The sequence below is a fragment of the Pseudomonas sp. 57B-090624 genome (assembly GCF_003234055.1).
Lineage (GTDB): Bacteria > Pseudomonadota > Gammaproteobacteria > Pseudomonadales > Pseudomonadaceae > Metapseudomonas > Metapseudomonas tohonis.
Genome location: NZ_QKRU01000004.1, coordinates 55318 through 112788, shown reverse-complemented (window position 1 = coordinate 112788; position 57471 = coordinate 55318). Strand labels below are relative to the sequence as shown.

At 67.1% G+C, this 57471-nt stretch carries 49 protein-coding genes, 1 tRNA gene and 1 pseudogene (2 of these 51 cut by a window edge); 26 read left to right on the top strand and 25 right to left on the bottom strand.

The genetic code is table 11. From position 1 onward, the window contains the following. From ileS to murJ, 3 genes are all read right to left on the bottom strand, one after another. Positions 1–2255: the 5' portion of an isoleucine--tRNA ligase gene (ileS, locus tag DMX10_RS03190; RefSeq protein WP_111259744.1), read on the bottom strand. The gene continues 580 nt to the left of window position 1, outside the view; 2255 of the gene's 2835 nt are visible here — the first part of the coding sequence; the start codon lies at positions 2253–2255; its stop codon lies off the left edge, out of view. Between the two features lie 15 nt (positions 2256–2270). Beyond that, a complete protein-coding gene (gene ribF / locus DMX10_RS03185) occupies positions 2271–3209 on the bottom strand; it encodes a bifunctional riboflavin kinase/FAD synthetase (RefSeq protein ID WP_111259743.1) in 939 nt (312 codons plus the stop codon). A 117-nt stretch (positions 3210–3326) separates the two neighbouring features. Beyond that, complete coding sequence (gene murJ, locus DMX10_RS03180; RefSeq protein WP_111259742.1) at positions 3327–4862, bottom strand: murein biosynthesis integral membrane protein MurJ; 1536 nt, start codon at positions 4860–4862, stop codon at positions 3327–3329. A 251-nt stretch (positions 4863–5113) separates the two neighbouring features. On the opposite strand from murJ, the gene rpsT reads away from it, so the two are divergent. After that, positions 5114–5389 carry a 30S ribosomal protein S20 gene (gene rpsT / locus DMX10_RS03170; protein WP_111259741.1) on the top strand — a complete coding sequence of 92 codons (276 nt, stop codon included), beginning with the start codon at positions 5114–5116 and terminating at the stop codon, positions 5387–5389. A gap of 118 nt (positions 5390–5507) precedes the next feature. On the opposite strand, the gene DMX10_RS03165 is transcribed toward rpsT, so the two are convergent. The 5 genes from DMX10_RS03165 to rplU all read right to left on the bottom strand — a co-directional run bounded on the left by DMX10_RS03165 (position 5508) and on the right by rplU (position 9134). Next, positions 5508–5966, bottom strand: coding sequence for a CreA family protein (locus DMX10_RS03165; RefSeq protein WP_111259740.1), 459 nt, complete (start codon positions 5964–5966; stop codon positions 5508–5510). Between the two features lie 12 nt (positions 5967–5978). Further along, positions 5979–7097, bottom strand: coding sequence for a glutamate 5-kinase (gene proB, locus DMX10_RS03160; protein WP_111259739.1), 1119 nt, complete (start codon positions 7095–7097; stop codon positions 5979–5981). A gap of 80 nt (positions 7098–7177) precedes the next feature. Beyond that, a complete protein-coding gene (gene cgtA / locus DMX10_RS03155) occupies positions 7178–8398 on the bottom strand; it encodes an Obg family GTPase CgtA (RefSeq protein ID WP_111259738.1) in 1221 nt (406 codons plus the stop codon). 141 nt (positions 8399–8539) lie between these two features. Further along, a complete protein-coding gene (rpmA, locus tag DMX10_RS03150; protein WP_111259737.1) occupies positions 8540–8797 on the bottom strand; it encodes a 50S ribosomal protein L27 in 258 nt (85 codons plus the stop codon). Positions 8798–8822: 25 nt separating this feature from the next. Then, the gene (gene rplU, locus DMX10_RS03145; RefSeq protein ID WP_021219380.1) at positions 8823–9134 is read right to left on the bottom strand and encodes a 50S ribosomal protein L21; all 312 of its coding nucleotides are present in this window, start codon (positions 9132–9134) and stop codon (positions 8823–8825) included. A gap of 244 nt (positions 9135–9378) precedes the next feature. Between rplU and DMX10_RS03140 the strand changes: the two genes are divergently transcribed. Both DMX10_RS03140 and DMX10_RS03135 read left to right on the top strand, forming a co-directional pair. After that, on the top strand, positions 9379–10347 hold the full coding sequence (locus tag DMX10_RS03140) for a polyprenyl synthetase family protein (protein WP_111259736.1): 969 nt from the start codon (positions 9379–9381) through the stop codon (positions 10345–10347). A gap of 207 nt (positions 10348–10554) precedes the next feature. Continuing rightward, positions 10555–10803: a hypothetical protein gene (locus DMX10_RS03135; RefSeq protein ID WP_111259735.1), complete on the top strand. Its 249-nt coding sequence runs from the start codon at positions 10555–10557 to the stop codon at positions 10801–10803. Positions 10804–10939: 136 nt separating this feature from the next. Here DMX10_RS03135 and DMX10_RS03130 read toward each other — a convergent pair whose 3' ends face one another. The 5 genes from DMX10_RS03130 to DMX10_RS03110 form a co-directional block, all read right to left on the bottom strand. Further along, entirely contained in the window at positions 10940–11557 is a 618-nt protein-coding gene (locus DMX10_RS03130) for an FKBP-type peptidyl-prolyl cis-trans isomerase (RefSeq protein WP_111259734.1), read from the bottom strand. A gap of 74 nt (positions 11558–11631) precedes the next feature. Then, positions 11632–11937: a DUF6482 family protein gene (locus DMX10_RS03125; protein ID WP_111259733.1), complete on the bottom strand. Its 306-nt coding sequence runs from the start codon at positions 11935–11937 to the stop codon at positions 11632–11634. 132 nt (positions 11938–12069) lie between these two features. Continuing rightward, positions 12070–12564 (bottom strand): TIGR00645 family protein, encoded by a 495-nt coding sequence (locus tag DMX10_RS03120; protein WP_111259732.1) that lies wholly within the window; start codon positions 12562–12564, stop codon positions 12070–12072. 195 nt (positions 12565–12759) lie between these two features. Further along, entirely contained in the window at positions 12760–13101 is a 342-nt protein-coding gene (locus tag DMX10_RS03115; protein WP_111259731.1) for a hypothetical protein, read from the bottom strand. Positions 13102–13312: 211 nt separating this feature from the next. After that, entirely contained in the window at positions 13313–15826 is a 2514-nt protein-coding gene (locus DMX10_RS03110) for a Lon protease family protein (RefSeq protein WP_111259730.1), read from the bottom strand. A 265-nt stretch (positions 15827–16091) separates the two neighbouring features. Here DMX10_RS03110 and DMX10_RS03105 point away from each other — a divergent pair, with 265 nt between their 5' ends. Further along, a complete protein-coding gene (locus DMX10_RS03105; protein ID WP_371921674.1) occupies positions 16092–17897 on the top strand; it encodes a DUF4105 domain-containing protein in 1806 nt (601 codons plus the stop codon). Here the strand turns inward: DMX10_RS03105 and DMX10_RS03100 are convergent. The 3 genes from DMX10_RS03100 to DMX10_RS03090 form a co-directional block, all read right to left on the bottom strand. Next, positions 17891–18814: an SMI1/KNR4 family protein gene (locus DMX10_RS03100; RefSeq protein ID WP_111259728.1), complete on the bottom strand. Its 924-nt coding sequence runs from the start codon at positions 18812–18814 to the stop codon at positions 17891–17893. The two genes, DMX10_RS03105 and DMX10_RS03100, sit on opposite strands and share 7 nt — an antisense overlap. Before the next feature lie 311 nt (positions 18815–19125). Continuing rightward, positions 19126–20730: an RNA repair transcriptional activator RtcR gene (gene rtcR, locus DMX10_RS03095; RefSeq protein ID WP_111259727.1), complete on the bottom strand. Its 1605-nt coding sequence runs from the start codon at positions 20728–20730 to the stop codon at positions 19126–19128. A 2-nt stretch (positions 20731–20732) separates the two neighbouring features. After that, on the bottom strand, positions 20733–21341 hold the full coding sequence (locus DMX10_RS03090; protein ID WP_111259726.1) for a YiiX family permuted papain-like enzyme: 609 nt from the start codon (positions 21339–21341) through the stop codon (positions 20733–20735). Between the two features lie 318 nt (positions 21342–21659). Between DMX10_RS03090 and DMX10_RS03085 the strand changes: the two genes are divergently transcribed. The 15 genes from DMX10_RS03085 to DMX10_RS03010 all read left to right on the top strand — a co-directional run bounded on the left by DMX10_RS03085 (position 21660) and on the right by DMX10_RS03010 (position 36360). Further along, positions 21660–21731: transfer RNA gene (locus tag DMX10_RS03085), tRNA-Gly, on the top strand. Positions 21732–22082: 351 nt separating this feature from the next. Continuing rightward, positions 22083–23225, top strand: a complete 1143-nt coding sequence (locus DMX10_RS03075) for a slipin family protein (protein ID WP_111259725.1) — start codon at positions 22083–22085, stop codon at positions 23223–23225. Between the two features lie 31 nt (positions 23226–23256). Next, the gene (locus tag DMX10_RS03070) at positions 23257–23646 is read left to right on the top strand and encodes a zinc-ribbon domain containing protein (RefSeq protein ID WP_111259724.1); all 390 of its coding nucleotides are present in this window, start codon (positions 23257–23259) and stop codon (positions 23644–23646) included. Positions 23647–23650: 4 nt separating this feature from the next. Next, a complete protein-coding gene (locus DMX10_RS03065; protein WP_111259723.1) occupies positions 23651–24877 on the top strand; it encodes an RtcB family protein in 1227 nt (408 codons plus the stop codon). Positions 24878–24936: 59 nt separating this feature from the next. Next, positions 24937–25515, top strand: a complete 579-nt coding sequence (locus DMX10_RS03060) for a hypothetical protein (RefSeq protein ID WP_111259722.1) — start codon at positions 24937–24939, stop codon at positions 25513–25515. Between the two features lie 21 nt (positions 25516–25536). Continuing rightward, entirely contained in the window at positions 25537–26334 is a 798-nt protein-coding gene (locus tag DMX10_RS03055; RefSeq protein ID WP_111259721.1) for a nucleotidyltransferase domain-containing protein, read from the top strand. A gap of 29 nt (positions 26335–26363) precedes the next feature. Beyond that, positions 26364–27275, top strand: a complete 912-nt coding sequence (locus DMX10_RS03050; protein WP_111259720.1) for a hypothetical protein — start codon at positions 26364–26366, stop codon at positions 27273–27275. A 47-nt stretch (positions 27276–27322) separates the two neighbouring features. After that, complete coding sequence (locus DMX10_RS03045) at positions 27323–28702, top strand: hypothetical protein (protein WP_111259719.1); 1380 nt, start codon at positions 27323–27325, stop codon at positions 28700–28702. Between the two features lie 29 nt (positions 28703–28731). Beyond that, entirely contained in the window at positions 28732–29595 is an 864-nt protein-coding gene (locus DMX10_RS03040; protein ID WP_111259718.1) for a hypothetical protein, read from the top strand. 15 nt (positions 29596–29610) lie between these two features. Beyond that, complete coding sequence (rtcA, locus tag DMX10_RS03035) at positions 29611–30636, top strand: RNA 3'-terminal phosphate cyclase (protein WP_111259717.1); 1026 nt, start codon at positions 29611–29613, stop codon at positions 30634–30636. Between the two features lie 114 nt (positions 30637–30750). After that, entirely contained in the window at positions 30751–31122 is a 372-nt protein-coding gene (locus DMX10_RS03030; RefSeq protein ID WP_111259716.1) for a hypothetical protein, read from the top strand. An 874-nt stretch (positions 31123–31996) separates the two neighbouring features. Beyond that, the gene (locus tag DMX10_RS03025) at positions 31997–32836 is read left to right on the top strand and encodes a sugar phosphate isomerase/epimerase (protein ID WP_111259715.1); all 840 of its coding nucleotides are present in this window, start codon (positions 31997–31999) and stop codon (positions 32834–32836) included. Between the two features lie 14 nt (positions 32837–32850). Beyond that, entirely contained in the window at positions 32851–33903 is a 1053-nt protein-coding gene (locus tag DMX10_RS03020; protein ID WP_111259714.1) for an isopenicillin N synthase family oxygenase, read from the top strand. Between the two features lie 35 nt (positions 33904–33938). Continuing rightward, a complete protein-coding gene (locus DMX10_RS03015; RefSeq protein ID WP_111259713.1) occupies positions 33939–34739 on the top strand; it encodes an ABC transporter substrate-binding protein in 801 nt (266 codons plus the stop codon). Between the two features lie 85 nt (positions 34740–34824). Beyond that, positions 34825–36360, top strand: a complete 1536-nt coding sequence (locus DMX10_RS03010; protein WP_111259712.1) for an amino acid ABC transporter permease/ATP-binding protein — start codon at positions 34825–34827, stop codon at positions 36358–36360. A gap of 90 nt (positions 36361–36450) precedes the next feature. On the opposite strand, the gene gdhA is transcribed toward DMX10_RS03010, so the two are convergent. Beyond that, positions 36451–37785, bottom strand: a complete 1335-nt coding sequence (gene gdhA, locus DMX10_RS03005) for an NADP-specific glutamate dehydrogenase (RefSeq protein WP_111259711.1) — start codon at positions 37783–37785, stop codon at positions 36451–36453. Positions 37786–38138: 353 nt separating this feature from the next. Between gdhA and DMX10_RS03000 the strand changes: the two genes are divergently transcribed. After that, positions 38139–38507, top strand: a complete 369-nt coding sequence (locus tag DMX10_RS03000) for a hypothetical protein (protein WP_111259710.1) — start codon at positions 38139–38141, stop codon at positions 38505–38507. A gap of 84 nt (positions 38508–38591) precedes the next feature. Here the strand turns inward: DMX10_RS03000 and ettA are convergent, their stop codons facing one another. Continuing rightward, positions 38592–40259, bottom strand: coding sequence for an energy-dependent translational throttle protein EttA (gene ettA, locus DMX10_RS02995; protein WP_111259709.1), 1668 nt, complete (start codon positions 40257–40259; stop codon positions 38592–38594). 330 nt (positions 40260–40589) lie between these two features. Between ettA and DMX10_RS02990 the strand changes: the two genes are divergently transcribed. The 3 genes from DMX10_RS02990 to DMX10_RS02980 all read left to right on the top strand — a co-directional run bounded on the left by DMX10_RS02990 (position 40590) and on the right by DMX10_RS02980 (position 45850). After that, complete coding sequence (locus DMX10_RS02990; RefSeq protein WP_111259783.1) at positions 40590–44711, top strand: bifunctional diguanylate cyclase/phosphodiesterase; 4122 nt, start codon at positions 40590–40592, stop codon at positions 44709–44711. Between the two features lie 349 nt (positions 44712–45060). Beyond that, on the top strand, positions 45061–45438 hold the full coding sequence (locus tag DMX10_RS02985) for a hypothetical protein (RefSeq protein WP_111259708.1): 378 nt from the start codon (positions 45061–45063) through the stop codon (positions 45436–45438). A gap of 40 nt (positions 45439–45478) precedes the next feature. Beyond that, positions 45479–45850 (top strand): hypothetical protein, encoded by a 372-nt coding sequence (locus DMX10_RS02980; RefSeq protein WP_111259707.1) that lies wholly within the window; start codon positions 45479–45481, stop codon positions 45848–45850. Between the two features lie 73 nt (positions 45851–45923). On the opposite strand, the gene DMX10_RS02975 is transcribed toward DMX10_RS02980, so the two are convergent. Further along, positions 45924–46415 carry a DUF6348 family protein gene (locus DMX10_RS02975; protein WP_256604745.1) on the bottom strand — a complete coding sequence of 164 codons (492 nt, stop codon included), beginning with the start codon at positions 46413–46415 and terminating at the stop codon, positions 45924–45926. Between the two features lie 360 nt (positions 46416–46775). On the opposite strand from DMX10_RS02975, the pseudogene DMX10_RS02970 reads away from it, so the two are divergent. The 3 genes and pseudogenes from DMX10_RS02970 to glyA all read left to right on the top strand — a co-directional run bounded on the left by DMX10_RS02970 (position 46776) and on the right by glyA (position 51022). Further along, a pseudogene (locus DMX10_RS02970) lies at positions 46776–47465 on the top strand (DUF4241 domain-containing protein). A gap of 325 nt (positions 47466–47790) precedes the next feature. Then, positions 47791–49668, top strand: a complete 1878-nt coding sequence (locus DMX10_RS02965; protein WP_111259706.1) for a hypothetical protein — start codon at positions 47791–47793, stop codon at positions 49666–49668. Positions 49669–49768: 100 nt separating this feature from the next. Then, positions 49769–51022, top strand: a complete 1254-nt coding sequence (gene glyA / locus DMX10_RS02960) for a serine hydroxymethyltransferase (protein WP_111259705.1) — start codon at positions 49769–49771, stop codon at positions 51020–51022. A gap of 880 nt (positions 51023–51902) precedes the next feature. Here glyA and DMX10_RS02955 read toward each other — a convergent pair. From DMX10_RS02955 to DMX10_RS02930, 6 genes are all read right to left on the bottom strand, one after another. After that, complete coding sequence (locus DMX10_RS02955; protein WP_111259704.1) at positions 51903–54290, bottom strand: TonB-dependent receptor; 2388 nt, start codon at positions 54288–54290, stop codon at positions 51903–51905. A 65-nt stretch (positions 54291–54355) separates the two neighbouring features. Further along, positions 54356–55303, bottom strand: coding sequence for a FecR domain-containing protein (locus tag DMX10_RS02950; protein WP_111259703.1), 948 nt, complete (start codon positions 55301–55303; stop codon positions 54356–54358). Further along, entirely contained in the window at positions 55300–55815 is a 516-nt protein-coding gene (locus DMX10_RS02945) for a sigma-70 family RNA polymerase sigma factor (RefSeq protein WP_111259702.1), read from the bottom strand. Before DMX10_RS02945 ends, DMX10_RS02950 begins: the two co-directional genes overlap by 4 nt. Positions 55816–55904: 89 nt before the next feature. Beyond that, on the bottom strand, positions 55905–56876 hold the full coding sequence (gene yjiA, locus DMX10_RS02940) for a GTPase (RefSeq protein ID WP_111259701.1): 972 nt from the start codon (positions 56874–56876) through the stop codon (positions 55905–55907). Positions 56877–56978: 102 nt separating this feature from the next. Then, on the bottom strand, positions 56979–57182 hold the full coding sequence (locus DMX10_RS02935) for a YbdD/YjiX family protein (RefSeq protein ID WP_021218787.1): 204 nt from the start codon (positions 57180–57182) through the stop codon (positions 56979–56981). A 13-nt stretch (positions 57183–57195) separates the two neighbouring features. Continuing rightward, positions 57196–57471 carry the end of a carbon starvation CstA family protein gene (locus DMX10_RS02930; RefSeq protein WP_111259700.1) on the bottom strand. It continues 1791 nt past the right edge of the window, so only the last 276 of its 2067 coding nucleotides appear in the window; its start codon lies off the right edge, out of view — the gene reads right to left on this strand; it ends in the stop codon at positions 57196–57198.

Here is a 57471-nt window from a genome sequence, read left to right as displayed (position 1 = left end):
CGCGCCAGGCTGTCGGCCTGGGTGGTGTACTGGCGGTCCTTGATGATGTCGAGGTAGAAGCCGCCCAGTTCCTGCACGCAGAAATTGTGCACGCGGGAATAGACGTTCCAGAAGCGGTACTCGCCGTAGGCCTCTTCCAGCTCGCGCTGCAACTGCAGGGTGCGGTCGACGGCCCAGCGGTCAAGCGCCAGCATGTCTTCCACCGGTACCAGGTGCTGTGCCGGGTCGAAGCCGGTGAGGTTGGAGAGCATGAAGCGCGTGGTATTGCGGATGCGGCGATAGGCATCGGCGCTGCGCTGCAGGATCTGCTGGGACACGGCGATCTCGCCGGAATAGTCGGTGGACGCGACCCACAGGCGCAGGATGTCGGCGCCCAGGGTGTCGATCACGGTCTGCGGCACCACGGTGTTGCCCAGGGACTTGGACATCTTGCGGCCGGACTCGTCGACGGTGAAGCCGTGGGTCAGCAACTGGCGATAAGGCGCATGGCCGTCGATGGCGCAACCGGTGAGCAGGGACGAGTGGAACCAGCCGCGATGCTGGTCGGAACCCTCCAGGTACAGGTCGGCAGCCGGACCGCTGGTGTGGGCCAGCTCCGCATGGGAGCCGCGCAGCACGTGCCAGTGGGTGGTGCCGGAGTCGAACCACACGTCCAGGGTGTCGCTGATCTTGTCGTATTGCGAAGCCTCGTCGCCCAGCAGCTCGGCGGCGTCCAGCCTGAACCAGGCCTCGATGCCCTCCTGCTCGACACGCTTGGCCACCTCTTCCATGAGCTCGACGGTGCGCGGGTGCAACTCGCCCGTGGCCTTGTGCAGGAAGAACGGGATCGGCACGCCCCAGTTGCGCTGGCGCGAGATGCACCAGTCCGGGCGACCGGCGATCATGTTGTGCAGGCGCGCCTGGCCCCACGCGGGAATGAACTCGGTCTGCTGGATGCCGGCCAGTGCGCGCTCGCGCAAGGTGGCACCTTCGTTGGGCTGCTTGTCCATGCCGACGAACCACTGCGCGGTGGCGCGGTAGATCAGCGGGGTCTTGTGACGCCAGCAGTGCATGTAGCTGTGGTTGATGCTTTCGTGCTTGAGCAGCGCGCCCACTTCTTCCAGCTTGGCGACGATGGCCGGGTTGGCCTTCCAGATGAACTGGCCGCCGAAGAACGGCAGGTCCTGGACATAGACGCCATTGCTCTGCACCGGGCTGAGGATATCGTCGTTGCTCATGCCGTAGTGCTTGCAGGAGCGGAAGTCATCCTCGCCATAGGCCGGCGCGGAGTGAACGACGCCCGTGCCGGCGCCCAGCTCGACGTACTCGGCCAGGTAGACGGGCGAGAGGCGCTCATAGAACGGATGGCGGAAGCGGATGTGCTCCAGCGCCTCGCCCTTGGCGGTGGCGATGACCTGGCCTTCGAGGCCGAAGCGCGCCAGGCAGGATTCCACCAGCTCCTCGGCCAGCAGCAGCAGGCGCGACCCGGTGTCGACCAGGGCGTAGGTGAACTCGGGGTGGACGTTCAGCGCCTGGTTGGCGGGGATGGTCCAGGGGGTGGTGGTCCAGATGACGATGGCGGCCGGCTTGGCCAGGCTCGACAGGCCGAAGGCGGCGGCGAGCTTGTCGGCATCCTCGACGAGGAAGGCGACGTCGATGGCATCGGACTTCTTGTCCTGGTACTCAACCTCGGCCTCAGCCAGGGCGGAGCCGCAATCGAAGCACCAGTTGACCGGCTTCAGGCCCTTGAACACGAAGCCCTGCTTGACCATCTCGGCCAGCGCGCGGATCTCGCCGGCCTCGTTGGCGAAGGCCATGGTCTTGTAGGGGTTGTCCCACTCGCCCAGCACGCCCAGGCGGATGAAGTCGGCCTTCTGCCCCTCGATCTGCTCGGCGGCGTAGGCGCGGCACAGCTCGCGGGTCTTGTCGGCAGGCAAGTTCTTGCCATGGGTGGTCTCGACCTTGTGTTCGATCGGCAGGCCGTGGCAATCCCAGCCCGGCACGTAGGGGGCGTCGAAGCCGGCCAGGGTCTTGGAACGGACGATGATGTCCTTGAGGATCTTGTTGACCGCGTGACCGATGTGGATGCTGCCGTTGGCGTAGGGCGGGCCGTCGTGCAGGACGAACTTCGGACGACCCTCACCGATCTGGCGCAGCTTCTGGTAGAGCCCGATGGAGTCCCAGCGCTGCAGGGTCTCCGGCTCACGCTGGGGAAGACCGGCCTTCATCGGAAATGCCGTTTCCGGCAGGTTGAGGGTCGCTTTGTAATCGGTCATGTCAGTCCAGGCTCATCATTGAATGGGGATGCCCTGCCAGTAGGCACGGGCGGCGGCGACGTCCGCGTCGATCGCCGACTTCAGCGCCTCCAGGGAAGCGAAACGCTGCTCTTCACGCAGCTTGTGGTGGAAGGTCACGCTGATGCGCCGGTCATACAGGTCGGCGGAATAATCCAGCAGGTGCACTTCCAGGTGGGCCTTGCCATCCCCCTTCACGGTGGGACGCACGCCGATGTTGGCAACGCCGGGACGACGCGCGCCATCCAGTTCGACGCTGACCAGGAAGACCCCCGAAAGGGGAACACGCCGACGCTTGAGCTGCACGTTGGCCGTGGGCGTGCCCAGCTGGCGCGCCAGCTTCTGCCCGTGCAGCACCCGGCCGGTGATGGAGAAGGGCCGACCAAGGAGGCGCTCGGCCAGCGGGAAGTCGGCGGCGGCCAGGGCCTGGCGCACCCGCGTGCTGCTCACCCGCACACCATCCAGCTCGACGGTGGCTGCCGCTTCGACACTGAAGCCCTCGGCCGCACCGGCCATCTGCAGGAAGGCGAAGTCACCGGCGCGATCGCAGCCGAAGCGGAAGTCATCACCGATCTCCAGATGCTTGACCCCAAGCCCCTCGACCAGCACGGCGTGCACGAACTCGGCGGCGCTGAGCTCGCGCAGGCGGCGATTGAAGGCCAGGCAGAGCACCCGGTCGACGCCCTCGGCTGCCAGCAGCTCGAGCTTGTCGCGCAGCCGGGTCAGGCGCACCGGCGCCGTGTCCGGGCCGAAGAATTCACGGGGCTGCGGCTCGAAGATCACCACGCAGCTGGGTACGCCCAACTCGCCTGCGCGCTCGCGCAGGCGTTTGAGAATGGCCTGATGGCCACGGTGTACGCCGTCGAAATTGCCGATAGTGGCAACGCAGCCCCCAAGTTGGGGCCGCAGGTTGTGGAGGCCTCGGACCAGCTGCATAGCACACGTCTTGTTCACAAAGTGGCCGATTATACGCACACCCGCGACCAGACAACAGGCGTCGCTGACGTGTCGCAGGCGGGCCGTGACGAGAGCCTTCCGGGTGCCCGGGCAGGCTCAGAGCGCGCGCCGGGCGAAGTGACGCAGGCGGAAGCCGAGCAAGGCCAGGGTGGCGAAATAGCCGAGGGCGCCGGCGGTGACCAGCGCCCCGAGACGCAGCAGGCGCAACAGCATGTCGCCCTGGTCCCAGGCAGGCAGCAGCCACATGCCCCCGACGAGAACCGCGGTCATCACCGCGACCGCCAGCAGCAGCTTGGCGAGGAACATCGGCCAGCCGGGCTGCGGCTCGAACAGTTTCTGCCGACGCAACTGCCAATACAGCAGCGCGGCATTGAGGCACGCCGCCAGGCCGATGGCCAGCGCCAGGCCAGCATGCTGCAGCGGGCCGATGAAGACGAGGTTCATCGCCTGGGTCGCGACCAGGGTGAACAGCGCAATACGCACCGGCGTGCGCAGGTTCTGCCGCGCATAGAAACCCGGCGCCAGCACCTTGACCAGGATGATCCCGAGCAGCCCCGCCGAATAGGCGATCAGCGCGCGCTGGGTCATCTCGGCGTCATGGGCACCGAACTTGCCGTACTGGAACAGCGAGACCGTCAGGGGCTCGGCGATCAGCGCCAGCGCCAGCGCACAGGGCAGCACCAGCAGGAAGCACAGGCGCAGCCCCCAGTCCAACAGTTGCGAATAGGCCTGGCGGTCGTCGCTGGCGTAGGTCTTGGCGAGCGACGGCAGGAGGATGGTGCCCAGGGCGACGCCGAGCACCCCGGACGGCAGCTCCATCAGGCGGTCGGCGTAGTACATCCAGGACACCGAACCGGCGGCCAGGAACGACGCGAAAATGGTGTTGATGATCAGCGAGATCTGGCTGACGGAGACGCCGAAGATCGCCGGCCCCATCTGCTTCAGCACCCGCCAGACGCCGCTGTCGCGCAGATTCAGGCGCGGCAGCACGAGCATGCCGATGCGTTTCAGGTGCGGCAGCTGGTAGAGCAGCTGGGCCAGGCCCCCCGCCAGCGTCGCCCAGCCCAGGGCCATCACCGGCGGGTCGAAGTAAGGAGTCAGGAACAGGGCGAAGACGATCATCGCCACGTTAAGCAGGGTCGGCACGAAGGCCGGCACGGCGAAGCGGTTCCAGGTGTTGAGTACAGCCCCGGCGAGGGAGGACAGGGAAATGAGGAAGATATAGGGGAAGGTCACCCGCAGCAGCGAGGTGGTCAGCTCGAATTTCTCCGGCGTATCGGCGAAGCCCGGCGCCGTGGCCCAGATCACCCAGGGCGCGGCGAGCACACCCAGGGCCGTGACCACCGCCAGCACCAGCGTCAGCAGGCCCGATACGTAGGCCAGGAAGGTACGGGTCGCCTCCTCCCCCTGCTGGGTCTTGTACTCGGCCAGGATCGGCACGAAGGCCTGGGAGAACGCGCCCTCGGCAAAGATCCGCCGCAGCAGGTTGGGCAGCTTGAAGGCCACGAAGAAGGCGTCGGTGGCCACGCCGGCGCCGAAGATGCGCGCCACGATGGTGTCGCGGACGAAGCCGAGAACCCGCGAAAGCAGGGTGATGGAACTGACGGCGGCCAGCGATTTGAGCAGATTCATGGAGGTCGGAGGCTTGTGCTCGTTGGAAGTCCCGCCAGGCGGGAACGCTGCCGCCAGGCCGAAAGCGCCCTGCTTTCGAAGGCGGCGAGTGTAGAGCCGGCACGAAAATAAATCACGCCGAGCTCCGGTATGAGGTACGCTCGTCGCCCCTTTGCAGGGAAGCCACGCCTGCCCTTGACATTGATTCATCGCATCGGCATGATTCGCGGCCTTATTTGTTTGTATCCCCCCAGTTTTCGAGGAGCTTGACGGTGGCCAATACACCTTCTGCCAAAAAACGCGCAAAACAGGCTGAGAAGCGTCGTAGCCATAACGCCAGCCTGCGCTCCATGGTCCGCACCTACATCAAGAACGTCGTCAAGGCGCTCGATGCCAAGGACCTGCCCAAGGCCCAGAACGCCTACACCCTGGCCGTTCCGGTAATCGACCGCATGGCCGACAAGGGCATCATCCACAAGAACAAAGCCGCTCGTCACAAGAGCCGCCTGAACGCCCACATCAAGGCGCTCGGCCAGGCTGCTGCCTAAGCCTTGCTTTTGATGAAAGACCGGCCCCAAGGGCCGGTTTTTTATTGCCTGCGAAAAGCCACATCAATCGACAGGCACAAAAAAGCCCGGCGAACCGGGCTTCGATGCTCGCCAGGGCTCACTTCGCCCAGGGCAGGATCGGGATCGCCGTGACCGCGTTCTGTGGGCTGCCTTCGATCACTCGATCGCTGTACACCAGGTACACCAGCGTGTTGCGCTTCTGATCGAAGAAACGCACTACCTGCATGGTCTTGAACACCAGCGAGGTGCGCTCCTTGAACACCTCCTCGCCATCCTTCAGCTCACCCTTGAAATGGATGGCACCCACCTGACGGCAGGCGATGGACGCCTCGGCACGATCCTCGGCCAGCCCGAGTCCACCCTTGACGCCGCCGGTCTTGGCCCGGGACAGGTAGCAGGTCACGCCCTCCACCTTGGGGTCATCGAAAGCCTCGACGACGATCTTGTCGTTCGGCCCCACCCACTTGAACACGGTGGAAACCGAGCCGATCTCCTCGGCAGAGGCCAGCAGAGGCGCGCACAGAGCCAACGCCACCCACCCCTTGATCATGCGCATTGGAACGCTCCTTCAGACCAGAACCAGGTTATCCCGATGCACCAGCTCGGGTTCGTCGACGTAGCCGAGCAGCTTCTCCACCTGTTCGGAGGACTGCCCGATGATCTTCTGCGCTTCCAGAGCGCTGTAGTTGACCAGCCCACGGGCGACTTCACGCCCATCCGGGCCGACACAGACCACCATCTCGCCACGACGGAAACTGCCCTGCACCGCCTTCACGCCGACCGGCAGCAGGCTCTTGCGATCGTCACGCAGCGCCTTGACCGCACCCGCATCCAGCACCAGGGTGCCACGGGTCTGCAGATGACCGGCCAGCCACTGCTTGCGCGCTGCCAGCATGCCGCGCTCCGGCGCCAGCAGCGTACCCAGGCGCTCGCCAGCCTTGAGGCGGTCCAGCACGCGCTCGATACGCCCGCCGACGATCACCGTGTGCGCACCCGAACGCGCAGCCAGGCGTGCCGCACGCAGCTTGGTCTGCATGCCGCCACGACCCAGAGCACCGCCAGTGCCGCCAGCGACCGCATCCAGGCTCGGATCATCCGCACGGGCTTCGAATATCAGTTGCGCATCGGGATTGTGGCGCGGGTCGGCATCGAACATACCGTCGCGATCGGTGAGGATCACCAGCAGGTCGGCCTCGACCAGGTTGGCCACCAGGGCCGCCAGGGTGTCGTTGTCGCCGAAGCGGATCTCGTCGGTCACCACCGTGTCGTTCTCGTTGATCACCGGGATGGTGCCGAGCTCGACCAGGGTGCGCAGCGTGCTGCGCGCATTGAGGTAACGCTTGCGATCGGAGAGATCGTCATGGGTCAGGAGGATCTGCGCGGTATGCCGGCCATGCTCGCCGAAGCTCGACTCCCAGGCCTGCACCAACCCCATCTGCCCCACCGCAGCCGCAGCCTGCAGTTCATGCATGGCCTTCGGCCGGGCATTCCAGCCCAGGCGACTCATGCCCGCCGCCACGGCACCGGAAGACACCAGCACCAGCTCGACCCCCGCATTGCGCAGGGCGACCATCTGCTCGACCCAGACCGCCATGGCGTCGCGATCCAGGCCGCGACCATCCGCCGTCAGCAAGGCGCTGCCGATCTTCACCACCCAGCGCTGCGCGCCCGTCACCTTGTCCCGCATATCTTCCAACCTTAGCTAGAAAGCCGTGCGGCCCATGGCGCACAGCCTATGGCGATCATCTGCGCCGAGCGGCGCACTTGTCAGGGAACGTAGAAGATTTCCGGGCCGTCGCCGTCGTCTTCGTCATCCTCGAAGTCATCGTCGTCATCCTGCGCACCGGCGCTCTTCAGCCCGGCACGGCGCAGGGCCCGCTGATCGTCCAGCGCCTGCAGACGGGCACGCGCCTCGTCCTCGATACGCTGGTCGAGCTCCGCGAGCTCCTCGGCATAGGCCGGCTCCTCGCTGATGCGCAGGGCGCGCTCGTCGAGGTAGCGCATGATGTCCTGGGACAGCGCCTCGGTGCCCTCGCGCTCCAGCGCGGAGATCACGTAGACAGGCCCTTCCCAACCCAGGCGCTCGATCACCGCCTTCATGCGCGCCTCGCGATCCTCGTCGAGCAACTGGTCGGCCTTGTTCAGCACCAGCCAGCGATCACGCTCGGTGAGCGCCGGACTGAAGCGCCCCAGCTCCTCGATGATGGTGGCGGCCGCCTCGGCCGGATCACTCTCGTCCAGCGGCGCCATGTCGACGATGTGCAGCAGCAGGCGGGTCCGCGCCAGGTGCTTGAGGAAACGGATACCCAGGCCGGCACCTTCCGCAGCCCCCTCGATCAGGCCGGGGATGTCGGCCACGACGAAGCTCTTGTAGCGACCGACACTGACCACGCCCAGGTTCGGCACCAGCGTGGTGAAGGGGTAGTCGGCGACTTTCGGCTTGGCGGCGGAGACCGAGCGGATGAACGTGCTCTTGCCGGCATTCGGCAGGCCCAGCAGGCCGACGTCGGCCAGCACCTTCAGCTCCAGCTTGAGATCGCGGGACTCGCCCGGCTTGCCATTGGTGGTCTGGCGCGGCGCGCGGTTGGTACTGGATTTGAAACGGGCGTTGCCCAGGCCGTGCCACCCACCCTGGGCAACCATCAGGCGCTGACCCGGCCTGGTCAGGTCACCGATGATCTCCTGGGTGCCGGCGTCGATGACGGTGGTTCCCACCGGCACGGGGAGAATCAGGTCCTCACCCTTGTGCCCGGTGCAATCCTTGCTGCCACCGTTCTGGCCACGCTGAGCATCGAAACGGCGGGTATAGCGATAGTCGACCAGGGTGTTCAGGTTCGGGTCGGCTTCCATGTACACAGAGCCTCCATCACCGCCGTCACCACCATTGGGGCCACCCTTCTCGATGAATTTCTCACGACGGAAACTCATCAGGCCGTTGCCACCATCACCCGCTTTTACAAAGATCGATACTTCATCGACGAATTTCATCAGGACGCCTCCCGCCACGCGGGACGGGTTGAAAGAAAAAAGAACACAAGGATACAGGGAAGCCCGCGCAAATCGGAGTTTCCATCTATCAGAAACAAAAAAGCCCCGTCGCAAGACAGGGCTTTTGCAGCGAGATCGCGATCAGGCCGCGACGACGCTCACGTACTTGCGACCGAAAGCGCCTTTGACCTCGAACTTGACCACGCCATCCACTTTCGCGAACAGGGTGTGGTCCTTGCCCAGGCCAACGCCGTAACCGGCGTGGAACTTGGTACCGCGCTGACGCACGATGATGTTGCCGGCCTTGATAGCCTGGCCGCCGTACAGCTTCACGCCAAGGCGTTTACTTTCTGAGTCGCGGCCGTTGCGGGTAGAACCGCCAGCTTTTTTGTGTGCCATGAGTCAAATCCTCCAAAAAAGGAAATTAGGCCTGGATGCCGGTGATCTTGATTTCAGTGAACCACTGGCGGTGGCCCTGGCGCTTCATGTGGTGCTTACGACGGCGGAACTTGATGATGCGCACTTTGTCGTGACGGCCTTGAGCGACCACTTCAGCGACTACTTTGGCGCCATCAACGACCGGAGCGCCGATTTTCACGTCGTCGCCATTGCCGATCAGCAGAACGCGATCGAAGGTCACGGATTCGCCGGTGGCGATCTCGAGTTTTTCGATCTTCAGGAATTCACCTTCAGCGACTTTGTATTGCTTGCCGCCGGTAACGATAACTGCGTACATGGATTTTCTCCGTTAAACCTGCTCACCCGACGCTTTATAGGAAGAAGAAGGGGTCGGCATGGCTGCATGGGGCCGGAACTGGAACCCGTGCAATTGCGTAAGGCAGGAAAATGCCCAAGGAAGTTCAGGGGCCGCGATTGTACGCAAGCCGTGATTGCCGCGCAAGCACCGTCGGCGCTTGCCTTGACAGCCCCCACCCTGCCCCCTAGCATGCCGCGCAACCTCAAAGGAGCACCCCTCGCTGATGCAACCCCAGGCCTTCTACCGCGTGGTGGCGGACGATTTTACCGCCGTCGACGACATCATCCGTCGGCAACTCACCTCCCGCGTTCCCCTGGTGGAAAAGATCGGCGACTACATCGTCTCCGCCGGCGGCAAGCGCCTGCGTCCGCTCCTGGTCCTGCTCAGCGGCAACGCCTTGGGTTTCGGTGGCGACCAACTGCGCCTGCTCGCCGCCACCATCGAATTCCTGCACACCTCCACCCTGCTGCATGACGACGTGGTCGACGCTTCCGGCCTGCGCCGCGGCCGCTCCACCGCCAACGCGCTGTGGGGCAACGCGCCGAGCGTGCTGGTCGGCGACTTCCTCTATGCCCGCTCCTTCGAAATGATGGTCGAGCTGGGCTCCATGCCGGTGATGCGCATCATTTCCCAGGCTACCCGCGTGATCGCAGAGGGTGAGGTGCTGCAGCTGTCGAAGATCCGCGACGCCAGCACCACCGAAGAGACCTATATGGAAGTCATCCGCGGCAAGACCGCGATGCTCTTCGAGGCCTCCACCCACAGCGCCGCCGAACTGGCCCAGGCACCGGCCGAGCAGGTCGAGGCCCTGCGCACCTTCGGTGACTGCCTGGGCATCGCCTTCCAGCTGGTGGACGACCTGCTCGACTACCGCGGTGACGCCACCACCTTGGGCAAGAACGTCGGCGATGACCTGGCCGAAGGCAAGCCCACCCTCCCGCTCATCGCCACCATGCGCGACGGCACCGCCGAGCAGGCCGCCCTGGTCCGCCAGGCCATCCAGCAGGGCGGGAGCCAGGACCTGGAAAGCGTCCGCGCCGCCGTGGAGGCCGCCGGTGCGCTGGACTACACCGCCCGCCTCGCCCGCGACTACGCCGAGCGCGCCATCGCCTGCCTGGACGTACTGCCGGACAACGAATACCGCGACGCATTGATCGAACTCACCCGCTTCGCCGTCGCCCGCACGCACTGATCCCCCCGCCGCATCCGGAAGCCCGTCCTCGCGACGGGCTTTTTCGTTGCGCGCCCGTCGAGGCAGGCCAGGAGCGGCCTCCAGCCCCGGTTCGAGACACGCAACGGCGTGACCTGGATCAAGCAGACGACGAAAGGCGGCGATTGCCTCTTGTTATTTTGATAATAGGAATTATTCTCATCTCACTGCTTTTCAAGGAGATGAGCCATGACCTACCTGATCGATGCCTGGCTGGATCGCCCGCACCCCTACCTGCGCATCCTCCACCGTGAAACCGGCGAAGTGTGCGCCATCCTCGAAGAGGACGCGCTCGACGAGTTGCGTGACCAGGGGGACCTCGACCTTGCCGGCCTGACATCCAGCGAGCCGGTGATACTCAAGGAACTGGTGCGCAGCCTGTTCCTCTTCTGCTATGCACGGGCCCTGCGTCCGCACAACGAGATCCAGCTGCACTGAAGGGTTCGGATGACGCAGGACGCGTCGTCCGCATGGCCAGCGCCCCGGGGCGCCAGCCGTGCGAGCGGAGGCAGAGGCGCCTCCGCCGGTTTCCGGGCCGTCAGGGATGACGCGCCCGGCGATCACTCCGAAAGGCTCAGAGGATTTCCAGCAGCTCCACGTCGAACACCAGCACGCTGTGCGGCGGGATGCTGCCGACGCCCTGGGCGCCATAGGCCAGCTCGCTGGGCACGTGCAGGCGCCACTTGCTGCCGGCGTTCATCAGCTGCAGGGCCTCGACCCAGCCGGCGATCACGCCGCCCACCGGGAACTCGGCCGGCTCGCCACGGTTGTAGGAGCTGTCGAACACGGTGCCGTCGATCAGGGTGCCGTGGTAATGGGTGCGCACGGTGTCTTCGGCGGAAGGCTTGGCACCCTCCCCCGCGACCAGCACTTCGTACTGCAGGCCGGACGGCAGCTGGGTGACGCCCTCGCGCTTGGCGTTCTCCACCAGGTAGGCACGACCTTCGCCGGCGGCGGCATCGGCCTTGGCCTGGGCTTCGGCATGCATGCGCTCGCGGATGACCTTGAAGGAGGCGGACAACGCGGCACCGTCGACACGGCTCTCGATGCCGGCGAAGGCATCGCGCAGGCCGGCGACGACAGCGTCGATGCTCACGCCGGGCGGGGGATTGTCACGGATCTGGTCGCCCAGTTGGCGGCCGATACCGTAGCTGACGCGGGTTTCATCGGTGGAAAATTCGAGTTCGGACATGGCCGGGGCTCCGCTCCGGAAAAAAAGGCCGGCCAGACTAGCACAGCCCCCTTCCCGGCCCTATCCCCCCGCCGTCAGTGCCGGGCGCCCATCGACAACGGCACCCGCAGCGCACCGCGATCATCCGGTGCGATGCCGCACATCTCGTCATGCACCGAGGCGTGCACCAGGTAGAACGGCATGCGCGGCAACTCATGCAGCAGCCCCCGTGCGTGCTCCACCGAGCGCAGCTGCATCGCATGGCCACGGCCATCGTCCAGGGTGTGGCAACGCCCCTCGATATGGGCCTGCAACAGGTAGATGCCCCCCTCCATGGAGATCAGGTCGAGCCCATCCACATGCCCGGCGCGGGCTTCGCTGGAAAGTGTCTGCAGGTTCATGGCTTCACCTCGGCGGGGTCTGTACAGGGAAAAGTTAAATACAGTTTCCGTACAGGATCAAAACCGCCGGGCAGAAACACGACCGCCCGCGAGCGGGACGCTGACGGGCGGTCATGTGCAACGACGAGTCGATCAGTGATCGTGCTTGGTCATCTTGTCCAGGTAACCCATGGCGAACGCCGAGATCACGAAGGTCATGTGCAGGACCACGTACCACATGATCTTGGTGTTATCGATGTTCTGCGCATCCATGAACACCCGCAGCAGGTGGATCGAGGAGATCGCCACGATGGACGCGGCCACCTTCATCTTCAGCGAGCCGGAGTCCATCTTGCCCAGCCAGCTGAGCTTCTCCTTGCCCTCGTCTATGTCCAGCTGGGAGACGAAGTTCTCGTAGCCCGAGATCATCACCATCACCAGCAGGCCGCCCACCAGCGACATGTCGATCAGCGACAGGAGCACCAGGATCAACTCCGCCTCGGTCTTCTCGAAGACGTGCGGAAGGACGTGATAGACCTCCTGGAAGAACTTCAGCGACAGCGCCAGCAGCGCCAGGGACAGGCCGAAGTAGATGGGCGCCAGCAACCAGCGCGCCGCATACATCGAGTTTTCCAATAAGCGTTCCATGAAGCCTCGCATCCAGAGTCAAAACTGGCGGCGAGTATAGCGAGCACATTCCTACAGAAAAACAGGCGCGCAATGCCTCGAAATATCCCCAGGATCTGTGGATAACCCTGTGAATTGTCTTGGGAAGGATGGCGCTGCCCAGCGTTCGCCGGGGCTCGCCGCAGGCTGCGCAAAAGCCGCTCGGCCAATGCCCGCTCAGGTCTCCGGCCGGGACAGGAACGAGCCCAGGCTGCGAGGGCGCTCACCGTTGAGCCGACGTAGCTCACCCTGTACATGGAGGCGCCAGATCAACGGATCCTCGCATGCGCAGTAGCCCAGCTCGGCCAGGCAGGAAGCAATCGCCGAGAGCACCGACTCCGCGACGAAAGGCCCGTGGAATGGGCCCTGCGCCTTGATCGCCGATGGCTGCGCGCCCGAAATCCCGGCAGCGCAGATAAGTGTCCAGAGTCCATTCCCTCCGGCCAGCGGCAGAATCACGCACTCGATGCGGGTGACCATGCCCAGGCATTGACGGGTGAGGCAGAGGTTGCGGGACATGACGACGTTCCTCGCGAAGACCTTGGGCCAGCCTACACCTGACAGGAGCCGTGGGAAAGCGAGGAAATCTTATCCACGCCGGCTGTGGATAAGCCTGTGGATGCCATGGTGAAAAGTCTGTCGGACCAGCGCCAGCGCTGAGCGGCTCTGCGCCGCTCAATGACTGACCAGCCACAGCGCCCGCGCGGCGCCGTGACCGGTCATCGCCTGGTCAGGCCGGGCCCTGGACCTTGTCGCCGGGCGGGGTCTTCTTGCCCGGCTCCTTCTTCGGTCCCTTGCGTGGCGGCTTGGCCGGTGCCGGCGCCTTCTCCAGGGCGGCGGCCACCTCCTTGGCGGCGTCGGGCTTCTCTTCCTCCTCCATGCCCATCTCGGCGATCTCGCGCAGGCGCTCGACCACCCGGGCGTTGACGCTGCCCTTGGGGAAACGGCCCTTCTCGTCCGGGCTGCCGGCATCCTCGCCCACCAGGAGGCTCAACGCCTCATCGGCCTGACGCACCGCGTAGACATGGAACTGGCCGTTGCGCACGGCCTGCAGCACGCGTTCGTCCAGCATCAGCGTGGCGACGTTGGCCTGCGGGATGATCACCCCCTGCTCACCGGTCAACCCGCGCGCTTCGCAGAGGCGGAAGAAGCCCTCGATCTTCTCGTTGACCCCACCGACCGCCTGCACCTCGCCGAACTGGTTGATCGAACCGGTGATGGCGAAGCACTGCTTGAGCGGCGTGCGCGACAGCGCGGAGATCAGGGTGCAGACCTCGCCCAGGGAGGCGCTGTCGCCGTCGACGTAGCCATAGGACTGCTCCAGCGCGATGCTCGCCGAGATCTCCAGCGGGAATTCCTGGGCATAGCGGCTGCCCAGGTAACCGGTGAGGATCATCACGCCCTTGGAGTGGATCGGCTGGCCGAGGTTGACCTCGCGCTCGATGTCGACGATGCCCGAGCCACCCGGGTACACGGTGGCGGAAATCCGCGCCGGCACGCCGAACGCCGAGTCGCCCACCTCCAGCACCGTAAGGCCGTTGCACTTGCCCACCGCTGCGCCGTCGGTGTCGATGAGGATGATCCCCGCCAGCATGTCGTCGAGGATGCGGGCCGACACCCGACCGGTGCGCGTGGCCTTGGATTTCAGCGCACGCTCGATGTGCTCGGCGTCGGTCACCTTCTCGCCGGCCAGCTGGCGCACGAAATCCGCCTCGCTGAGCAGCTGGAACAGGTCGCCGATCTTCGCCGAGAGGCGCTTCTGGTTTTCCGCCAGGCGCGCGCTATAGGTGGCCAGGCGCGCCACGGCAGCGGCGGAGAGCGGCGCCATGCCCTCTTCCGAAGTGCGGGTCTTGAGCAACTGGGCGAACTGTTCGAGGGTCTCTTCCGACAGCGGGATCTCCTCGTCGAAGTCCACCAGCACGCGGAACATCTCCTGGAAGTCCGGATCCAGGTCCTGCAGCGTGTAATACAGCTGGCGCGAACCGATGATCACCACCTTCAGCTGCAACGGAATCACCTGCGGCGTCAGGGTCACGGTGGCCAGGCGCCCCAGCTCGGCCAGGGGCGACTCCATCTTCAGCTGGCGCGAATGCAGTGCGCGCTTGAGCGCGTCCCAGACGAAGGGCTCGCTCAGCAGCTTCTCCGCCTCCAGCACCAGGAAACCGCCGTTGGCGCGGTGCAGCGCACCCGGGCGCAGCTGGCGGTAGCTGGTGTAGAGCGCGCCCTGGTCGGTGCCGTACTCGATGCGGCCGAACAGGTTGTCGTAGGTCGGGTGCGACTCGAAGACCACCGGCGCCCCACCGCTGGCCGGGTTGCCGACCACCAGGCTCGGGCAGTACTGCTCCTCGAGCATCTCGCGGCGCTGCAGGTCCGGCTTGTCGTCGAGCATCTGGTCGACCACGGTCTTCAGCAGGTTCACCTGCATGGCCTGCAGGTAGGCGATCACCCCGGCGTTCTCCGCGTACTTCTCGGAAAGCGGCGCCAGCAACGGCTGCAGGGCCTGGGTGATGGTCTCCTCGTTGAGCTGGCGCAGCAGGTTGCTGGACTCGCGCTTCCACTGCGGCAGGCTGGCCAGCTCCTCGTTGAGGCGCTCCTCCAGGCTGGAGATGTCCTCGTGGAAACGCTCGCGCTCGGCTTCGGGCAACTGGGCGAAGTCGGCCTCGTCCAGCGCCTTGCCATCCTTCATCGGGGTGAAGGCGATGTTGGCGCTGTCCCGGTAGAGCGCGACGTCCTTCTCCAGCGCCAGGCGCTCGATCACATCCAGGGCGCGGTCGTAGCGCTGGTTGAAGCCACGGTCGATGGCGCTCTTCTTCTGCTGGAAGGTCGGCGTCTCGAACACCGCCGGGAAGGTCGCCAGGAGGTTATCCACAAGCTGGCCGATATCGGTACTGAAGGCGCTCGCCTCGCCGGGCGGCAATTGCAGGGCGCGCGGCTCGCGCGGCTCGTCGAAGTTGTTGACGTAGACCCAGTCCATCGGCGTGGCCAGGCGCTTGCCCTCGGCCTTGAGGTAGCGCTGCACGAAGGAGAAGCGACCGGTACCGGGCTCCCCCATCACGTAGACGTTGTAGCCCGGGCGCGGCATGGCGACGCCGAACTGCAGGGCCTCCACCGCGCGCTCCTGGCCGAGCACGCCACGGAAGGGTTCGAGATCGTCGGTGGTGGCAAAGGCGAACTGCGTGGAGTCGAAGGGGCGGGTCAGCGCATCGGGCGCCAGGCGCAGGGAGGCGACGAGAGGATCGGGCATCGGAAATCCTTATTGGCGACGCGGAAACATGGCCGCATTCTGGCGCCGCCTTCGTCCGCGTTGCAAGGCGTTCCGCCCTTGGCGGAGCGCGGCGCGAGGCGCTTCGCAAAAGCGTGCGAGGGCTTGCGCAATCGCCCTTTCTGACCTTGCTTGACACCTGTGGCGGGCATCGCCAAAGCTCGCCCATCCCACTCCAAGGCGAAAGCGAGCAGCGCTGTTGAAACGGACCGTCTCCCTCCTGGCCCTCTGTACCTGCACGCACCTGATGGCGGCCCCCGCCATCCCCCCGCAAACCCTGCAGCGCCTGGCCGAAGACCCGTACTGGATCGCCCTCGGCCACTACGAAACCGGCAAGCTCGGCGGCTGGCGCAGCTACGTCGACGACGAGCACTTCTTCCTCGCCGAGACGGGCGACAGCGACCCGGCGGCCGAACTCACCGCCACGGTCGCGGCCCTGTACCAGGACGCCAGCCTCGGCGACCGCCACCCGCAATGCCGCTACCCGGCGCGCACCCGCTGGCTGCGCGAACGGCTGCAGCTCACCGAGCTGCCGGCCCCTGCCTGCAGCGAATTCGCCAGCTGGTACCGCGACATCAACCCCCACAGCACGGTGCTGATCTTCCCCGCGGCCTACCTCAACAGCCCCTCGTCCATGTTCGGCCACACCCTGCTGCGCATCGACCAGCCCGACGTACAGGAGAACAACACCGCCCTGCTCAGCTACGCCCTCAACTTCGGCGCCTTCATCGAGGGCGCCGACAACAGCATCCTCTATGCCTGGAAGGGCCTGATGGGAGGCTACCCCGGGCTCTTCGCCCTGGTGCCCTACCGCGACAAGCTCAAGGAATACAGCCGCCTGGAGAACCGCGACCTCTGGGAGTACCGCCTCAACCTCAGCGCAGAGGAAACCGGGCGCATGGTCGAGCACGTATGGGAGCTGCGCCAGGTCCGCTTCGACTACTTCTTCTTCGACGAGAACTGCTCCTACCGCCTGCTGGAACTGCTGGAGATCGCCCGCCCCGGCATCGAGCTCACCGGGCAGTTCCCGCTGACCGCCATCCCCACCGACACCGTGCGTGCCATCAAGGATGCCGGGCTGGTGGAGCGGATCGACTACCGCCCCTCGCGGGAAAAGGAACTGATGGCCCGCGCGGCGCCGCTGGACAGCGACGAGCAGGATTGGGTCCTGCGCCTGGCCGACGACGAGAGCCTGCTGGACGACCCGGCCTTCCGCGCGCTACCCGCACCGCGCCGCGCGCAGGTCCAGGACGCCGCCTTCCGCCTGGAGCGCTACCGCTCCACCGGCGAGGAGCGCAGCGGCGCACGGGCGCAGCGCAGCTTCCAGCTGCTGCGGGCGATCAACCAGAACCCGCCGCCCGCCCTGCAGGCCGAGCGCCCGCCGCTGCCCGAGGAAGGCCACGAATCACGCACCTGGCAACTGGGGCTCGGCAGCCGCGAGGACCGCGCCTTCGCCGAGTACGGCCTGCGCATGGCCTACCACGACCTCAACGACAACCTCGCCGGCTTCCCCCTCGGCGCGCAGATCGAGATCCTCCAGCTCAAGCTGCGCCAGTACGAGCAGAACCACTGGCAACTGCAGCAGCTGGATTTCGCCACCATCCGCTCGCTGACCCCGCGCACCCAGCTGCTGCAGCCCTGGTCCTGGCAGGTGGCCGGAGGCCTGGAGCGGGTACCTGGCAAGGATGGCGACGAGACGCTGGTGAGCCACCTCAACGGTGGCGTGGGCGGCAGCTGGCAATGGGGGGACGACACCCTCTACTACGCCCTGGCCACAGCCCGCGTGGAACACAACCCGGACTTCGGCGCCTTCGTCGCCGGGGCCGCCGGCTTCGACACCGGGCTGCTGTGGCGCAACGGCCTGGGCACCCTCAGCCTGGAGGCGGCCGGCGACTACTTCCACAACGGCGAGGTGCGCCGGCGCCTGTCACTCAACCAGCAATGGGAACTGAGCACCGACCTGGGCCTGCGCCTCTCTGCCGAACGCTCGTTCAGCCAGCTCGGCGGCAACGACAACCAGGTGATGCTGCAGCTGCGCTGGTACCACTACTGATTGAGGTAGTGCTCAGCGATGCCGCGCCCGGCGAACCAGCCCACCACGGCCTCGCGCTTGAGCAGGCGGGCGTAGACCGGCGCATTCACCCCACCACGGATAGGCTGCCCAAGCTCGACACCCGCGCCTTCCAGGCGCGCCAGCAACGCCTGGTCGTCGTGCTCGACCGCATGCTCCAGAGCCAGGCGCTGCAAGGCCGGCTCGGCCAATAGCCGGCCGTCTTCCAGCGCACCACGCCAGTCCTGCACCCGGGCGCTCATCCCCGCCCGCAGCCGCTGCGCCAGCCCAGCATCCTCGGCGGCCAGCGGGTCCAGCGCCTCGTCCAGCTCCAGGCCGGTGCCGTCGGCGCCCTCGGCAAAGGGGTCGCTGTAATACACCAGTTGGGCGAACAACCCCTCCAGATCGTCCGCCACCCGGGCGAAGGAATCCTCGTGCAGGCGCATGGGCCAGGCCGGCGGCAGCCCCTGGCTCCAGGCATAAACGGCGCCGAAATCCTCGCCCGGCTCGACACGGACATAAATGCGCTCCAGGTACTCGAAGCCGCCCACGGGCAGGAACGCCAGGCGCCCGTCCCACTCACGGCCCTCCTCCTCGGCGAACGCCCGAGCGCCCTCCTCCTCGTGCTCGACCCAGCCCCACAGGTCGTGGTAGCCGTCACTGCCGGGGAAGAACAGCTCGCTCAGGGAAAAGGGATGCAGATGGCCCTGGTAGTCCACCTGGAAGTCGTAATCGAGGCGGCCGCCAAAGGCGACACGCCACAGCCGCACCAGGGTCGGCGGCAGCGGGCGACCCAGGCGCTGCTCCACCTCGGCCAGCTCGGCATCGGTGATCGGCGGCCGCGCCTGGTGGATGATGCGCCCGGCGAAGGGCGCCAGCCCGTGTTGGCGCAGGCGTTGCAGTTCGTCGTGGGTGAACATCAGCCCCGCCCTCCCGGCTGCATGCGCGCAACCAGAACCGGGCCGATGCCCCGCAACGGGTCCAATGCGCGCGAGGGGTAAACGCAGGGTTCTCCCACCGCGCAACAGGTGCGCAGCGGCTCGGAGGATTGGATAAGGCTCATGGGCGGTCCTTGCTCGGCAGGGTTGCGAAAGGCGCAAAGGATAGCCGAGCCCAACTGAAGTCGCGCCCGCACATGCATCCCCACCGAATGGGCATGACCGCTGCGTAGGGTGGAGGTCGCCTTTTACCTCCACCGAGCGGAGTCGAGCCCGTACGGCAACCCAGCCCCTCAGCCGCCCGCCAGGTCCTTCCACTCCAACCCGAACCGCCCCAGGTACTTGCGCAACCGGTCCGCATCATTGGGCTGCGCCTTGGCCCGGCGCGAGACGTCGTAGAGCAGCCGCCCCGCCTCGGACAGGCTGCTCGCCTCGCGGCACACCGCGACCACCGCCGCCAACTGCAGGCGGTCGAAGCGGTCCAGCTCCACCACCCGCTCGCCGAGCAGCCTCGCCAGGCCGTCATCCGCCTGCCCCTGGGCGCCCCAGGCGTAGCGCAGGCGGTCGATCTCCTCCTGCACCAGCGCCTCGTCGATGCGGCCGCTGTCGGCCAGGGTCGCCATGCGCGTGATCGAGGCCGACAGCTCGCGGAAGTTGCCCGCCCAGCGCGCCTCCCCCGAGCAGGCAAAGGCCAGGTAGCGGCGCCGCGCCTCGGCGTTGAAGCGCACCATGCGCCCCTGCTCGCGGGCGTGGCGCTCCAGTTCGAAATCGATGTTCGGCTCGATGTCCTCGCGGCGCCCGGCCAGGCCCGGCAGCTCGAAGGTCCAGAGGTTGATGCGGGCATAAAGGTCTTCGCGGAACAGCCCCTCGGCCACCCGCGTGCGCAGGTCGCGGTGGGTGCCGGCGATCAGCAGGAAGTCGCTTTCCACTTCGCGGTCCGCCCCCATGGGGAAGAAGCGCTTCTCCTCGATCGCCTTGAGCAGCATGGCCTGCTCGTCCAGGCCCAGCTCGCCGATCTCGTCGAGGAACAGCATGCCGCCGTCCGCCGCCCGCAGCAGGCCGTCGCGGGCGTTCTGCGCGCCGGTGAAGGCGCCCTTGATATGGCCGAACAGCGCCGACATCGCGCCGTCGCCGCGCAAGGTCGCGCAGTTCACCTCGACGAAGCGGCCCTTGATCTGGTGGCGCGCATCCTTCAGCTCGAAGATGCGCCGCGCCAGGAACGACTTGCCCGCCCCGGTCGGCCCCACCAGCAGCATCGGTGCGCGGGAGCGCAGCGCCACCCGCTCGATCTGCTCGATGCTGCGGTTGAACGCCATGTTGCGCGTGGCGATGCCGGACTTGAGCAACGCCAGGCTCTCCAGTTGCTCACGCTGGAAGCGCGAGGCGATACGGTCGTAGCGCGACAGGTCCAGGTCGATCAGCGAGTGGGTGCCGATGGCGTGGCGGTCCTCGTCGCGACGCCGGGCCGGCGAGGTCTGCACCAGCCGCGCCGGCAGGTAGCGCGCCTCGGTCAGCAGGAACCAGCAGATCTGCGCCACGTGGGTGCCCGTGGTGATGTGCACCAGGTAGTCCTCGCGCTCGGTGTCGAAGCGGTAGGCGCTGACGAAGTCATGCAGCGCGCCATACACCTCCTCGAAGTCCCAGGGGTTGCGCAGCGGCATCTCGTGCAACACCACCTCGGTCTGCGGCGAAACCTGCTCCACATCGCCCTTGATGCGCTGGGCCAGCCCCAGGTCGCGGGCGTCGCTGCCGTGGATCAGCTCCAGCCGGTCCACCAGCAGGTCCGGCTGCTGGCACAGGCCGACACTGGGGCGCCATTTGTTCCAGCGCTCGGCGCCCTTGCCCATGCGATCCAGGGTCGCGCCGACGAAGCCGATGGCGACGGTCTTGCGGGCCATGCTCACTCCTGCGCCACGGTGACCAGCAGCGGCGACTCGAAGATCGCCACCGGCGAGATCACGGTCTCATCCAGCGGGACGGCCTGGCCGTAGCGCTCGCGCATCTTCGCCTTCACCACCGGCGAACTGAGGTCGAAATCGCGGATGCGCTGCAGCTCGCCCAGGCGCAGGCCGAGGGTGCGCTCGTAGAGCTTCCACACCAGCTCCGAGCAATACAGGCGCGCGTCGTTCCACTCGAAGGCCAGGTCATAGCGTCTTCCACGCATGCCCTCCGCCAGCTCGCGCATCTGCACCAGCGCATCGCGGGTCAGCAGCTCGTCGGCACGGGCCAGGCGCTTGATCACGTAATGGCCGCCTTCGCCCCGGGCGATCCAGTGCTGCAGCGGCACGTACTGCACCGTCGCCCCCGCCTCGAACACCTGCAGCGTGCCGTTGCGCGCCAGCACCAGCCCCATGTGGCTGTAGCGCGAGTGGGTGGCCTGCTGCACCGCCAGGCTCTGCGCCGAGCGCGACTGGTGGAAGATGATGTCGCCCTCCTGCACCTCGGGCAGCGGCACCGCCCGGGCCAGGCCGGCGAGCAGGCTGAAGATTAGAAATAGTGAAAAGCGCATGGCATGTCCTTGTCGAGGGCGCATCAGTGAAGGCAAGTTTATCCAAAAATATAAATTCGTATATCCATGAATATGAATATCCCGGAAGACTGCCACCATGAAAGTCCCCGAATTCAGCGCGCATAAAAATTAAATACTTATAAATCAATTAGTTAAAAATTTATCCGAGCCACGAAAACGAAACTGGCACGCCGCTCGCTATATCCCTCTCGACCGCATCGCTGATGCAGCCCACGGGCAGGGGTTCCAACCCCGCCGGTGCCCGAGCCCACCCCTGGTGTCGGCTTCGTGCATGCCGCTGCAGCAGCGAAGGTCGATGGCGCGGTAGCTCAGGCCGGTAGAGCACTCCCCTCCAAGGAGCCGTCGCAGGTTCGAATCCTGCCCGCGCCGTTCGATAGCTCAGTCTGGTAGAGCAGCCATCCTCGGATGGCCTGACGCGGGTTCGAGTCCCGCTCGAACACTGCCCTTTCACGGCAGCTACTCAATGGAAGCAACACCCCGCCGGTGCGGCGAAGGGACAGGCGCGAAGCGGCCAGGATGGTCGGAACCGCCAGGGACCCGAAGCCACCGCCGGCCCGCCTGGTACGAGGACCGGGTTTGCGACAAGTCAGGCGCTGGCCGAAGGAATCGGCCGAGAAGGACCGGATGTCCACAGCGCCTGCCTCTCGCAGGCTCCCTCCTCGCCACTCGGCAGGCCGGCCAGCACCGGCACCCCGGACAAGATGAAGAAGGAAGAAAGGAATGAAACTGCTGAAGCGATTCAACGTGAAGAAAAACGAGCGCGGCCTGCTGTATTCCGAGGGCGATTTCGTGGCGGTCCTCGAGCCGGGCACCTATCGCCATCTGGACCTGGGCAACCGCCTGAGCGTGGAAACCTTCAGCCTGAACACCCCCCAGTTCGAGCACCGCCTGGCTGGCTACCTGCGCCAGTCCGAGCCCGAACTGGTCGAGCGCTACTTCACCCGCATGGACCTTGCCGAGAACGAAGCGGGCCTGCGTTACGAGGACGGCGTTCTGGTGGAGATCCTGGCTCCGGACAGCCGTCGGCTGTACTGGAAAGGCCAGACCGAGCAGCGCCTGGAGCGCATCGACCTGGGTCAGGACTACCGCGTGGCAACGGCACTGCTGCAACAGCTGCAGGGCAATCTGCGGGGCCGCAGCGTGATCGGCGCCGAAGCGATCCTGGTGGCGCAGGTGCCGGCCTACCAGGTCGGCGTACTCAAGGTCGATGGTGCGATAATCGAACTGCTGCCGGCGGGCACGCATGGCTTCTGGCGCTACAACCGCCAGGTGAACGTGGAGCTGATCGATATGCGCACCCAGGCACTGGAAGTCAGCGGCCAGGAGATCCTCACCCGCGACAAGGTGAGCCTGCGCCTGAACCTGGCGGCCAACTGGCGCTACAACGATGTGCTGATGGCGTTCTCGCAGCTTTCCAAGCCGCTGGAGCACCTGTACCGCGAGCTGCAATTCGGCTTGCGGGCGGCGGTGGGAACACGCTCGCTGGACGAACTGCTGGAGAACAAGCAGGTGATCGACGAATCCGTCGGCGCCTACCTGAAGGAGCGCATGGCCGGCACCGGCATCGAGGTCAGCGGCCTGGGCGTGCGCGACATCATCCTGCCCGGCGAGATGAAGACCCTGCTGGCCCAGGTGGTGGAGGCCGAGAAGGCCGCACAGGCCAACGTGATCCGCCGTCGCGAAGAGACCTCGGCGACCCGCTCGCTGCTGAACACGGCCAAGGTGATGGAAGACAACCCCACCGCCCTGCGCCTCAAGGAGCTGGAAACCCTGGAGCGAGTGGCAGAACGAATCGACCGCATCTCGGTATTCGGTGGCCTGGATCAGGTATTGAATGGACTGGTAACGCTGAAGCAGGCCTGAGCAAGGCCTGCCCGGCGGAGGAGAAGGTTGCGTGAAGAGCAACAAGCAACGCCGCCGGGAAATCCGCGAGGCACGTGAGCGACGCAAGGCATGGAAGGCCCAATCGGCCAGACGGCCCACAGGCCAGAAACCACCGCCCGGCAGCTTTCCGGTCAACCGAGCCAACCTCGCGCCCTACAACAGCTACGGCGCCCCGGATTTCATCCGTCGAGGCTGGTACGAGGACCTGGATTTCAGGTGCCACGATTGCGGTATCGAGCAGACCTGGACGGCCGCCCAGCAGAAGTGGTGGTACGAGGACTGCAAGGGACAGGTGTTTTCCACGGCGACACGTTGCCGCGCCTGCCGACTGAACAAACGAATTCGCGATGGCCGGGTACGACCCACTCCCGGCCAGCACGCAACGCATAGAAGCGAGTAACGACATGAGCAACGAAACCTTCCAACTGCTGGAAGTCGCCGACGGCAAGCCGATCAAGCTCTGGACCCAGGGCGTACCGGTGGAGGACGACGCGCGCAAGCAGCTGATCAACACCGCGAAGATGCCCTTCATCTTCAAGCACCTGGCCGTGATGCCGGACGTGCACCTGGGCAAGGGGTCGACCATCGGCAGCGTGATCCCCACCGTCGGCGCCATCATCCCGGCCGCCGTGGGCGTGGACATCGGTTGCGGAATGATCGCCGCGCGCACCTCGCTGACCGCCTCCGACCTGCCGGACAACCTGGCGGGCCTGCGTAGCGCCATCGAGAAGGCCGTGCCCCACGGGCGCAGCGTGTCCCGCGGTGGTCGGGACAAGGGCGCCTGGGAAGACGTGCCGGAGCTGGCGGACCACGCCTGGTCGGCCCTGGCCGGGCGCTTCAAGGTGATCACCGATAAGTACCCGCGCCTGGAGAAGACCAACAACCGCAAGCACCTGGGAACCCTGGGAACCGGCAACCACTTCATCGAGGTCTGCCTGGACGAGGCCCAGCGCGTCTGGTTCATGCTCCACAGCGGATCGCGCGGTGTGGGTAACGCCATCGGCAGCCTGTTCATCGAACTGGCCCAGGCCGATATGCGCCAGCACATCGCCAACCTGCCGGACCGCGACCTGGCCTACTTCGAAGAAGGCAGCCAGCACTTCGACGACTACGTGGAGGCCGTGGCCTGGGCCCAGGACTTCGCCAAGCAGAACCGCGCGATGATGATGCACGCCGTGATCGCGGCGGCGCGCCAGGTGATCACCAAACCCTTCGAGGCCAACCTGGAAGCGGTGAACTGCCACCACAACTACGTGCAGAAGGAGCAGCACTTCGGCCAGGAGGTCCTGGTAACCCGCAAGGGTGCGGTATCGGCGCAGAAGGGCCAGCTGGGGATCATCCCGGGCTCCATGGGCGCGCGCAGCTTCATCGTGCGTGGCCTGGGTAACGAGGAGGCGTTCTGCTCCTGCAGCCACGGTGCCGGTCGCACCATGAGCCGTACCAAGGCGAAGAAACTGTTCACCGTGGAAGACCAGATCCGCGCCACCGCCCATGTGGAATGCCGCAAGGACGAGGACGTGATCGACGAGATCCCCATGGCCTACAAGGACATCGACGCCGTGATGCATGCCCAGCGCGAGCTGGTGGAAGTGGTGCATACCTTGCGGCAGGTGGTGTGCGTAAAAGGTTGAAAAGCTATCTGCGCTGACTGCCTCGCCAACGTTTTTAAACATTCATGAAGGGGCGACTCATGCTGCAGAAACTGGAAAGCCGCCGGGTGAAAGAACTCCAGGCCCGCCTCGACGAAGCCGGCAGCGTCTTCGATTTCGTCGTGCTGGGCCTGGATGTGACCGCCCGCCCCGGCGAGGCCGAGCACAAGGATGCGCTGCGGGTGCTGTTCGAAGGCATCCGCGAACGCGCCCAGGCATGGCGCCGCAAACTGGTGGAACAACACCCACAATACGCCAACCAACCCTGGCCGGAGCTGATCCCGGACCTGGCGCGGGCCCACCCGCAGGCCCTGGATGCCGCGCGCATCGAGGACCTGGCCCGGGACGACGGGCCGCTGTACCGGGCCCTGGTCGGCCCGCCCTACGGCACCACGCTGCAGGTGGAGGACTTCCGCGAATGGCGCAAGGTCCTGCGCCTGCACGCCGATGAGGGGATGCAGGTGCTGGACTGGGTCGGCAACGCCGACGACGACCCCCAGCGCAGCACCTGGAGCCGCTACTTCGATGACGGCAAGGAATGGTGGGGCATCTGGTGCCTCACCCTGTACAACCCGAGACGACGAACACTCAGCGCGCTGGCCGCCAGCGCCACCGATTGAAGCAGTAAGGGAACCAACGCAATGACCAGCGACCACCGCCATCCCCTCCCCGCCGCCATGCGCGAGCGGGTGCTGGAGGAACTGCAACGGGTCGAGCGCGAGCGCAACGTCACCGTGCTCTACGCCTGCGAATCCGGCAGCCGCGCCTGGGGCTTCGCCTCCAGCGACAGCGACTACGACGTGCGCTTCGTCTACGTCGAGCAGCCCGACTGGTACCTGCAGGTACGCGAGCCGCGCGACGTGATCGAGCGCCCGCTGGACGACGAGCTGGACGTCAGCGGCTGGGAACTGCGCAAGGCCCTGCGCCTGCTGCGCAACTCCAACCCCACGCTGCTGGAGTGGCTCGACTCGCCCCTGGTCTACCGCCAGGACGACGCCGCCACCGCGCGCCTGCGCGAACTGGCCGAAGCCTTCTGGTCGCCCCGGGCCGTGCGTCACCACTACCTGTCCATGGCCAAGAAGAACTTCCGTGGTTACCTGCAAGGCGACGAGGTGCGTTTCAAGAAGTACCTCTACGTCCTGCGCCCGCTGTTGGCGGTACGCTGGCTCGACCAGGGCCGTGGCCGCCCGCCGATGCCCTTCGAGGACCTGCTGGTGACCCTGGACGACCCGACGCTGCTGGCGGAGATCGACGAGCTGCTGCAGCTCAAGCGTGCCGCCACCGAAGCCACCCACGGCCCGCGCCGCGAGGTGCTGCACGCCTTCATCGAGGCCCAGCTGGCCAGCGCCGGCGACGCCCCGCAACTGCCGCGCGGCCAGGGGGACGACGCCCTGCTGGATGAATTCATGCGTCACTGCGTGCACACCCACGCCACCTGAGGCCATCGCATCAATGGAGAACAGCTGAAATGGACTTCAAACCCTTCACCGGCCTGCTGCTCCTGGGCCTGACCACCGGCCTCGCCGCCCAGGAGCGCCAGGTGCTGGACACCCTGCCCCTGGACGCCACGACGGCCTACGAGCTGTCACTGCCCGCCTGCACCACGGCGCCCTGCCCATTCGAGCTGCGCCTGTTGAAAGACGGCCGCCCACTCGGCGCCACGGTGGCGCTGCCCTGGGCAGCGACAGCGACACCGGCCAGCCAGGCAGCGCCCGATCCCCTGTACGGCGCCGGCACGCCCCTGGAGGCTGGCGCAGCGCCCAGGGTGTGGATAACCGGCGAGGAAGAGGGGCAGGTCAGCGCGGCCGCTCGCCTGCTGCGGCTGGCGGATGGCACACCCGCGTTGCTGGTCAGCCAGATGGGCGGCTTCGAACACCCCAAGCGCCACCACGCCCTGTACCTCGCCACGCCCCAGGGCCCGCACCTGGCCTGGTCCCACGACGAAGCCCCGGGGCCGAACCAGAGCTGGGTGCTGGCACCCACGGGCGACGGCCCTGTGCTGCTGGTGCACGAGCGTGCCGCCGCGATCGACGCAGCGGACCGCCTGGAGGCGCGCAGCCTGACCTGGCACCCGGATCGCACGGCCTTCACCGAGGCGATGGCACCGCCCTCACCGGCCCTGCGCGCCGTGGTCGCCGAACGCCACCCCAGCGCCATGGCCGCCCAGGCCGCCCGGGACCAGCAGGATGGCTGCCTGGCAGCCTACGCGGTCATCGATACCGGCGCGCCGGCAGCGGCCCGCTACGCCCTGGCACAGGTGGCGGAAAGCGACGCCGAAGCCCAGGCGGAAACCACCCGCCTGCACGCCTGCGCAGCGACCCTGCGCCCGGAGACCGTGCCGCTGGCACAGCTATTGACCACTCCCGCACCGAAGCCATGAGCCGGCGGGAAGCGGATGAGGCCTGATCCCCCTCCAAGGAGAACCCAATGAACACCACACAATGGCTCGCCCATTGGCGGGACCAGCTACGCGCAAAACAGGCAGCGGGCGAGTACACCGACTGGCTGCGGTACCGGCTGGACGAAGCCGAAACCGTACTGGCCAATGGGACCGTCATCACGGCCCGCGAATTGCCGCTGCAACGCAACGGCTTCATCCGCGAGGGCGTGCTGCGTCGCCAGCTGGAGCGCGAGGATGAAACCGCCCTCGCCTACTGCCTCGTCTGCCTGAACGACCCGGTGGCGAGCCTGCGCGAACTGGCCCGGGCCGAACTGGAGCGCCGGCAACCCAACGCCACGGCCGAAGGCCTGCTGGACAACCTCGACCTGCTGCTGGACCTGCAGCGCAAGCAGCGCGCCGACCACAGCGTGGCCCTGGAGCGCATCCGCGCGCGCCTGCGCGAGCCCGCTCTGCGAGGCAGCGTGCGGGCGGCATTGCCAGGCCTGCGCGGCCAGGAAGCCCGCTTCGTCTTCGACGCCCTGGCAAACGAAGAACAGCCGGATGCCGAGCTGATCGACAAGGCCCTGGGGCACCCCGACCCGGCACTGCGTGCCCGGGTCATGGACAGGCTGGGTCGCCTGCCGGCGGAATCCGCCGCACCGCTCTGGCGGCTGGCCCTCTCGGACCGCAACGGCCGCCTGCGCGCCAGGGCGCTGTACGCGTTGATCAAGGCCGAGCCCAATGCACCGGAACTGCACGGCTGGCTGGAAACGGCCCTGCTGGACGTCTCGCCATCGGTGCGCGACCTGGCCCGCTGGGCCGCGCCGCGCCACGGCGTCGATGCGGCGTCCGTGGTACGCCGGGCGCTGGCGCTGGTCCCGGTGGACAGGGCGCGCTGGCACGGCGTGCTCGGCCAGGCCGCCGAGCTGCGCCTGGAGGAGGCCGTGCCCCTGGCCCGCCAGGCGCTCGCCTCGCCCTTGCCGTCGGTCCGCCGCAGAGGCCTGCAGGTGCTGGTGGAACGGGTTCCGGAGCAGGCCGGCAATGCCTGCCTCGCCCTGCTGGAAGACCGCGCGCCGGGTGTGGTCGTCGAAGCGCTGCAGGCCCTGGAGCGCCTGTGCCACCCGGCGTTCGAACCGGCACTCCGGGCCGCGATGACACGCCTTGCCGCAACCGACATTGCCGGCAGTCTTCGCCTCAGCCGGATGCTCCCTGCCCACACCCAACTGGAGGCACTGCTGGACGGGCTCTGCGAGACGCCGCAAGCATCGCGCGAACCCTGGTTGCAGGCGCTGCGCGCCTGGCGCCACGGGCAGAGAAGGCGCGTCAACTGGACCAGCACGACCCTCCTCAAGGCCCGACTGGAGAGCCTGCGCGGCAAGCAGTTGATGCCGGAGGAAGAACTGTCGGCGCTGATGAGGGCGCTGTAGCGAACCATGAACAAGGACGACCAGGACACATGACCAACAAGACCAAGGGCCCGGCAAGAACCCCCGCCAGGTGCAGCCTGCAGGCCTGGTTCGCCCGCCGCGCGCCGGTAACGGTGCTGCTGCGCCGTGGCCCCAGCGATTGGGTGCGGATGATCCGCTGGGATCTGAGGGACGACAGCTTCGAGGCTGGCCAGTGGTTCCGCGGCGCCATCGCCACGGAGCAATGCGACCTGTCGGAAGATGGCGAGCTGTTCCTTTACCTCGCTCGGCGCGAGGGACGACGCTACTGGCCCGAGGATTACGGCCCTGTCTGGACAGCTATCGGCCGACCACCCCACTTCACCGCACTGGCGCTGTGGACTCACTCCGGATACGAGGGCGGTGGCGTTTTCAAAGATGTTCGCCAGGTAACGCTGAACATTGCCCAGCCTCGTGAGCGTCGAGCAGGCTCCGAACTGCCGTTGCTGGTGGAATCGAGCGGACGCTTTTCCAGTTGGGCACAGGCCTGTCTGCGCAGAGGCTGGCAGGCTCCAGATCGACCAGACGGAGCGGAAGCCAACCACAATTGGCAGGCCCAAACGCGCCTGATCAAGCAGCAGGACGAACTCATGCTGGTCTGGCAGAAACACCGGGCGCCTCGGTATCAGTGGCGGAATCACTTCACCTTGTGGAGAAACGGCGATCCCACCGCGCTCGGGGATGCCGACTTCGTCGACTTCGACAGCAGCGGCCGCCTGGTGATGGGGCGACAAGGTCAGGTACTGGTATGTCCACGCCCCATAGAAAGCCTCGAATGGACGCAACTGGCTGACTTCTCCGGCGAGCACCCGGAACCCGTACAACCGACTGAAATGGCCATGACCTGGCCAACCGCCCCAGGCGGAAGCAACTGATTGGAACACCGAACCATGAACACGGATCTTCTCGAACTCGACGGCGCCATCGGCGGTGGCCAGATCCTGCGCAGCGCGCTGAGCCTGTCGATGATCAGCGGGCGCGCCTTCCGCATCCGCAATATCCGCGCGAAGCGCAGCCGACCGGGCCTGTTGCGCCAGCACCTGACGGCCGTGCTGGCGGCGGCCGAGATCAGCGGCGCCGAGGTGGAGGGCGCGGAGCTGGGCTCGCAGACGCTGCGCTTCACGCCGGGCCCCCTTGGCGCGGGTGACTACCGCTTCGCCATCGGCAGTGCGGGCAGCTGCACCCTGGTGCTGCAGACCCTGCTGCCGGCGCTGCTGTTCGCCGACGGGCCGAGCACGCTGGAAGTCAGCGGCGGCACCCACAACCCGCTGGCGCCGCCGGTGGACTTTCTCCAGCGCGCCTGGCTGCCATTGCTGCGCCGCATGGGCGCCGAGGTGGAGCTGGAGCTGCTGCGCCATGGCTTCATGCAGGCCGGGGGCGGGGTGGTGCGGTTGCGCATGGCGCCCGGCGAACTGCGCCCGCTGCACCTGGAACCGCCAGGGGCCGTACTGAAGCGCCAGGCCCGTGCGCTGCTGGCCGGGGTGCCCGGGCATGTCGGCGAGCGCGAGCTGCAGCGGGTGGCCAAGCGCCTGGGCTGGCGTGACGACGAGCTGCACCTGCAGTTCATCGACAATGACCAGGGGCCGGGCAATGCCCTGCTGCTGGAGATCGGCTGCGCGACCCTGACCGAGGTGTTCAGCGCCTTCGGCCAGCCCCGCCTGGGTGCGGAGCGAGTCGCCGACCTGGCGGTGGACGAGGCCCGTGCCTGGCTGGCTTCTGGCACCGCGGTGGGCGAGCACCTGTCGGACCAGCTGCTGCTGCCCATGGCCCTGGCCGGCGGTGGCAGCTTCAGCACCCTGGTGCTCAGCGACCACCTGGTGAGCAATATCGAGGTGATCCAGCAATTCCTGCCCGTCCGCTGTCAGATACAGAGTAAGCGGCAGGATTTCCACGACATCGCCATCACGGCGGTTTGACGAAACCACGACATCCTCCCGCCGATACTTGCACCAGGCCGCCTCTCCCCGGGGTGGCCGCCGCAATGAAATCAGCGCATGTACGCCCGGGTAACGGGCGTACGGGAGTCGAACATGGCGTCATTCCGCGCCGCCCTTGCCATCCCCCTCCTCCTCGGCTGCGCCCTGCTGGCCGGCTGCGAGAGCACCCACCAATACCTGATCGCCGAAGGCTACCCACCGGCCTTCGCCGACGGCTTCCGCGACGGCTGCAGCAGTGGCCGCCAGGCGGCAGGCGTGATCACCGGCGCCTTCCGCAAGGACGTGCCGCGCTACCTCAAGGAGCGCACCTACGCCGAAGGCTGGGGCGACGGCTTCGAGCAGTGCAAGGAGCAGGTGCGCAGCGAAGAGCTACGGGAGTTCCACGAGCAGGTATCCAAGGATCGCGACGAGGACTGGGAGCGCGACAAGCGCCGGGCCATGGATCGTGCCCTGACCGGGCATTGAGCCGACGTATCGCCCCGCCAAGGGAGCCCGCCAGCCAACGCGGCAATCCCTGTAGGGGTGATTTCAATGGCGCTGTCTGTGTTGAGTGCTGCTGGAAGATTTCGAGTTCAGGTGATTGCCGAGCTTTGCTAATGGTTTCTGTTTCGCCTCGCCGGGCGAGTCCCTTTTCCAATCGCTGGAACGCCAGCCCGGTGAAAAGGAACCAAAAAACGTGCCCCTGCATACGGCCCGACTATGTCGGGTTCCCTCGCTCCATCATCGGCCTCCTGAAAGGGGCGTTTGGCCGCTGCTCCAACGTCGAAGCTCACGACTTCACATTGATGTGCGCATCACCACTGGGTGCGCACTGCGGCTGGCGGCCTTCGTAGGATGGCGTAGAGCGAAGCGAAACCCATGCGGTGGGCGTGATAGGGAGCCAACCGGAAGCACCGTGCTTGAGGCTTCGCATCGAGTGCACGACAGCTAGCGCAGACCGAGCCATCGATCCCCCGTTCGCGCAGCCCGCCGCCATTCTTTCGGCTCCCCTGTTAGTTTCGGATTTCCTGAACTAAGTATTTAGCCTTTCCTATTCTTTCGCGGTCCGCGCGCGCCACAGAATCGCCCATCGCGCCGCAGAGCGCGCGGCCCTCCCCGGGCCACCCGTGAATCCTTTGACTGCCCAAGCCCGCCACAGCCGTGGCGTAACCACAAGAAAGGGTCGGCCCAGCCGCCCCGACCGAGCTTGTCAGAGGACCGCCCCATGCGCCGTGCATCACGCCCCCGCCCGTTGCATCTCCCCCTACCGGCTCCGCTGACGACAATCGCCTGACCGCCCGGCACGCCTGCCGCGCCCGTCGGCCTGCGTGCCGGGTGCGTCCCCGACCGGGATACGCCCATGCGACTCGAACTCTTCCGCACCCTCTGGGGCTACACTGCGCCCCGCGCCCAGGCCCTGGAGGAACTGCGCGCCGCCGGCTTCGACGGCATGGAGGCGCGCCTGCCGCTGGACGCCGCCGAGCGCCGCGCCTTCGCCGGCCTGCTGCGCGACAACCAGCTGGCCTACATCTGCACCCTGTTCACCGCCTACGACGTGCTGCCGAAGCAGGCCGCACAGCCCGACGAGCACCTGGAGGACCTGGCCCGCAAGCTGGACCTGGCCGCCGAGCTGCAGCCGCGTTTCGTCAACCTGCTGGCGGGCAACGACCGCTGGCCGCTGGCGATGCAGGTGGACTTCTTCGGCCGCGCCCTGGAGGTCGCCGCCGGCCAGGGCCTGGCCTGCTGCTTCGAGACCCATCGCGCCCGCTCGCTGTTCAACCCCTGGGTCACCCTGGAGCTGATCCGCCAACTGCCGGAGCTGCGCTTCACCAGCGACATCAGCCACTGGGTGGTGGCCTGCGAGCGCCTGCTGGACGACCCCGAGGACGACCTCGGCCCCTTCGTCGAGCGTGTGCACCACATCCAGGCGCGGGTCGGCTACGACCAGGGGCCGCAGGTGCCCCATCCCGCCGCTCCCGAATACGCCGCCGCGCTGGACTTCCACGAGCGCCACTGGGAGGCGGTGTGGCGATCGCAGCAGGCACGCGGCTACGCCGTGACCACGCTGACGCCGGAGTTCGGCGCGGACGGTTATCTGCATCACCTGCCCTTCACCAACATGCCGGTCGCCGACCTCTGGTTCCTCAACCAGTGGATCGGCCAGCGCCAGCGCCAGCACTTCCAACGCCTCTTCGGCTGAGACGGAGCCACGACATGCACGCACAGGACACGGCCAGCAGTGCCTTCACCTCGATCCCGGTCATCGACATCGCCGGGCTGTTCAGCGAACGCCTGGGAGACCGCCAGGCGGTGGCGCAGGCCCTGGGCAAGGCGGCCCGCGAGGTGGGTTTCCTCTATATCCGCAACCACGGCATCGCCGCGGCACGCATCGACGGCCTGCGCCAGGCCGCACGGGACTACTTCGCCCAACCGCTGGACGCGAAGATGCGCCACTACATCGGCACCTCCGAGAGCCACAAGGGCTTCGTGCCCGAAGGCGAGGAGGTCTACTCCAAGGGCAAGCCGGACCACAAGGAAGCCTTCGACATCGGCTACGAGGTCAGCCGCGACGACCCGCTGTTCCTCGCCGGCACCCCGCTGCTGGGGCCCAACGACTGGCCGGGCGTTCCCGGCTTCAAGGACGCGGTGCAGGCCTACTACGCCGACGTCTTCGCCCTCGGCCGCAGGCTGTTCCAGGGCTTCGCCCTGGCCCTCGGGCTGCCGGAGGACTACTTCGACGCCATGGTCAGCCGCCCGCCGTCCAAGCTGCGCCTGATCCACTACCCCTTCGACGAGGCCGCCCAGGACGCCCCGGGCATCGGCGCCCACACCGACTACGAGTGCTTCACCATCCTGCTCGCCGACAAGCCGGGCCTGGAGGTGATGAACGAGGACGGTGCCTGGATCGACGCGCCGCCCCTGGATGGGGCCTTCGTGGTGAACATCGGCGACATGCTGGAGGTGATGACCGCCGGCGCCTTCGTCGCCACCTCGCACCGGGTGCGCAGCGTGCGCGAGGAGCGCTACTCCTTCCCGCTGTTCTACGCCTGCGACTTCCACACCCAGATCCGCCCGCTGCCGCAATTCGCCGGTGACGGCGCCCAGGCCTACGAGGAGATTGCCATCGGCGAGCACATGTGGGCCCAGGCCTTGCAGACGTACCAGTACCTGCGCCGGCGCGTCGAAGCCGGCGAGATCGCCTTGCCGGAGCGGGCGCGCAAGCCCTCCAGCTTCGGCCACCTGAAGAACCAGATGCAGCCGTCCTGAGCCGCACACATCCGCTGACCAGAGGAGCACCACCCATGAAGCCTTCCACCGCCCTGCGTTCCACCGCCCTCGCCGCCGCGCTGCTGGCCGCCGGCCTTGCCCAGGCCGACGTCGGCGTCGCCACCCCCGGCCAGCTCAAGGTCGGCATGGACATCACCTACCCGCCCTTCGAGTCCTACGAGGGCGACAAGGTGGTGGGGTCCGACCCGGACCTGGCGCAAGCCCTGGCCAAGCAGTTGAAGCTGGACGTCGCCTACGTCAACACCAAGTTCGCCGGGCTGATCCTCGGCCTCAATGCCCGCCACTTCGACACGGTGATCTCCGGCATGTACATCACCCCGGAACGCACCGCCCAGGCGCTGGCCATCCCCTACGCGCAGACCGGCGCCTCGATCCTGGTCAAGGCCGACGCCGAGGCCAGGCCGCAGACCCCGGAAGAGCTGTGCGGCCTCAAGGTCGGCCTGCAGCAGGGCACCACCTGGGTCACCCAGCTGCAGGAGCTGTCCTCCAGCTACTGCACCGCCAACGGCAAGGGCGCCATCACCGTCAGCGAGTACCCCTCCGCCCCCGAGGCCACCCAGGCGATGATCTCCGGCCACATCCAGGCCCAGGTGGAGATCGCCGGTGCGGCGAAGCAGATCGCCGAGCGCTCGCGCCAGCGCGTGGTGGTCAGCACCCCGGGGCTGATCTACAAGCAGACCCTCGGCATCTATGTGCAGAAGGACAACAAGGCGCTGCACGATGCCCTGCTCACGGCCCTCGCCGGCGCCAAGGCCAGCGGCGAGTACGCCGCGATGCTGAGCAAGTACAGCCTCGAGGCCCCCGCCGCCAATTGAGAGTGACGGCGGCGCCGCGCCAGGGCGCCGCCCCGTTTCCCGCTACACGGGCCCGCCCTCGCAGGGCGGGTCGACCGAGGTGCCCATGCAATTCGAATGGTCGTATTTCTTCTCGCTGTTCTCGCTGGTCGATTTCTGGAAGGCCTGCGTCACGGTGATCGAACTGAGCACCCTGGCCTGGTTCATCGGCATGGTCCTGGGCTTTCTCCTGGCCAGCGCCAGGCTCTCCTCGCTGCCACTGTTGCGGGTGCCGGTGGGCCTCTACATCTGGTTCTTCCGCAGCGTGCCGCTGCTGGTGCTGGTGGTGTTCGTCTACAACCTGCCGCAGCTGTTCCCGGTCACCGGCAAGCTGCTGTCCAACCCCTTCCTCGCCGGCCTGTTCGCCCTGGTGCTGACCGAGGCCGCGTACATGGCCGAGATCCACCGCGGCGGGCTGATCTCGGTGGCCAAGGGGCAGAAGGAAGCCGGTCGCGCACTGGCCATCGGCGGGCTCGGCATCCAGCGCCTGATCGTCATCCCGCAGGCCTTCCGCATCTCCCTGCCGACGCTGATCAACGAATACATCACGGTGGTCAAGCTGACCTCGCTGGTCTCGGTGATCTCCCTCACCGAGCTGCTGATGGTCGGCCAGCGCCTCTACGCGCAGAACTTCCTGGTGATGGAGACACTCTGCGCCGTGGCCGCCTACTACGTGCTGATCGTCACCCTGTTCGGCTGGCTGCTGGGCGCGCTGGAGCGCCGTCTCGACCTCTCCCGTCGCGCCCCGCAGACGCTGACCGCCGAGGCCTTAGCCGCCCTGCGCGGCACGAGCCAGCACCTCGCCGCCCGGGTGGCGCGCGCCACCGGCAAGGGCACGCCGCCGGCGCTGCAACTGCAGAACATCCACAAGCGCTACGGCCGCCACGAAGTGCTCAAGGGCATCGAGCTCAAGGTGGGAGCGGGCGAGGTGGTGTCGATCATCGGCCCGTCGGGCTCGGGGAAGACGTCGCTGATCCGCACCATCAACGGCCTGGAGAGCATCGACCAGGGCGAGATCGTGCTCTTCGGCGAAACCTACATCACCTCGGGCGACAAACCCGGCAACGCCCGCGTGCGCCGGGGCGTGCAGCACATCGGCATGGTGTTCCAGAACTTCAACCTGTTCCCCCATCGCACCCTGCTCGACAACGTCACCCTGGCGCCGCGCTACCACGGCCGCCTGCCACGCCAGGAGGCGGAGGCCCGCGCCTGCGCGCTGCTGGACAAGGTCGGGCTGCTGGCCCATGCGCACAAGTACCCGCACCAGCTTTCCGGCGGCCAGCAGCAGCGGGTCGCCATCGCCCGCGCACTGGCGATGGACCCGCAGATCATGCTGTTCGACGAGCCCACCTCGGCCCTCGACCCGGAGCTGGTGGGGGAGGTGCTGAAGGTGATCCGCGACCTTGCCAGCGAGGGCATGACGCTGGTGATCGTCACCCACGAGATGGAGTTCGCGCTGTCGATCTCCGACCGGGTGATCCTCATGGAGGACGGCCTGGTCCAGGTCGACGCCAGCCCGCAGGCGATCCGCGAGAACCGCGCCGGCGAGCGCATCCGCCGCTTCATGGGGTTGCCGGAGCAAGAGCAGCGCGCCAGCGCCTGACCCCAGGAGGCGGAAACGAGAAGGGCAGCCACCCGGGCTGCCCTTCTTCATCGCGGACGGGTCCGCTTCACCGGAGCTGCGCCGCGCGCCTCAGACCACGCCTTGCGCCAGCATGGCGTCGGCGACCTTGACGAAGCCGGCGATGTTGGCGCCCTTCACGTAGTTGATCCGGCCGTTCTCCTCGCCATGGGCGACGCAGGCGTGGTGGATGTTCTGCATGATGCCGTGCAGGCGCTGGTCCACCTCGCCGGCGCTCCAGTGCAGGCGCATGGCGTTCTGGCTCATCTCCAGGCCGCTGGTGGCGACGCCGCCGGCGTTGGAGGCCTTGCCCGGCGCGTAGAGGATGCCGGCCTCGATGAAGATATCCACAGCCTCCAGGGTCGAGGGCATGTTGGCGCCTTCGGCCACGCAGATGCAGCCGCCCGCCAGCAGGGTGCGGGCGTCATCGGCATCCAGCTCGTTCTGGGTGGCGCAGGGCAGCGCGATGTCGCAGGCCAGGTTCCAGGGGCGCTGGCCGGCGATGAAGCGCAGCCCGGCGCCCTGCAGTTCGCTGAGGCGCCCGCGACGCACGTTCTTCAGCTCCATCAGCGCATCCCACTGCTCCTGGGTGAGGCCGCCCTCGGCGAACAGGGTGCCTTCGGAATCGGACAGGGAGATCACCTTGCCGCCCAGCTCCATGACCTTCTGCGCCGCGTACTGGGCCACGTTGCCGGAGCCGGAGATGGCCACGCGCTGGCCGTCGAAGCCGCTGTTGCGGCCCTTGAGCATCTCCTGGGCGAAGTACACGCAGCCGTAGCCGGTGGCTTCCGGGCGGATCAGGCTGCCGCCGTAGGCCAGGCCCTTGCCGGTGAGCACCGAGGTGAACTCGTTGGACAGGCGCTTGTACTGGCCGAAGAGGAAGCCGATCTCGCGGGCGCCGACGCCGATGTCACCGGCGGGCACGTCGAGGTCGGCGCCGATGTGGCGGTACAGCTCGCTCATGAAGGACTGGCAGAAGCGCATGACTTCGGCATCGCTCTTGCCCTTGGGGTCGAAGTCCGAGCCGCCCTTGCCGCCGCCCATGGGCAGCGAGGTCAGGGAGTTCTTGAACACCTGCTCGAAGGCCAGGAACTTGAGCACGCCGAGGTTCACCGAAGGGTGGAAACGCAAGCCGCCCTTGTACGGACCGATGGCGCTGCTCATCTGCACGCGGTAGCCGCGGTTGACCCGCACGCGGCCGGCGTCGTCGACCCAGGGCACGCGGAACAGGATGGCGCGTTCGGGCTCGACGAGGCGCTCGAGGATGCCGCCCTGCAGGTAGCGCGGGTTGGCCTCGAGGAAGGGCCAGAGGCTGCGCAGCACTTCTTCCACGGCCTGGTGGAATTCGGGCTGGTCGGGGTCACGCCGTTTCAGGCGGGCAAGATAGTTGTCGACGGATTCGGTCATGGCGTCCTGGCCTGCTCGTTCTGTTCAAAAGGGCGCTGACTCTAGCAAGGAAAATGCGCCCTACAGAAGTGCAAAATGACGCTTTATTGAATCTTTTTGGTGCAAATCTATAAAAGCCGCCGAAAGCCATAGGGATAAACCGCTCTGAAACGGCGAATGACCGACGCTTCCACTGCACCTTGTCGGAGCGCTTGCAGCCCTCATATGGCGCACCCCGGCCACGCAGGGCTCCGGCGCGTTCCTCGCGGGCCTGCGGACAGCCTTTGTATCCACGCATGTCCAGGGGAGAACCCGGCTTCTTCGAACCAGTCATAGCGATGTGCCATTTCGGCACCCACTCCAGGAGCTCATCCATGTACCGCTCGCGCATGCGTCCTTCCCTCCTCGCCGCCACCACGGTCACCGCCCTGCTGCTCGCCGGCATCGGCCAGGCCCGAGCGGGTGTCGAGATGGCAGGCTCGGCCAGCAGCTATGACAACCTCGCCGCCGTGGATAGCACCTCCCACGGTGGCCAACTGACGGAGAGCAATATCAGCGTCGGCGATGTCAAGGAGATGCAGAAGCACATCAACAAGCTGAATCAGCTGAGCAGCGATCAGGCCGACACCCTCAGCGCCCTGAGGCGCCAGGTGGACGACCTCAAGAGCGACCTGGAGGAGCAGGGACGCAAGAGCGACCAGCTGCAACGCAGCCTGGACGACCTGGCCCGCAAGGTGAAGTAAGCCGGGAGCGGAAACGAAAACGGAGCCTTTCGGCTCCGTTTTCTTGTGCAGCCCACCCGGCGTCGACCGGGGGATGACCTCAGGTCACTGGGCCAGCTTCTTGTGACGCACGCGGTGCGGCTGGGCAGCGGCATCGCCCAGGCGCTTCTTGCGATCGGCTTCGTACTCGGTGTAGTTGCCTTCGAAGAACACCGCTTGCGAGTCGTCTTCGTACGCCAGGATGTGGGTGGCGACGCGGTCCAGGAACCACCGATCGTGGGAAATCACGATGGCGGCGCCGGGGAAGTCCAGCAGGGCTTCTTCCAGGGAGCGCAGGGTTTCGACGTCGAGGTCGTTGGACGGTTCGTCGAGCAGCAGGACGTTGCCGCCCTCCTTCAGGGTCAGGGCCAGGTGCAGGCGGCCACGCTCACCACCGGAGAGGTCCTTGACGAACTTCTGCTGGTCGCCGCCCTTGAAGTTGAAGCGGCCGACGTAGGTGCGCGACGGGATCTCGTAGTTACCGATGCGGATCTGGTCGGAGCCGTCGGAGATCTGCTGGAACACGGTCTTGTTGCCGTCCAGGTCGTCGCGGCTCTGGTCCACGCACGCGAGCTTCACGGTCTCGCCGATCTCGATGCTGCCGGAGTCCGGGGTTTCCTTGCCCATGATCATGCGGAACAGGGTCGACTTGCCCGCGCCGTTGCCGCCGATCACGCCGACGATGGCGCCCTTGGGCATGGAGAACGACAGGTTGTCGATCAGCACGCGGTCGCCGTAGCCCTTGGTGACGTTCTTGAACTCGATGACCTTGTCGCCCAGGCGCGGACCGGCCGGGATGTAGATCTCGTTGGTCTCGCTGCGCTTCTGGAATTCCTGCGACTGCATCTCCTCGAAGCGCTGCAGGCGGGCCTTGGACTTCGACTGGCGGGCCTTGGCGCCCTTGCGCACCCACTCCAGTTCTTCCTTCATGGCCTTCTCGTGGGCCGACTGCTGCTTGGATTCCTGGGCCAGGCGGGCCGACTTGGTCTCCAGCCAGCCGGAGTAGTTGCCCTCGTACGGAATGCCCGCGCCACGGTCGAGTTCGAGGATCCAGCCGGCGACGTTGTCGAGGAAGTAACGGTCGTGGGTGATGGCCACCACTGTGCCCGGGAAGTCGTGGAGGAAGTGCTCCAGCCAGGCGACGGAATCGGCGTCCAGGTGGTTGGTCGGCTCGTCCAGCAGCAGCATGTCGGGGGCGGACAGCAGCAGGCGGCACAGGGCCACGCGGCGCTTCTCGCCACCGGAAAGGTGCTCGATGCGGGCATCCCAGGCCGGCAGGCGCAGCGCGTCGGCGGCGACTTCCAGCTGGCGTTCCAGGTTGTGGCCATCGCTGGCCTGGAGGATGGCCTCGAGCTTGGCCTGCTCGGCGGCCAGCTTGTCGAAGTCGGCATCCGGGTCGGCGTAGGCGGCGTAGACCTCGTCCAGGCGGGCCTGGGCGTCCTTGACGACGCTGACCGCTTCCTCGACCACTTCACGCACGCTCTTGGTCGGGTCCAGCTGCGGTTCCTGGGGCAGGTAGCCGATGTTCAGCTCGGGCATCGGCCGTGCTTCGCCGTCGAACTCGGTGTCCACACCGGCCATGATCTTCAGCAGGGTCGATTTGCCCGAGCCGTTGAGGCCCAGCACGCCGATCTTGGCGCCGGGGAAAAACGACAGGGAGATGTTCTTGAGGATTTCCCGCTTCGGCGGAACGACCTTGCTCAGCCGATGCATGGTGAAGACGTATTGAGCCATGGGTGACCTTGGTTCTGTGATCAGGGGTAAAAGGCGGGGACGCATGCGCTCCCGCGCGCGTGCGGCAAAGCTACCGGAATGGGCGAAGCAGGGCAAACGACGCTCGTCGGCCATGCTGGCACTCTGCCTCACTTCAAGGCATGCTAGCCCGCTTGTAAGCGCCGGACTACAGTTCAGTCGGCCAGCATCACCTGCCTATTTCGTCGTCATCGCAGGATTCGTCCAGTGCCCAAGCTTCGCCCCTCGACCACCCCGCGTGCGCCCGGAGAGCCGTACGGCCCGCCACTGCACCGCTCGGTCAAGGGGCTGTTGCTGGTGCTCGTGCTGTCCATGCTCAGCCTGCTGTTCTGGCAGCTGCAACAGGAATACCACCAGCTGAAGGACGGCCAGCGCCAACGCAGCCAGGAGCTGGCCCGCGAGATCACCAGCCACCTCGAAGGCAGCATGGATTTCAAGGCCCAGGCCGGCCTCGCCTTCCTCGCCCAGAGCGCCCGCCAGCCGTCCCCCGCACCCGGCCTGCTGGACAACCTCAAGCGCATCTACCCGGCCATGCGCAGCGTCGCCTGGCTGACACCGCGTGGCGGCATCGTCGCCGACAGCGACCCCGGCGCCGACGACGCGCTGTTCGTCGCCCGCCTCGCGCAACGTTCCGCCGGCCAGGCCGTGCACTTCTCCTTCAGCGCCCAGGACGGTGGCCAGCTCTACCTGATCCTGCGGGACATGCAGGCCGGCAGCGCCTGGCTGCTGCGGCTCGATCCGCAGGCGTTGCGCAACTGGATCCGCGAACAGGAGCGCGGCCAGTCCGGCTGGCTGCTGGAGGACCGTTTCAGCGACCGCGTGCTGCTGCACAGCGGCAAGGTCGCCAAGGACAGCCCCATCGTGATGCCGGTGACGGCGCTGGAAGAGTCCCAGACCCTGTTCATCGCGCCGCTCGCCAACAGCGACTGGCAGCTGCGCGCCCTCTACGACGAACGCCAGGTGCAGGCCGACCTGCTGCCGGGCCTGATCGGACGGCTGGCGCTGTTCCTCATCTGTGCCACCCTGGCGACCCTCGCGCTCCTCGTCCTGCAGCGCGAGCAACGCAACCTGCGCGAGCTCAACGACGCCTCGCGGCGCTCCCTGCGCCAGGCCGCCAGCGCCCTCGGCGTGATCGAGGAGCGCGTGGTGGTGACCTGGACCGACGGTGTCGTCTGCTACCTCAACGCCCGCGCCGAGGCGATGTTCGGCATGAGCAGCGAAGAGTCCCAGCAATACCACCTGCTGGCCCTGCTGCCCGGGCTGGACCCGCTGCTGCTGCACGCCACCACCTTCCCCAACGACCTCGGCCCGGACCTGGTGCCCGCCGGCGTCGATGGCGAGCAGCGCCTGTTCGCCGTGACCCGCAGCGACCTCAACGACGGCGCCAAGCTGATCGGCTACGTCTGGGTCCTGCGCGACGTCACCGAGGAGCAGCAGGCCCTGCGCGTGCTGCAGGAAACCCGCCGGCGCTACCAGGACATCTTCGAAGGCACCGGCGTCGCCCTCTGCGTACTCGACCTGTCCACCCTGCGCGAGCACCTGTTCCAGCTGGGCCTGCGCGATACCCAGGCCCTCGCCCAGTGGATCGACACCCATCCCGGGCGCCACGGCGAGCTGCTGCAGCGCCTGCGCATAACCGAGGTCAACCAGTTCGCCCTGCGCCTGCTCGGCGTCGGCAGCAGCGAACAGGTCTGGCAGCTGTTGATCGGCCACGGCCCGCTGCGCAACGGGGGCATCCGCGCCCAGCTCATCGGCGCCGTGCTCGGCAGCCAGTCGCAGATCGAACTGGAGACCCGCATCGTCACGCCCCAGGGCACCGAGCGGCATCTCTGGGTGGTATTGCGCCTGCCGGAAATGATCCAGGACCTGCACGCCGTCACCCTCAGCATCAGCGACATCACCAGCCGCAAGCGCATCGAGCTCTCGCTGATCGAGCGCGAGCGCTTCTGGTCCGACGTGGTGCTGGCCGTGCCGGACACCCTCTACGTGCACGACATCGGCAACCGCAAGGTGATGCTCAGCAACAACCGCCTCGGCCAGCAGCTGGGCTACAGCCGCAGCGAGTTGAAGGCGATGGGCGAGCGCTTCTGGGAGCAGGTGCTGCACCCCGACGACGAAGAACAGTACTGGCGCATGCGCAGCCTGCAGCAGGTGGTCGGCGACGGCCTGCTGCTGCAGTGCCAGCTGCGCTGGCGCCACCGCGACGGCAACTGGCACTGGTTCGATATCCGCGAGCAGGCGCTGACCCGCGATGAAAACGGCCGGGTCAGCCGCCTGATCGGCGTGGCCAAGGACATCACCGAGCAGATCGAGGCCAGCGAGCTGATGCGCGAGAGCGAACGGCGCTATCGCCTGCTGGCCGAAAGCATCAGCGACGTGATCTTCACCAGTGATCGCGAGATCAACCTCAACTACGTCAGCCCCTCGGTGCAGCCGGTGCTGGGCCTGAGCCCGGAATGGGTGATCGAGCACGGGTTCAACGGCACCGTGGCCAACCCACGCCAGCTCGCCTCGCTGTTCGTGCTGATGGACAAGGTCAACCACGCCCTGGGCGATCCCCAGCGCCTGGCGGAACTGCGCGACCAGCTGCCGCCCCAGCTGTTCCTGTTCGACTGCCTGCGTGCCGACGGCCGCAAGATCCCGGTGGAGCTGCGCATCATGCTCATGTGGGACGAGCACGGCCGCTTCGAAGGCCTGCTCGGCGTCGGTCGCGACATCAGCCAGCAACGCCGTGCCGAGAAGGACCTGCGCATGGCGGCCACGGTGTTCGAGCACTCCACCTCGGCGATCCTGGTCACCGACCCGGCCGGCTATATCGTCCAGGTCAACGAGGCCTTCAGCCGCATCACCGGCTACTCATCCGCCGAAGTCCTCGACCAGCTGCCGTCAGTGCTCACCGCCGATCGCCAGCAGGCCACCCAGCTCAACTACATCCTCGGCCAGCTCAACCAGCGCGGCAGCTGGGAAGGCGAGGTCTGGCTCAAGCGTCGCCAGGGCGACACCTACCCCTCCTGGATCGGCATCACCGCCGTGCACGACGAGGAAGGCGACCTGGTCAGCTACGTCTGCTTCTTCAGCGACATCAGCGAACGCAAGGCCAGCGAGCAGCGCATCCATCGCCTGGCCTACTACGACGCCCTCACCCACCTGCCCAACCGCACGCTGTTCCAGGACCGCCTGCACACCGCGCTGCAGCATGCCGAGCGGCACCAGGAATGGGTGGTGCTGATGTTCCTCGACCTCGACCGCTTCAAGCCGATCAACGACTCCCTCGGCCACGCCGCCGGCGACCGCATGCTCAAGGACGTGGCCATCCGCCTGGCCGCCTGCGTCGACGACGACGACACCGTGGCGCGCATGGGCGGCGACGAATTCACCCTGCTGCTGCAACCGCGCACCACCCGCGAGGGCGCGCTCAACCGCGCCATCAACGTGGCCGAGCAGATCCTCGCCAGCCTCGCCCGGCCCTTCGTGCTCGAAGGCCGCGAGTTCTTCGTCACCGCCAGCATCGGCATCGCCCTCAGCCCGCAGGACGGCCGCGAGCTGAGCCAGCTGATGAAGAACGCCGATACCGCGATGTACCACGCCAAGGAGCGCGGCAAGAACAACTTCCAGTTCTACCAGGCCGAGATGAACGCCCGCGCCCTGGAGCGCCTGGAGCTGGAGAGCGACCTGCGCCACGCCCTGGAGCAGCGCGAATTCGTGCTCTATTACCAGCCGCAGTTCTCCGGCGACGGCAAGCGCCTGACCGGCGTCGAGGCCCTGCTGCGCTGGAACCACCCGACCCGTGGCCTGGTGCCGCCCAATGACTTCATCCCGGTGTTGGAAGAACTCGGCCTGGTGGTGGACGTCGGCGACTGGGTGCTGCGCGAGGCCTGTCGCCAGCTCAGGCACTGGCACCATCAGAAGATGCGCCTGCCGAAGATCTCGGTGAACATCTCCGCCCGCCAGTTCGCCGACGGCCAACTGGTCGAACGCATCTCCACGATCGTCGCCGAGAGCGGGCTGCCGCCGGCGTGCCTGGAGCTGGAGCTGACCGAATCCATCCTGATGCGCGACGTCGGCGAAGCCATGCAGATCCTCGCCAGCCTCAAGCGCCTGGGCCTGTGCATCGCGGTCGACGACTTCGGCACCGGCTACTCCTCGCTCAACTACCTCAAGCAGTTCCCCATCGACGTGCTGAAGATCGACCGCAGCTTCGTCGACGGCCTGCCCGACGGCGAACGCGATGCACAGATCGCCCGCGCCATCATCGCCATGTCCCACAGCCTCAATCTCGCGGTGATCGCCGAAGGCGTCGAGACCCACGCCCAGCTGGAGTTCCTCCGCGAGCACGGCTGCGACGAAGTGCAGGGCTACCTCTTCGGCCGCCCCATGAGCCCCGAGCAGTTCGAAGCCCAGTTCGGCGGCGCGGCGCTGTTCATGCTCAGTTGAGCGACACACGAAGCCGGCAACGACCGCCCCGAACCAGCCGCTGTGATGGGCTTCTGGTTGTCATACGAATGAAGTTGAATATTTCCTACAGCCCTGCCAGATTGCGCTTCGCTATTTAAGTGTTGCAAAGGATTGCAAGTACGAAGCGACCCCGAAACACCCTCGCCAGTATCTGCAAAGCCCCCTGAGTTCCGCTGTACCTGCCGCCAAGTCGTGGCTTTTTTTCGTGGCCGGAATCCAGCGTCCCGGTGTGGCGGCCCCTCGGGTCCATCCCCTATTGGCCGCTCGTTACAGGCAGCCAGGCTGCTCCACGCCCCCAACAAGAACCCCGCACAAGGAAGATTGCGTCATGACCGTTTCTCGCGCCTCGAAACACCGCCCCACCCCTGCCAACCTGCTCCGCTGCGCCGTCGCGCTGGGGCTCGCCACCGTGCTCGGCGGCTGCAACTCCGCCGAATCCGAAGTCCAGAAGGTGGTGATCGACAACCTGCTGGTGAAGGACGTCTACAAGTTCGGCGAATACACCGAAATCAACGGCATTGGCGCTTGCCAGACCGTCAACAGCGTCAGGGCCGATGGCCGGGAAACCGGTGACATGCAGGCCTTCGCGATGAAGAAGGACGGCACCTGGCACTTCCTGAACTTCCTCCCGGGCTCCCATGAAGAGTGTGTCCAGGCGGGTGAAGAAATGACCCAGGACCTTTTGGACAAGGGCTACAAGGGCTGAGCGGCCCACTGAATCAACGTCACCACTCTGGAGAAGTTCAATGCGTACCAAGTTCCTGCAAATCGGCCTGATCGCCGCCATGGGCCTGCTGGCCGCCTGCGGCTCCTCGCCGCGTGCCCCGCAACAGCAGATCGTCGGGCAGATCCCGGCAGGCAGTCCCTTCGCCAAGGTCCAGCCCGGCATGTCCATGAAGCAGGTGCATGACCTGATCGGCCAGCCCACCGACAGCTACAACCACATGACCGGCAAGATGTTCATCCCCTTCTACTTCGGCAGCGACGCCATGCGCATGGAAGAGCTGTACAAGGGCCAGGGCCGCCTCACCTACACCGGCGTGGGCGCCGGTGGCGCCAACTTCAACGTCTACCAGATCACCTACGACCCGAGCGAAGACGGCTACAACAACCGTTGATCCACCCCGTCGCCCAGTAGCAAGAAGCCCCGCCTGATGCGGGGCTTCCTGCTTTGGGGAAGCTCCGCTCCGGTCAGGCCGGGATCGGCTTGATCACCAGGAAGCTCCGCGCGCTGTAGTACGCCTCGGAATCCTCCCAGGCCAGCCCTGCGAAGCGCTCCATCCCCTCCGGCCAGGGCTCGTTGTCGAACAGCGCCTCCACCGTGCGCTGGTTGTCGAAGGCGCAGAAGAAGTGGCGGAACCAGTGGATGCGCCCATCCAGCGGCAGCGCGCGGATCTGCGCCTCGATGCTGGGGAACAGCTCGGCCGGCAGCTCCGGCACCTTGCCATCGGCGCCCCGCGTGCAGAGGTTGCCCAGGTGCGCCTCGAAGCGCTGCCCGCCCACCTGCCAGGTCTCCACCGTCACCTGGTCTTCATCGACCTGGCCCCACAGCGCCGAGAGCAGCACATGGAAACTGTTGCGGCAGAAGTTCTCCCAGGCGTCCTGCATACCCGACTCGCCCTCGCCCACACCGGCGAAAGCCTCCTGGAACTGGCGGTTGTCGTCCTCCAGCAGCACGTCCACGTCGAGCCGCCGGTCTTGCCGCGGGGATACCAGGTGGCACGGATCGCCGGCAGCCGGCCTCCCGGGGCGACCCAGCCCTCGTGCACGACGAACTCGACGCCATGGGCTTCGAACAATGCAGCCAGGCGCTGCGAAACGGAGACCGGTTCCATCTTCGATCCTTATGCAATGATGGCGCGCCCGAGGCGGGCCGGAACGGCGCGTAGATTAACGCGCTTGAGCGGTCGAAGCGGCAAGCCCGTCGAGCAGGACGCACTTGCCTGGCTGCGCCGCAGGTATTGAGCGCCCCCGTCTGCACACGGGGGCACCAGGGCGTGGGATCTGCTCCGCCGCCGCCCTACAGAAGGAGAACCACCGACCATGAGCCGACACGTCGCCAGGCTCGCCCTGCTGCTGGCCCTGCCTGCGCTCCACGCCGAGGCCGCCGCCCCGACGGGCCACCCGCTCTTCGATGCCGCCTTCACCGAGGGCTACCGGGTGCAGGTGGAGGGCCAGGACTACCGCCTCCATACGCAGGCCATCGGCGAGCTGGAGCTGCCCACCGGGCAACTGGTGGCCTGCGACCCGCTGGTGAGTTGCGACGGTCCCTTCACCCAGCCCGTACCCAAGGGGCGCTTCCCCCTGCAACTGGCCATCGCGCGGATCGGCGATGACGAACGCGTGGCCTTCGCCCGCATCGTCTTCGCCCCCGGCCCGGCGACCCGCTGGGAGATGGCCCTGGTGAACGGCCAGGACCCGAACACCCTGGGCCCGGACGAGTTCTTCGGCTACGGGGTGGACAGCGGCACCGGCGGCTTCATGGACGCCGCCGCCCTGCGCAGCTACGAGGCCCGTCGAGACCAGGAGGGCGAGGCCTTCGACGAGCGCCTGTTCGCCGAACTGGACAAGACCTACCAGCACACCCGCAGCTGGTACCTGCTGCCGACCGACGCCGGCAACGTGGCGTTCTTCTCCAGCGGCTAAGGCGACGGTGCCTACCCCAGCTACTTCGGCTACGACGCCAACGGCCGGCTGGTGGCGGTGGTGACCGATTTCCTGTTGTTGCGCTGACAACAAGCTGGAAGCTGGAAGCTGGAAGCTGGAAGCTGGAAGCTGGAAGCTGGAAGCTGGAAGCTGGAATAGCCTGGGGGATCGGCGGATACCGTCAACACCTGGGCTTATTTGTCTCCGCAGCCCGGGCGTAGGGTGGACCACGCTTCACCGGTCCACCATTCGAGGTCATGCCGAACACCGCTCCACCCTCGCCGCGAAAGCGGTTTCGTGATCCCCGACAGGCCCACGCCGGGGACCTTGCCGTAAGATCGCGCCATCACGGCCCAGCGCCCCGCCCGACCAGCCCGCCATTGACCGGCGACGACGCGACAAGGAGCCCGCCATGTCCTGGTGGAAACGCTTTACCCGCCCTACCGAAATCGACCCGACCACCCAAGACGCGCCGACCGCCTCACCGGAAGCCGCTCCCGAGACGCCCAGCATCGAGCTGCGCCAGGGCACCGCCGAGTTCGAACTGTTCATCACCGAGGCCGAGCTGGAGCAGGGCAACCTCGCCCACGGCGCCGAGCACCTGGCTGAGCTGCTCAGGTTCGCCCCGGCCAACCCGGAGTGGCTGGCCCTGGCCGAGCGCTACCTGCAACGCGCCGGCACGCCGGCCGAAGCGGTGCTGCTGCCGCCCAGCGAGCAACGCTACGCGGCGACCGAAGCGCTGCGCAGCTGGATCATGGCCCGCGAAGGCCGGGTCGCCGAAGCCGTCGACCTGCTCCTGCAGGTGATCGACGCCGCCCCCGAGAGCGACTACCTCGACGCCTGGGCCCTCGATTGGCTGGAGCCGGCCGGCAGCCTGGAACAGTTGGATGCGGACCTGCAGATGCGCCTGCTCGGCCGCGTCATCCAGCGCACCCCGGAAGCCCGCGAAGCCACCGCCCACGACCTCGCCAACACCCGGCGCTGGGCCGTGCTGGCCGGGCGCATCCGCCCTGCGGACGATTTCACCGCGCAATGGACGATGCTGCACATCGGCCTGCTGCGCCGTGCCGCCCTCTTCGACCAGGCCCTGGAGCTGGCCGGGCCAGTGCAGCAGCAGGACTGGCACCAGGCGACCGCACGGGGCCTGGTGCTGCGCCAGCAGGGTCGCCCGGCGGAGGCCGACCTGGCCTTCAGCCAGGCCGTGCAGCAGCAGCCGGAAGAGCTCAGCACCTACCTGGAGGCCGGCGACACCTGGCTGGAGAACCAGGGCTGGGCCCAGGCGATCAACTGGTACGACCAGGCCCTGGCACTGCACCCGCAACATCCCTGGGCCGCCCCCTCGCGGGACTACTGCCAGTGGCGCGCCACGGGCGACGACGCCCTGCTGCAGCGGGTGATCGACGCTGCCAAGGCCGACAACGAACGCGCCTACCAACTGTGGTTCCTCGCCAGCGGGGCACCACCCCAGCCCAACGACGCCAGCGCCAACGTCCTGCGCAAGATCCGCGACAGCCTGCTCGACGGCAGCTACGAGGGCTCGCCCGGCGACAGCATCACCCTGCGCACCTCGTCCCTGGAGGCGCCGAGCAACGTCCTGGCCATCGCCCTGGAACTCGCCGCCCACGGCCTGTCCGGCTGCAAGGTCGAAGTCACCGCCGAGGCCATCGCCCAGCCCGATCCGCGTCAGCCGCACGGCCCCGTCGAGCACCTGCTCTGGCGCTACGAGGGCGACCAGGCGCAGCCGGCCCTGCCGCCGCCCGGGGAGAAGGTCAGTGCGCTGATCGCCGGTCTCGCCGCCACGCCTTACGCCCGCGCCAACTGGGCCCAGGCCAGCCATGTGGCCGCCGGCCTCACAGGCGACGAGCCGCTGCAGGTGCTGGCGACCCTGGTGCACCCGCCGGCGGTGCCCGACCGCTCGGTCCCCGCGCTGCTCTGGCTGACCCGCGTGCAGAGCGCCGCCGCCCAGGTGCTGGCCCATCTCGATCACGGCTGGGAAGGTTCGCGCCGTCGCGCCCTGCTGCTCAGCGCTCTGTTCGGGCCGAGCGACTGGACCACGGTGGCGGCCATCCGCGTCCTGGCCGCCATCGCCCACGACCAGCCGGCCCATGCCCTGGACATCCACACCTGTTTCGAGCGCCTGGAAGGCCAGCGCCCCGATTCCGGCTACTGCTGCTGGCTGGAGCCGCTCTATGAGAGCTGGCAACAACTGCCCCTGCTGTTCGATCACGAGCGCGAAGCCCTGCGCCAGAAGCTCGCCGAACTGCAGGAAGTCGATGAGGAATCCGCGTGAGCGCCGCTTGTCTGTCGCATGACCGACCTTCATGTGTCAGCCAACGACCTATGAGTTAGAATGCGCGCCTTTCCACGTACCGATCCCCGAGAGGACCGCCATGTTCAGCCGTGATTTGACCCTCGCCCGCTACGATGCCGAACTCTTCGCCGCGATGGAGCAGGAAGCCCAGCGCCAGGAAGAGCACATCGAGCTCATCGCCTCCGAGAACTACACCAGCCCGGCGGTGATGGAAGCCCAGGGTTCGGTACTGACCAACAAGTACGCCGAGGGTTACCCGGGCAAGCGCTACTACGGCGGTTGCGAGTACGTCGACGTCGTCGAGCAGTTGGCCATCGACCGCGCCAAGGAACTGTTCGGCGCCGACTACGCCAACGTCCAGCCCCACGCCGGTTCCCAGGCCAACGCCGCCGTCTACCTGGCCCTGTTGTCGGCCGGTGACACCATCCTCGGCATGAGCCTGGCCCACGGCGGCCACCTGACCCACGGCGCCTCCGTCTCCTCCTCCGGCAAGCTGTACAACGCCGTGCAGTACGGCATCACCGACGCCGGCCTGATCGACTACGACGAAGTCGAGCGCCTGGCCGTCGAGCACAAGCCGAAGATGATCGTCGCCGGCTTCTCCGCCTACTCGCAGGTCCTGGACTTCGCCCGCTTCCGCGCCATCGCCGACAAGGTCGGTGCCTACCTGTTCGTCGACATGGCCCACGTGGCCGGCCTGGTCGCCGCCGGTGTATACCCGAACCCGGTGCCCTTCGCCGACGTGGTCACCACCACCACCCACAAGACCCTGCGCGGCCCGCGCGGCGGCCTGATCCTCGCGCGCAAGAACGAGGAGATCGAGAAGAAGCTGAACTCCGCCGTATTCCCCGGTGCCCAGGGCGGCCCGCTGGAGCACGTGATCGCCGCCAAGGCCGTGTGCTTCAAGGAAGCCCTGCAGCCCGAGTTCAAGACCTACCAGCAGCAAGTGGTGAAGAACGCCCAGGCCATGGCCGAGGTGTTCATCGACCGCGGCTTCGACGTGGTCTCCGGCGGCACCCAGAACCACCTGTTCCTGCTGTCGCTGATCAAGCAGGACATCACCGGTAAGGACGCCGACGCCGCCCTGGGCCGCGCCTTCATCACCGTGAACAAGAACTCGGTACCCAACGACCCGCGCTCGCCCTTCGTCACCTCCGGCCTGCGCATCGGCACCCCCGCCGTCACCACCCGCGGCTTCAAGGAAGTCGAATGCCGCGATCTGGCCGGCTGGATCTGCGACATCCTGGAGAACATGGGCGACGAGTCCGTGGTCGACCGCGTACGCGAACAGGTCAAGGCCATCTGCGCCAAGCTGCCGGTCTACGGCAACTAAGCGACAGCGCTGACGAAGAAGCCCGGCCCATGCCGGGCTTTTTTATGCCTGTCGCACAGGCCGTGGGAGCGCTGCGCGGCCCGTGGCGAATGAATTGGCTCTGTCTGCGTTAAGTGTTGCTAGAAGATTTGGACCCAGCTGATTGCCGAGTTTTGTTGGTGCTTCTGGTTTCGCCCACCCGGGCGAGTCCCTTTTAACAATCGCCTTAAAAGGAACCAAAAGGGCTTGCCCCATCATCCGGCCCGACTGCGTCGGGTTCCCTCACTCCATCGTTGCTCTGGGGGCCGGCGCGATGGGCCATCCATGGCCTGGCGCGCCTCTCGCGGCATCCATGCCGCTCGTCCCCCGGCGCAACGACTGCGTTCGGCCTCCTGGAGGGGCGTTGGCGGCTGCTCCAACTTTCTTCGTCCAGCGCATCGCCACGTGGTGCGCACGGGCTTTCGTAGGATGGTGTAGAGCGAAGCGAAACCCATGCGGTGGATGTGGCATAAACCCTTGGACGCCCGGAAAGGACTGTGCTTGAGCGCTTGCTTTAAAACCACAACAGCTAACGCAGACAGAGCCAATGAATTCGCCCCTACAGGCACGGGGTATCTCGGGGGTGGATGGCGCTCTTTTCATCCACCAGCGGAGCCGAACCGGGCTCCGCTGCGGTGGACCGGTGAAGCGTGGTCCACCCTACACTTGCCGGACACAACGTGCCGGCGGCCCTTGGCGAATGAGTTCGCCCCTACCGGCACGGGGTACGTCGGGGTGTAGGGTGGATGGCGCTTTTTCCATCCACCAGGGGGTTGCCGGCAGCTCCGATGGTGGGCTGAAGCCCACCCTACGCTCTAAGAATACCGGCCGTAGCCCGGGCTTCAGCCCGGGAAGGCGGCCATCAGAACCCCAGGGTCGCCGACACCAGCCAGGTGCGTGGGGTGGAGAGGGTGAGGCCGGTGGCGGTGCCGTCGGGGACGTTGGCGGAGGCCCAGTAGGCCTTGTCCATGACGTTCTCCACGCTGGCGCGCAGGGTCACGTCCGTCTCGCCGACGCTGAAGGCGTAGCGCGCGCCCAGGTCGTAGCGCTGCCAGGCGTCGGCCTTCTGGGTGTTGGCCGGGTCCAGGTACTGGGCGCCGGTGTGGATGGCCCGCGCGGTCAGGGTCAGCCCCTGCACCTGGGGCAGGTCCCATTCGACGCCGAGGTTGGCGTTGAGGATCGGCGCGCCGATGGCGCGGTTGCCATCGTTGCTGCCATTGGCGGTGCGGGTCAGCTCGGCGTCCAGCAGCATGGCGCCGCCGAGGATGCGCACGCCTCCCAGCGGCTCGCCGAACAGGTTCAGCTCCAGGCCCTGGTTGCGCTGCTCGCCGTCGGGGCGCAGGTAGCCGTTCTCGGTGTAGTAGGCGGGCTTCTCGATGCGGAAGACGCTGAGGGTGCTGGTCAGGTTGCCCATGTCGTACTTGATGCCGGCTTCCACCTGCTTGCTGCGGTAGGGCGCGAACACCTGGCCGGCGTTGCTGGCCGTCTCCGGGGCGGTCTGGCCCTGGGTCAGGCCTTCCATGTAGTTGGCGTACAGCGACAGCGCCTCGGTGGTGCGCCAGACCACGCCCAGGGCCGGCGAGGTGGCGCGCTCGTCATAGCGCTGGTCGGGCTCGCCCGGCTCGGAGCTGTCCACCTCCACCCGCTGCAGGCGCGCCCCAAGGGTCAGCAGCACGCTGTCACCGGCGAAGCTCAGGGTGTCGGCCAGCGCCAGGCTGGAGAGCACGCTCCGGGTGTGGGTCGGGTTGTCGGCGGCCGTGGGCGTGACCGGCTCCGGCAGGGTCGCCGGGTCGAACAGGTTGCTCACACCGTTGGCGTAGCGCGCACCGCTGTTGTCGAAGGTCATGTCGAAGCGGTTGAGGCTGAGGTTGAGGGTGTGCCCCACCGAACCCGTGGAGAACCAGTTGCGCAGACCGACCGTGGCGGTGCGTACCTCCTCCTCGCGCTGGAAGGCGCGCGGGCTGACCACGAAGCGCCCGGCGTCGTTGGTCAGTTGCACCGCGTGGCGGAGGAAGTCGTAGTCGCCCCGGCGCGCGCCGGCGGCGGCATAGACCATCAGCGACTCGCTCAGGTCGTACTCGCCGCGCAGGGCGCCGAAGGTGTCCTTGGCCCGGGAGTAGGTCCAGGGCTGGGCGAAGTTGTGGTGGATGTCCTCGGCGTCCGGCACCTTGACCCCGGCGTTGAGGCCGACCCGCTCCATGGGCCCGTCAACGTCGCGCTCCTGTCGTCCGAGATCGAGGGACAGGCGCACGCGCTCGGCGCGCAGGTCCAGCCCGAGCACGGCGGAATCACGCTCCAGGCTCTGGTGGTCCCACTCGGTGTCGCCGGATTGCTTGACGCCGTTGAAGCGCAGGCCGAAGCGCTGGTCGTCGCCGAAGCGCCGGCCGATGTCCACGTGCCCGCCCAACTGGCCGGAAGAGGCGTGCATGGCGGTGAACTCGGTGGTCGGCTCGTCGCCCGCGCGCTTGGGCTCGATGTTGACGCTGCCACCGACGCTGCCGTTGGGTGCGAGGCCGCCGAGCAGGGCACCCGGGCCCTTGAGGATGTCGACGCGCTCGGCCATCTCCATGTCGATGGAGTAGGTGGGCAGTACGCCGTAGAGGCCACCGTAGGCGACATCGCTGTTGTAGAGGCTGTAGCCACGGATGGAAAACTGCTCGAAGCGCCCTGCCGACGGGTTGGTAGTACGCACCGAGGGGTCGCTGGCGACCACGTCGGCGAGGGTACGGGCCTGCTGGTTCTTCACCGCTTCGCTGGTGTAGGAGGTGAGGTTGAAGGGCGTCTCCATGAAGTCGCGCTCGCCCAGCATGCCCAGCCCGCCACGCCGGGAAACCTGGCCGCCGGCGTAGTGATCGGCGGCGGCGCCACTGCCCTGCCCGGTGATGGCGATCGGTTGCAGCTGCTGCACGCGGCTCCCCTCCTCGGGCATCGGCAGCAGGGTGTAGCTGCCTTCTCCGGCCGGCTGCAGCATCAGCCCGGAGCCCTGGAGCAGGCGGGCGAAGCCCTCTTCCACGCCGAAGTCGCCGTTCAGCCCGGCGCTGCTGCGCCCTGAGACCAGCGCCGGGTCGACGGACAGGCTGACGCCGGCCTCGCCGGCGAAACGGGTCAGCGCCGCGCCGAGGCTGCCGGCGGGGATCTCGTAGCTGCGACGCGTGCCGTCATCGGCCCAGCTGGGCGCGGCAAGGCCGGCGCAGCCCAGGGCCAGGAGCAGGGGCATCGCGAAAGGACGGAAGGAGGGGGACGAGGACATCGGAGGCTCTCTTTTTTCGTTCTGTTGCCTGTGATGACAGGCGAGCCGGAAAAAAGGGACAGCCTTCAGCCAACGGAGGGCCGCGGCACCAGCGACACCCAGTAGCGGGTACGGTAGTGCACCTCGATGGGCAGGCTGGCGGCCAGCAACGCCAGGGCCTTGTCGGTGTCTTCCAGGCGGAAGGTGCCGGTCACGGCGAGCCTCTCCAGCACCGGGTCCCAGCGCAGCACGCCGGGTCGGTAGCGAGCCAGCTCGCGCAGCACGGCGCCCAGGGCGCGGTTCTCGACGATCAGCACCCCCTGCTGCCAGTCGGGCTGGCGCGTATCGAACGCCTCTACCCGGCCCACGCCCGATGCGCTCATGCCGGCGCGCTGGCCCGCCTGCAGGGTGACCGGGCCGCCCTGGGCGGGCTCCAGGCGCACCACGCCGCGCGCCACCGAGACCAGGCAACCCTGGTCGAACTGGCGCACGCAGAAGCGCGCCCCGGAGGCCAGCAGGCGACCGTCACGGGTCTGCACCCGCAGGCCGCCCGCGCCGTCCACGGCGATCTCGCCTTCGACCAGGGCGAGCCGGCGGCGGCCTCCATCGAAGTCGAGGTTCACCGCACTGGCGGTATTGAGCTGCAGCCGCGTGCCGTCGGGCAGGTCCAGCGAACGACGCTCGCCGGTGGCGGTGCGCAGGTCGGCGCTCCAGTGGGCGATGGGCATCTGCCGCCAGGCGAGCCAGCCGGCAGGAGCCAGGGCGCCGAAGGCGAGCAGGCGCTTGAGACTCTTGCGCCGCGCGAGGTCCGGCCGGTCGAGGCTGGCCAGGGCCAGGGCGCCAGGAAGCTGGGCGAAGCGCTGGCGCAACGCCTGGGCCTTCTGCCAGGCCTGCTCGTGGTCACTGCTGCGGGCCCGCCAGCGTTGCAGCTCGGCATGGTCGGCCTCGCGGGCACCGCCGGATTCCAGCAGCGTCAGCCAGTGCGCCGCTTCCCGCGCGACCTGGCGCGCCAGGGGCGATGGCTGGCCGCTCACAGGTCCACCAGCAGGCAGTGTTCGTAGGCCTTGGCCATGTAGCGCTTCACCGTGCGTTCGGACACCTCCAGGCGCCGGGCGATGCTGGCGTAGTCGAGGCCTTCGAGCTGCGCCCAGAGGAAGGCGCGGCGCACCGCCAGCGGCAGGCCGTCGAGCAACTCGTCCAGCGCTTGCAGGGTCTCCAGCAGCAGCCAGCGCTGCTCGGGCGAGGGCGCTTGCGCCTCCGACAGGCTGGCCAGGGCGTCCAGGTAGGCGCGCTCCAGGCTGCGGCGCTGGTGGTGGTTGATCAGCAGGCGCTTGCCAACGGTGAGCAGGTAGGCGCGGGGCTCCTGCAGGCGCGGCAGCGGCTTGTCCTGGTGGGCGGCGAGGACGCGGACGAAGGTGTCCTGGGTCAGGTCGGCGGCATCCCAGGCGTTGCCCAGGCGGCGCCGCAACCAGCCTTCCAGCCAGCTGCGGTGTTCGCGATAGAGGGTGTTGAGGGTGGGTTCGGGTGCCGCGGCTGCATCGTTCATGGGTGGCACGCCGGAAGGTAAATGGAATCAAATGCGAGTGATTCTATTTACTTTTCATTGACATTCCAACTGCCGAGCGCGGCGCTCCCTCAGGCCTCAACCTCGGCGAAGCCGGCGCGGATGCGCGCTTCCGGCAGGTTGTCGCCGATGAACACGATCACGCTCTCGCGTGCCTCGCCCTCCGCCCACTCCTTGTCCCAGTCGAAGCCGTAAAGGCGCAGCACGCCCTGGAACACCATGCGCCGGTCCTCGCCGGCGATATCCAGCACGCCCTTGTAGCGCAGCAGGGCGTTGCCGTGCTCTTCCAGCAGGCCTTCCATGAAGGTGCTGAGCTTGTCGAGGTCCAGCGCCCTGTCGCTCTTGAGCACCAGGGTGGCGATGCGGTCGGTGGAGCCGGCCGGGGTCAGCGGACGCAGGCTCAGGGCCGGGCCGATGTCGGCATTGAGGTTGAAGCCGCGCACGTCGAGCAGCTCGGCCAGGTCGATGCGGCCGTGGTCGACCACACGGATCGGCGCGCGGCGGTTGATCCGCGACAGCCGCTGGCTGAGGGCCTCGAAGTGGGCGTCGTCCACCAGGTCGCGCTTGCTCACCAGGATGCGGTCGGCGAACCCGACCTGGGCCTGGGCGATGGTCTCGGCCAGGTGGCGCTCGGCGTTGGCGGCGTCCACCAGGGTGATGATGCCGTCCAGCACGTAGCGCTCGCAGAGCTCCTCGTCGGCGAAGAAGGTCTGCGCCACCGGCGCCGGGTCGGCCAGGCCGGTGCACTCGATCACCAGGCGGTCGAAGGCCAGCTCGCCGGCGTCCAGGCGCTCCAGCAACAGGTACAGGGCCTTCTCCAGCTCGACGTGGATGGAGCAGCAGACGCAGCCGTTGGCCAGGGTCATCACCTGCACCGGCTCGCTGCCGAGCAGTTGGCCGTCGATGGGCGTCTCGCTGAATTCGTTCTCGATCACCGCGATCTTCAGGCCGTGCTCGGCCTTGAGGATGTGCTTGAGCAGGGTGGTCTTGCCGGCGCCGAGAAAGCCGCTGAGCACGGTGACGGGGATGGGTGTCGGGTACATCGTGATCTCCAAAAGACACGCGCCACGACGAGTCGTGGCGCGTGGGTAACTGTCAACCTGTCTCGCCAGGCGTCGCGAGCGCAGCAGCCTGGCGAAGTACGTTTAACAGCAGCGGATGGGTCGTCCTTTGCCGCCACCGTAACGCGCCTCCTGGCGCTCGCGGAAGAACTCCTCGTAGCTCATCACCGGCTTGTCCGGGTGCTTGCCACGCATGTGCTCGACGTAGTTGTCGTAGTCGGGCATGCCGACCAGCATGCGCGCGGCCTGCCCCAGGTACTTACCCATGCGGCTCAGGTCATTGAACATGCGCGTTCACTCCTCAGGCGTCCGGAATCGGCTGGAAGGGCGATTCCTTGTCGGTGCGCTCGGGCTTGGCCCAGGCCGCGCGTCCCACCTTGATGGCGTAGAACAGGATGCTGAGCACCACGAAGAGGAAGAGCACGGTCAGGGTCGAGTTGGTGTAGGCGTTGAAGATCACGTGCTGCATCTGCGCCATGTCCTTGGCCGGGGCCAGGATCTGGCCGGCGTCGGCGGCGTCGCTGTACTTCTTGGCCAGGGCCAGGAAGCCCACCGCCGGATTCGGGTCGAGCAGCTT

Coding starts and splice junctions, on each gene's coding strand:
- ribF (WP_111259743.1), bottom strand. CDS start 3,209: ATGCAGCTGGTCCGAGGCCTCCACAACCTGCGGCCCCAACTTGGGGGC.
- DMX10_RS02980 (WP_111259707.1), top strand. CDS start 45,479: ATGCGTACCAAGTTCCTGCAAATCGGCCTGATCGCCGCCATGGGCCTG.
- DMX10_RS03115 (WP_111259731.1), bottom strand. CDS start 13,101: ATGTCCCGCAACCTCTGCCTCACCCGTCAATGCCTGGGCATGGTCACC.
- DMX10_RS03050 (WP_111259720.1), top strand. CDS start 26,364: ATGGACTTCAAACCCTTCACCGGCCTGCTGCTCCTGGGCCTGACCACC.
- DMX10_RS03130 (WP_111259734.1), bottom strand. CDS start 11,557: ATGTCCGAACTCGAATTTTCCACCGATGAAACCCGCGTCAGCTACGGT.
- DMX10_RS03040 (WP_111259718.1), top strand. CDS start 28,732: ATGACCAACAAGACCAAGGGCCCGGCAAGAACCCCCGCCAGGTGCAGC.
- rtcA (WP_111259717.1), top strand. CDS start 29,611: ATGAACACGGATCTTCTCGAACTCGACGGCGCCATCGGCGGTGGCCAG.
- DMX10_RS03055 (WP_111259721.1), top strand. CDS start 25,537: ATGACCAGCGACCACCGCCATCCCCTCCCCGCCGCCATGCGCGAGCGG.
- DMX10_RS03120 (WP_111259732.1), bottom strand. CDS start 12,564: ATGGAACGCTTATTGGAAAACTCGATGTATGCGGCGCGCTGGTTGCTG.
- DMX10_RS03065 (WP_111259723.1), top strand. CDS start 23,651: ATGAGCAACGAAACCTTCCAACTGCTGGAAGTCGCCGACGGCAAGCCG.
- DMX10_RS03110 (WP_111259730.1), bottom strand. CDS start 15,826: ATGCCCGATCCTCTCGTCGCCTCCCTGCGCCTGGCGCCCGATGCGCTG.
- murJ (WP_111259742.1), bottom strand. CDS start 4,862: ATGAATCTGCTCAAATCGCTGGCCGCCGTCAGTTCCATCACCCTGCTT.
- DMX10_RS02945 (WP_111259702.1), bottom strand. CDS start 55,815: ATGAACGATGCAGCCGCGGCACCCGAACCCACCCTCAACACCCTCTAT.
- DMX10_RS03090 (WP_111259726.1), bottom strand. CDS start 21,341: ATGCGCTTTTCACTATTTCTAATCTTCAGCCTGCTCGCCGGCCTGGCC.
- DMX10_RS03135 (WP_111259735.1), top strand. CDS start 10,555: ATGACCTACCTGATCGATGCCTGGCTGGATCGCCCGCACCCCTACCTG.
- rtcR (WP_111259727.1), bottom strand. CDS start 20,730: ATGGCCCGCAAGACCGTCGCCATCGGCTTCGTCGGCGCGACCCTGGAT.
- DMX10_RS03045 (WP_111259719.1), top strand. CDS start 27,323: ATGAACACCACACAATGGCTCGCCCATTGGCGGGACCAGCTACGCGCA.
- proB (WP_111259739.1), bottom strand. CDS start 7,097: ATGCGGGACAAGGTGACGGGCGCGCAGCGCTGGGTGGTGAAGATCGGC.
- ettA (WP_111259709.1), bottom strand. CDS start 40,259: ATGGCTCAATACGTCTTCACCATGCATCGGCTGAGCAAGGTCGTTCCG.
- DMX10_RS02955 (WP_111259704.1), bottom strand. CDS start 54,290: ATGTCCTCGTCCCCCTCCTTCCGTCCTTTCGCGATGCCCCTGCTCCTG.
- gdhA (WP_111259711.1), bottom strand. CDS start 37,785: ATGACCGAATCCGTCGACAACTATCTTGCCCGCCTGAAACGGCGTGAC.
- DMX10_RS02990 (WP_111259783.1), top strand. CDS start 40,590: ATGCTCAGCCTGCTGTTCTGGCAGCTGCAACAGGAATACCACCAGCTG.
- DMX10_RS03140 (WP_111259736.1), top strand. CDS start 9,379: ATGCAACCCCAGGCCTTCTACCGCGTGGTGGCGGACGATTTTACCGCC.
- DMX10_RS03030 (WP_111259716.1), top strand. CDS start 30,751: ATGGCGTCATTCCGCGCCGCCCTTGCCATCCCCCTCCTCCTCGGCTGC.
- DMX10_RS03105 (WP_371921674.1), top strand. CDS start 16,092: ATGGCGGCCCCCGCCATCCCCCCGCAAACCCTGCAGCGCCTGGCCGAA.
- DMX10_RS03010 (WP_111259712.1), top strand. CDS start 34,825: ATGCAATTCGAATGGTCGTATTTCTTCTCGCTGTTCTCGCTGGTCGAT.
- DMX10_RS03000 (WP_111259710.1), top strand. CDS start 38,139: ATGTACCGCTCGCGCATGCGTCCTTCCCTCCTCGCCGCCACCACGGTC.
- DMX10_RS03165 (WP_111259740.1), bottom strand. CDS start 5,966: ATGCGCATGATCAAGGGGTGGGTGGCGTTGGCTCTGTGCGCGCCTCTG.
- DMX10_RS03125 (WP_111259733.1), bottom strand. CDS start 11,937: ATGAACCTGCAGACACTTTCCAGCGAAGCCCGCGCCGGGCATGTGGAT.
- rplU (WP_021219380.1), bottom strand. CDS start 9,134: ATGTACGCAGTTATCGTTACCGGCGGCAAGCAATACAAAGTCGCTGAA.
- DMX10_RS03100 (WP_111259728.1), bottom strand. CDS start 18,814: ATGTTCACCCACGACGAACTGCAACGCCTGCGCCAACACGGGCTGGCG.
- DMX10_RS03060 (WP_111259722.1), top strand. CDS start 24,937: ATGCTGCAGAAACTGGAAAGCCGCCGGGTGAAAGAACTCCAGGCCCGC.
- DMX10_RS03075 (WP_111259725.1), top strand. CDS start 22,083: ATGAAACTGCTGAAGCGATTCAACGTGAAGAAAAACGAGCGCGGCCTG.
- glyA (WP_111259705.1), top strand. CDS start 49,769: ATGTTCAGCCGTGATTTGACCCTCGCCCGCTACGATGCCGAACTCTTC.
- DMX10_RS02935 (WP_021218787.1), bottom strand. CDS start 57,182: ATGTTCAATGACCTGAGCCGCATGGGTAAGTACCTGGGGCAGGCCGCG.
- yjiA (WP_111259701.1), bottom strand. CDS start 56,876: ATGTACCCGACACCCATCCCCGTCACCGTGCTCAGCGGCTTTCTCGGC.
- DMX10_RS03020 (WP_111259714.1), top strand. CDS start 32,851: ATGCACGCACAGGACACGGCCAGCAGTGCCTTCACCTCGATCCCGGTC.
- cgtA (WP_111259738.1), bottom strand. CDS start 8,398: ATGAAATTCGTCGATGAAGTATCGATCTTTGTAAAAGCGGGTGATGGT.
- DMX10_RS03015 (WP_111259713.1), top strand. CDS start 33,939: ATGAAGCCTTCCACCGCCCTGCGTTCCACCGCCCTCGCCGCCGCGCTG.
- DMX10_RS02985 (WP_111259708.1), top strand. CDS start 45,061: ATGACCGTTTCTCGCGCCTCGAAACACCGCCCCACCCCTGCCAACCTG.
- DMX10_RS02965 (WP_111259706.1), top strand. CDS start 47,791: ATGTCCTGGTGGAAACGCTTTACCCGCCCTACCGAAATCGACCCGACC.
- rpmA (WP_111259737.1), bottom strand. CDS start 8,797: ATGGCACACAAAAAAGCTGGCGGTTCTACCCGCAACGGCCGCGACTCA.
- DMX10_RS03025 (WP_111259715.1), top strand. CDS start 31,997: ATGCGACTCGAACTCTTCCGCACCCTCTGGGGCTACACTGCGCCCCGC.